We start from the raw sequence: 57,166 nt of genomic DNA on the forward strand, positions 1-57,166 counted from the left end.
TCCGAACCTGATCACGATCAGTGGAATCCGTGATCACCATCGCCTGGAACACCTGATCACCATCCCTGGAATACGCACCTGGTAGACGTCGTAGAGTTCCAGCGATTGGGTCAGGGCGAAGACATGTTCATGTCGGTTGTTGCCCACCAGTGCGGCGCGGATCGTCTCTATGGAAGAATGGCAGCGTGCATCCCGGTAGGTCGCCAACACGTCGGGATTGCGTTCGCCCGCAACAATAGCTCGGATGATCCGCATGCCAGTCGCACCCGTGATATCCGAGACCACGTGATGGAGCTGCAGGTTCATCTCCATCAGGGCCTTCTGCATATGCTGGATATGGGCAGCGGCATATTCCACCAACCGCTCCCGCTGGCGCAAATAGGCGCGCAGGGTTGCAATCTCGGCATCAGGTCGGAAGCTGCCGCGTAACAGGCCATAGGAATGAAGCTGGCGCAACCATGCGGCATCGCTGACATCGCTTTTGCGCCCGGGCACGTTCTTTGCGTAGCGAGCGTTGACCAGAATGACCTCAAACCCGCGCTGCTCCAGAATCTCGTAAACCGGGATCCAATAGATCCCGGTGGATTCCATCGCGACACTCGTCACGCCGCAGGCCTTGAACCAGTCTGCCAGATGATGCAGGTCTTCTGTGAATGTGCCGAACGTGCGCACCGGCATATCAGTGCAGGCTGGGTTCACCGCAGCCATGTGCATCTTTGATCCGATGTCGGTGGCGGCCGCGCCGACATTGACCGGCTTCAGCTCCGGGCGGTCACCAGTCGTCCTCTTGGGCATAAGTAGGTCCTCCATTTAATGATGGGCAGGAGGGTCTGGGTTATGCCAATCGTCATCTTCCTAATCGGGATCGCCGCCGGAGCAGCGTCACCACTCCCAAGTCCGCATGCACCCATGGACCACGTTTTTTAACGGGGATTCTGCCTCCAATAAGCTGACGGCCGCTACCCTCCCAGCCAAGAAGATAGCACAAGGCTGTTTCTACCCCGCGCAGGCGCGCCACAACGCTGGACAGTTTTTTAGGATGTCCCGCTCCGCCTTCAGCTTGGCGACCTCGCGCCGCAGCCGCTCGATTTCCAATTGCTCAGGCTTCATCTGCCCGTGGCCGGGGAAAGCCTGCACAGGGTCGGAGCCGAACTCCTTCACCCATTTGCGCAGCACGTTCTCATGGACGCCCAGGTCGCGGCCGGCTTGCGCCACCGACACCCCGCGTTCCCTGACCAGCTTGACCGCCTCAATCTTGAACTCGCGACTGAACTTCCGTCTCTGCATCTCTCACCTCCGGCTTCATGAAACACCTAATCTTGGTGTCCATCAAACCGGCAGCAGCTCAACCGGGCGCGCGAGAAACTGGTGCGGCTGGCGAAGCTTCACGGGCTGGCTTTGCGCCAGTCCTATGCGCGGGTAGGCAAGCTCGCCCTGATCCAGCATCAGCGCTATGCCCAAGCAGTTCAAGCGCGCCAACCGGAAGCTCAAGACGCTGCGGACCTATCTCGGCCGCGTGATCCGCGACATTGGCCGCAAGATCGAGGGCAACAGCGAGCTCGAGGCGGCGTTTGCAAAGCTGCTGCCGCTGGCGCGGCGCGCGCGCGAGCAGCAGCAGCGTCAACGCGGGCCCAAGGTCTATTCCCTGCACGCGCCGGAGGTCGAATGCATCGGCAAAGGCAAGGCCCACCGGCCCTACGAGTTTGGCGTCAAAGTCTCCGTTGCCGCCACGGTCAGCCGCGCCCAGGATGGCCAGTTCGTCACCCATGTGAAGGCGCTGCCCGGCAATCCCTATGACGGTCACACGCTGGCCACCGTGATCCCGGACATGGAGGCGCTGATCGGCAACACCATCGCACGCATCCTCGCCGACAAGGGATGCCGCGGCCACAACGCGCCGTCCGATCACACGCTCAGGGTCTTCATCTCCGGCCAGAAGCGAGGCGTGACGCCCAAGATGAAGCGCGAACCGCGCCGCAGGGCCGCCGTCGAACCCGTCATCGGCCATCTCAAGGCTGAGCACCGCATGGGCCGCAATTATCTCTGGTTCCGCCACGGCGACGCCGCCAACGCCGTCCTTGCCGCCGCCGGCTACAACTTCCGCCGCCTCATCCGCTGGCTCAGCCCGTTGCTGCGCCAAATCCTCTCTGCCCTCACTGCCGCGGTTCAGACCGTTCCGGCCTGAAACCAGAGTTCTTCACGGAAGACCAGATTGCATGCTCGCCCGAAATTGCCTTCTTGTGGCCGCCCATCTCGGCAGCCTCAACGCTGCCGGTCTCCTCGACACGCTTGCGAAGATCAAGAGAGCAAAGTTTGCCTATCCCATGCTACCCCCTGCCCAGCCAGCACGGTGAATCAGAAACAAGCCGATTTGGGAATCCCAACTCGATTTAACTTAACCCCATCCCCGCTTTAGAGCTTCTCCAGCCCTTTGGGTGTAAGTGGGGCTCGGACCGAGCGGCCAGATTCCCGGAGAACTGGTATCTCATAATCCCTGAGCTTGTTAGGACCGGCCAGATGAATGATGGAAATCGGCTCATGTGGCGCCGCCGGATCGCACAGCATCCTTCGCGCAGGATCCCACACAGGCGTGCTCAGGGTACAAATCCAGTTAAATCGAGCCGACACCAGAGCAACCTCCCGACTATCGAGCCGTAACGCGGCCTGAAAAGCATGCTGATCAAGATTCAGCTTGCTCGTTCGGTCGATAGCGTCTTGATAGCGTAGTATCCAGTTGTCCCACTGTGGTGACGCCGCGCTTAACGCAACGATCCCGATGTTGACTGAGGTCGCCAAACCAAGTCGCAGACCGGTGATGGGACCATACGCAGCGACCATATTTCCAACCCACCACTTCTTTTCAGAAAACGTCGCGCGATATCCAGCCCCGTTCTCGGCAGCGACAGCAACGCCGCGCGAGCGCGCGCCTTCAAGGTAAACTTCAAGGAAATCGCTCGTCTGCGCCCAGGCATCCCCGTCAAACCATAGATAGATCTGATACCCTGGAAAGTAGTCCCGAAGCGCGGTGCGCGCCACGAGCCCCAGCAGCTTCTCCGAACGCAGCTCGACAGGAATGCGCATGGACCATTGCGGAACCACCACCGCATAGCCCTGAGTTCTGAACCAGGCCGCTTGCTTTGGTGTAAACCCGTGATCAATGATCCCGATTGCTATCTTTGCTCCCAAGCAAGAAGCCTCAAAGCTGCGAAGCGCCGTCTGCACAAAGGGAAAGAAGTTTGAATCGCCGCCGGTAACGAGAATGGCATCGTTTGACATGGGAAGTGATCTCAAGAAGAAGCCGTGGACTGGAACGGATGTTGGACAGGTTCCGGCTCGTCCTGGTGCGCGGCCTGCAAATGAAGATGGGGCCAAAGCGCTACGACGACGAACAACACCGCCATGAAATCCGGAGAAAGAAGCTGCCCCCCGGAGCCAATCCAAGCGTAAAGCAACGCTACCTTGAATTCCGCGGAAACCCAGCTGCTCCACAGCGACCAAACGACCAGCAGGAGAATCGAAAGTGCGCCCAGTACGCCATATTCGTAGGTGCTCTTCGCCCACGTAGGATCATGGCTCCCCCCGGGTGAGGCAAATGTGAGCGCCACGGCGGTGATCGAACCGGGGCCATGGCCGATCATCCCTGCCCAGGGAGGATAGTCAAAATCCCGAACCAACAAGATATAGGGCGCAACGAAGCGCGCATAAGCGCTGGTCCCCGGCGTTTGGAATTCAGCCACGCGATTCGTAAAGATGGACAGATCAAGCACTTCGCTGAGGACAAGATACACAACCGTAAAGGCCGTGCCCAAGCCAACCGCGCGAACGAGCGAGTTCGCGCGAACCGGGAAAAACAGACCGAACAGCAGGATGATGATGCCCGTCCCCGACAACGAGACCAGCATCCCGCCCGCGAGCATCGCGAGGCGCATCGGCCGCTTGTAGTGAAAGTACTCCAGCAACAGGGCGATAGCGCACAGCATCGACATGAAGGACGGCTCACGCAGGAAGAAGCCGTTGGACTTCTTGAGCCCTCCGGCTGCTTCGATAACCGTGTTGTAAACGCCACTCGCCTTGATCGGATCCGGAATCAACTTGTACGATGCGAAGAGCCAATCGCCATGGATCGCGATCTGAGCAACGAATTGTACGCAACCGACCACGGCGACGAACGTCGCATAATCGCAGAACTTCTCAATGGCAAACGGTCGCCAATTCTCGTTTGTTTGCGGTGTGGCGACGAACGCAAGCGGAAAATAGATCACAGCCAATAGGAAGAATGATGGCGCCGACGGTCCACCATTGGCACGCAAGCTGACCACTCCGAAAAAAACGACGGAACTGTAAAGCAGAACCCTCGGAAAACTGGGCCTGAACAAGCCGAAAGAAAGGCCCAGGACGAGAACCAAGTAGATCGCGATGAGACTGAAATTGAGTGAATACGATCCGAAATTGAGCCCGAACTGCGGGAAGATGAAAATCGTCGAGACGAGGATGGAAATCGAAGAGCGAAAAAGAAACTCCGGAACGGAGCGATTGGACGTCGCGACTGCCGCGTCAAGACGATGCCTCTCGCGGTCCCGCTGAAGCTCCAGCATTTGATCTGAGACACGAGACTGCATGACTGGCCTCAGTCAAAATCCTTCGCTGAAGAACTCTGCTTCCAGTCGCGCAGCGACGATACGAGATCGAACCTGTATTCAAAATTGCGCTCGATCAATTGCCGAGGAACGACATTGGTGGAAAATCGAAGCTTCTTTAACCGTTCGCGGTTGATGCCGGTCCGAAGACCAATGATCTGCAGCATCTCGAACGGGAGCGCCGCGGCGTTCATGAGCCAAACAGGGCAATTCAATCTTGGAATGCCATACCCTGCCGCTTCGGAGAACGCCTTGCAGATATCACTGATCGAGTAGCGTTCCTTGTGACAGAAATTATAGATGAGCGTTCCGTCGTTTCGGCCGGCCATATAAAGCATGGATAGAATGAGGTCCTTGACGTACCCACATGATTTGATCGTGTCGGTTCGCCCCGGGTAGACGAAGATCCCCCGCGACAGCAGCCGCGACAGTCGCGTGAAGTTGCCCTTCTCAGACAGACCATAGATGACTGCGGGCCGCACGATAGTGAGCCGCCTGCTGGTGTCTTCGCTTTGCCAGAGCTTCTGTATTTCTTCAGCGGCGAGCTTTGACCGCCCATAGGCGCTGACGGGATCCGGTTCGAAATTCTCGTCGATGGCATTCTCGTTCGGTCCATAAATCGAGATTGAACTGGTAAAAATGATGGTCTTGCAACCAATCTCCCGTGCGAAATTGCACACGCGAACCGCGCCCATCACGTTCGTGTCGAAATATTCCCAATCCTCATGCCCTGGCGTCGTGTGAACCGCCGCGAAGTTGAAGATATCGATCTCTGCGCCCGGAGTCGCAAGCTGGACGGGCACCTGCTGCCGCACATCCAGATGCACATACTCGGCACCTCGACTCGCAAATCGCGGCTCGGCGATATCAACGCTGACGATCCTCGTGTAGTGCTTCGCATCGACAAGAGCCTGGATGAGGTGCGAGCCGATGAAGCCCGCCCCACCAAACACAATAGCTTCACGCTGAGGCATTCAGACAAACCTACCCATCACCCGTTGCATCTAAAAGTGGATTTCCTTATACCTACCACGTAATTTGACCGGCCGAACAGTGCGGTAAGGACATTCCAACGATGTTGGCAAGGCTTTCTTGGCTTTTGGCGCGTCGTTTTCTCATTGTCGCTTTTTTGACATCGTCGACACTGTCGAGCCACGCGCAGCTCTCGAGCCTGACACCGACCACGGCCCCGATCGTTGGTGGAACCAGAGGGATGCCCGCCCCCCCAGCCAATCCCTTCACTCTGCCTAGTGGAAATTACATCTCGATCCACAAGAGTGCCCAAGGTACGCCCTGCATCCGGATCTCGGCGATATCCCGCACGCAAGCCGCAAACCCTCAAATTATCGATCAGATGGTTACCGCGGTTAACTCTTGCCCCAAAACGATCAAGCTTCAGGTCTGCTACTTTAAGTCGACAGATTGTATTCTTATGGTAGTGAATGGCCTGTCGTCCCTCCAGCGGACTTTGGGAATCACTGCGGGCGTTACCGATTTTCGCTACGAGTACCGGGAACTGGGCTCATAGCAATTGGCTGCAGATATCGTGCCAAACAGGGCTTCAACGATGGCCAAAGCTCTGGTTTGGCTTGGCCTGTGTTTTGGGTTCTTTCTGAGATCCGACATAGCCCATGCAGAAGCCCTGCTTCGACTGCAGTTTTGCTTAGGTCAGCCTTTGGGCATGAGTGAGGCTGGCGCGATCATCGCGCTACGGCGAGGATATTTCACCGAGGCTGGATTAACTGTCGAGTTCACACCGGAGGTCGCCAAAGATCGATTGGCAGACCTCAACAACCGGCCCATCGGTTCGATTGGCGTTGCGAATGTATTCGACTTTCTTCGCGCGCGCGCCGACGGGCAGAGAATTGTCGCATTTGCGGCGGCCTACATTCGCAATCCAATCGTTCTATACGTCCGTCGCGACTCGATGATTCGGTCTGTGGCCGACATTAGGGGCAAGTCCATAGCGTATGATCGCGGCACGCCCACCGCGATCCTATTCGACGCGCTATTGGCGAAGAACAATCTATCCCAGTCGAGTTTGAAGCTGGTGCCGAATGGAGCCACCGTTCAAGCGCTGCAGGTAGGGCAAATCGATGTCTTGCTTGGCGAGATTGGAAGAGAATCTCATCAGCTGGATCAGTCGAAGCTCCTCTTCGATCAATTGAGTCCCTCTTCGTTTGGCCTCCACCTCCCGGGCACGGTCTTCTTCACGACAGAAGAAACCCTGCGTGCTCGCCCCGACGCACCGCGCAGGTTCTTGTTCGCGTTGGGGCGGGGGTGGGATCGAATCTACCGGAAGGCACCTGAAGACATCGCGGAACTCGCGGACGGCCTCGGCCTTGAGCCACGCGTTGTCAGCACGATATTGGACGAACAACGGGCCTTTCTCAGGCCATCCGGCATTCGTCCCTTCGAGCTGGACATGTTCTACATGAAGTCGGCCGCATCGTTGCTTGTCCAGCAACGCCTTATCAAAGCCGCCCCGAACCTAGCTGTGGCGTTCGATCTTGATGCCGTAAAGGACGCATCCAAGCAGCGTTGGTAGCTAAGCCGCAACTGCTGCGCCATCGCGACGCGATGCCGGCGCGTCAGGCCGATGCACGCTCAGGCCGAGAGCCCCGCGTCTCTATTTCCAGGGCCGCTGCTCGAACGGCGCAAGTCCCGGGATTTCGAGATAGCTGCCCTTGCTGCGCGCGTATTTGGCAAACTCGTATCGCTTCAGCTCCGGCACTTCGGCGAGAACTGCAAGCAGTTCGTCCTGCCTCGCCCATCCAGCTCCCGTCAGATTTGCATACGCCTCAACATAAAAACTTGAGCGAACAAGAGCCGCAAACTCCTGCTTTACGCGGCTTGCGATGTCCGGCGGCAGTCGATCAAGGACAGCGAGAGCAAGGCCGTTCCGTTTGACGGCGACCCATCCTTCGTACAGCCCGGTATCGTACGACATGCGAAGAAAATCGACCGCCCTTTGACCAAAGCCGTGCCGATTGACTTCCATCCAGTAGTTAAGCAACCAGAGAAATGACAGCGCGGGATTACAGGAGAGCGCCTCCGTTACACTCTGCTGAAGCGCCACAAGTCCAGTCGACACACCTTCCCTGTTAGCGGCGGTCACCGCAGCCTCATAGAGACGGAGCCGGACTATAGCTTCGGCGTTGAGCTTCGATGCTTCGCAGTACTCACGGGAAGAAAGCGAGGAGATGAGCAATCGATCAAGGTAGCCGGTATCGAATGTACGACCGTCAATGATTGCGGCAGCCGCACGCTGCACTGCATAGCGCTTGGCAAAAATCGGCAAGAAGGTAGCGCCCCAAACGACACTGCTCACCCCAATGCAAAGCAACCAGGCAGGCGCCAATATCTTGTGAAGCCCAGGCATATGCCCGCAGACTAGGAAGTGTAGCCATAACGATGGTAGTGGCGATTGTAATAGTAGTCACCCTCGCCGGCTCCGTAGCGCGCCATCGTCTTGATATCGACCTTGTTGAGTACGACTCCGATTAGCTTGTGCTGGAATACCGGCATCTCAGCCATGGCCCGCTCGACGACATCAACCTTGGTGCGAGCCCATTCGATGACGAGAACGTAGGAGTCGACCAGCTTCCCGGTGCCTCGAACGTCGACGATGGGTGCGACAGGCGAGAGATCGAGTACGATGCGATCGTAGCGCTTGCGCAAAACCTCGAACAACCGCTCCATGGCCTCGGAAAGCAAGATGTCGCTGGTATGGGCAAGCTTGCTTTCGACCACCGTCGGAAGGAAATCGAGACCTGTGGCAGCGTCCGACAGGATGACGTCGTCCAATGACGCCGACCCGAGGATGACCTCCAGAAGGCCAGTTCGCGCATCAGGTGCAAGCAGATTCGTAAGAGAAGGATTGCGCAAGTCGCCGTCGACGAGCAGCGTTTTGACGCCACTCTTGGCCAGCATTGCAGCCAGGGCAGAGCTAATCGTCGTCTTCCCCTCATGAGGCAACGTCGACGTTAGTCCAATAACCTTTTGCGAGGCACTGTCGAGCGAGCTAAGTTCGACGGCCATTCGGATCGAACGGATAGACTCAGCGGCTCGCGAAAACGGCTCATTGACGATCACGTCCATCAAGCTACCGCGAGACGTAATCTCCCATTTGGGCTGAGCCGTTTGGCCGACTGAAGCCGTAGCTCTCCGTTCGGGTCCCGAGGCTTTTTCGCGCGACAGCAACTTATTGATGGAGCCTAGAAGCGTTCCACCAAACTGTGGGCTCGAGAGCTCGGATTGGCTTGTGCCTCCTACCTTGGGAACAATGGAGATGCAAGGAACACCCAGCTTGTTTTCAACCTGGTTGGTCGTACGAAACACTCGATCGGAGAGATCCCGCAGTGCCGCGAGCCCGAAGCCAAAGAGGCTGCCTCCGAACATACAAATGGCCGCCACGATCCAAGTCTTCGGCCAGCTCTTGCCCAATGCCGGCGTCGCCTGCGTGATAACCCGGGCCTCGGTCATCGGGAACGACTGCTGTTGCACCGAGACCATATAGAGCTGCAGGAAATTGTCGGCTAGGGCTCGCGCGCTTTGCGCATTGGCTTCAAGATCCCGCAACACGATCTGAGCTTGATTGAGTTCGTTCGCCTGGCTGATTGTCCTTCCGAGGCTGTCGCGAACGGACTGCTCCCTTGCCTTGGCGATCTCCAGATCACTCCGATACGATTCAGCGATGCGTCCCAATTCATCCCGAATCGAGCGACGAATTTCGCGCATCTGATTCTGTAGGTTTACAACCGCGAGATGCTGGGCACCATACTTCTGCGACCAATTGGATTCCCGCGCAGCAAGGTCAAGATACTGGGAGCGCAGCTTGTTGATAACATCATTGCGCAATGTGTCAGCGACCGTAGCAACATCGCTGACCAGCGCATCCTCCTTACTGTTGCTGAGAATGTCGTGAATGCGATCAAACCGCGCCTGGGCCTCGGCGGTGGTGGCACGAGACACGGTCAGCGAGCTGTTCACCTCAGACAGCTGCTGCTCGTTGAGCAGCCGGCCACCCGCGTCAACGATATTGTTCTTCTGCTTGAATTCCACAACGGCGCGGTCGGCAGCGGACGCCTGTTCGCGCAGCTCGTTGAGGCGGTCCTGAAGCCATGTCGCCGCCCGCTTTGTCGCCTGGTACTTGGCCTCGAGAGAATCGACGATATAGGCTTCCGCAACAGCGTTAGCGACCTGTGCTGCGAGCGCAGGATCCTCCGATTGGTACGTGATCTCGATGACATAACTAAGCATCCGGCGCTTGATCGCGAGCATGCTTTGGAAGCGCCCCAGAGCGGCCTGCGTCAACCGGAAGTCACTCTGGGCGTCGCTATCATTACCGAACGAGAATAGATTCAAGATCGGCGCAAGAAAGCCGGGACGGCCGACGAATTCCGGCTTGTCCTTCAGTCGAAGATCCTTGATGACAGCAAGAGCGATGCTCTGCGACTTCATGATCTCGACTTGACTATCGACCATCGACGAGTCGATGGGCGTGTCGCTACCCATCGGATTTTGCTGTTGGAGCAGCTGAGTTTTACGACTGTCGATAACCAGCTCTGCCGTGCTGGTGTATCGTTTCGGCGTTGTGAGCAGATAGACTGCTCCAAACCCGCAGAATATCAGACCGACAAATATGATCAGGACATACTGTCGCCGACAGATAGCCAAAGCCCAAGAGAGCATCTCTTGAATAGGCTCGGCATTCACCCCGGTAGTTGCAAGGCGCTGAGATAGCTGTGGTCGCTGAAGCATGCAATCCGTATTGGTTGGTCGACTGGGTCGCGTCAGCAGGACCTCCGAGCGATCCTGCATAGCCCAGTGTCAGTCCTCAGGGGCTAACACTGGTCGTCGCGGTAGCGACGAACGAACTAGCACTGGCCGAGGACGTCCCCCCTGTAAAGTAGTTCGTCGACGAGGTCAGCGTGCTGTTCGAACTGAACAGAGCCAGTCCCGTACCGAATGAGCCTCCGGCCTGCAAGCTTCCACCGGTTGCGCCACCCGACGCGCCACCCGACACACCGCCGCCGCCGGCCACACTCCGGATCGGACTGCCGGTCGCCGCCGCATATGCATTTTTCGCCTCATCCGATGGCGTCGCCGAGAGTTGGGTCTGGATATCGACCGCGAAGGTCGGATCCGGACGTATGCACAGCCCTGCCGCTTGGCCGAGGCCGGTACCGATAGCTTGCTGCTGCGCCGAATTTGCGGTCGAAAGAAGCGCAATAACGAGCGGCAGTGTGGCAGGATTCGACGCGACCAGATCCCGAACCTGGGATATCAGCCCCGCTCCACCGTCGGTATTTTTCGGATCTTGGATTAATTGCCGAGAGTTGCGCATAAATTCATCGACAGTTGCCGCAGGCAACTGCTGATCAGGCCCATAGCATGCTGCATTTGCCCGATCGTGAGTTCCAATCAGAAGCGCCACGCTCAAAACACCGCAAAACAACATCCGAGAACGATTTCCTAAGAACATTTCCTGCTTCCAATGAACGCCGAGTACGGTGCCGTTTCTAGCGCAAAATCAACCCAATAGAAACCCTGATGTCGGTAACAGTTAATTGGCGCAGCCCAGGCGGCCGCGACGGCGCGCGCCAATTCCCCGGGCAAAGCCTGCTCCAGAGCCAATTTCTCTCTCTGCGGAATACCGGGCCGACCTAGGCACGAGGCCGGCTTTGCGCACGCCGGTTCAGGGGGGATCTGCTGCCCTGCGATCGACCGTTCGGCTCCTGGTCTGCACATTGCGCCAAGCCGACCCCGACCACCCCCAGGACGACAATAGTAAGCCCCGGGATCTGCAGGGAGAAGTCGATGAGCGAGTGAGTCACCGCGAGCGCGAGGACCGCAACTGCGGAAAGCGGGAAAATCCGCCCCTCGCGCCGGCGAAGAATTCCGTTTATCAGTCGGATAAAGACCAGCCCGACCATAGTGATTACGAGTACAGCGAAGGGAATGCCTTGCTCCGCGGCAAGCTCAAGGGGGGTACTGTGCGCTCGATCCCAGATCCCGAACGAAGAGATGTCAACCGGGCGGTAGGACGGAAAAATAGAGGGAAATGTACCCAGGCCGGTCCCCCACCAAGGGTGCTCGGCAATCAGCCGCAGGACCGATCGGTAGACGGACGCTCGTGCGCTATCAACCAGCCCCTCGGCAGCAACACGTCCGGCGATTCCGGTCCCCACGACCGCCATGACAGCCGCCAACAGAACCATCCCGCCGACCAAGGGATACCATGACGAACGCTCGGTTCTCCAAAGGGCCCATACCAGAATACCGACACTTATCAAGGTAAACAGGAGCGAACCAGCGCGTGAACCGGTCATTAGCGTGGCAGACAACAGCACGATGAACGCACTGAAGTTAAGCGTGGCCAGGTTCGAACCGCCGCGTTGAAGGAGCTCAACGAGCTGATATCGCCGCACGCGAAAGGTTGGACCGGAAATTCCGTACAACAAACGCAGAAGCCAAAGAACGGCACACGCGCCAAAATAGACCGCGGCCGAATTGCGATTGATGAACGTTCCGGTCAGAACCGAACGATACGCGACCTTTTCGCGCCACAACACGGCTGTTGGATCCGCGACGAAGCTGACAATCGCATAGACGGCATAGATCGCCCCCGACCAGGCCACAACGGACAACAACCATCTGGCCGAAGCACGTTTTTCGCCGAGCAGAAATCCGCAAGAGAGAGCCAGGACAGCCACGATCTGCGGCCCGGCTGAGTAGAACGGTTGATCACGGACGACCGCTATGCGCGGCGCGAGAGGCATATCGAGAAGGTCCGAAGCCCGCGACCAGATACGATCCCCAAAATGCTCCGCGAGCGGATCTGACGATGTCGTCTGCGCAAAGAGCAGCCCCGCCCAAAAGATCGCGACGATCGAACCGAGTACGACAAATGTGATCTGCGCCCGCGTCGGAGAGGCGGGAATGGAAAGCACCAATATCCCACCCAGCACAACAGCCCAGGCAGCCACGACGATCTCGTCGGTCGAGCCAAATGGCAACGGAGCCAAAGCGATGGCGCCGCCGAACAAGTAAAGTGCAATTCGCTTCCGAATTGCATCCATTACTGGCGCGAGTTGATTCTCAGGATCTGAACGTTGTTGGCGGCCACAGTCGCGTCGTTTGCAGTTGCGATGACAACCCGTACGTACTGCATGAATTTCGCGCTATCAACAGTCGCGGCATTGGCGGCAAAGACCACGTCCTTGTCACGCATCTGGAACTGATTGGCGAGGAAGTAGCCCGCTGGATCGCGAAAATCGACGTTGTAGATCACTGGAACAGTGGGCTCGACGAACTTCGAACAATCCACGCCGAGCCTTTCAGCCAGCTCCCGCGGCTCGCGCCGGTAGAGATAGATGCCCGACGGCTCCGCCTGCGCATCCAAAAGACCTCCCGCCTTCGCGACAGCCTGGGCCAGGTTGATCTTCCACATATCGAAGGTGAATTGACCTTGGCTTCCAGCCGCTCCAAACGCGAGGAAAACCTGCGGCTCTCGATAGACGTAGATCGTGTCGTCCGGGTGGACCCACACGTTGTTGGCAGGCTGATACACGAGAGCGCCGAACGGTACGGTCGCACGCTTGCCGCGACGCTCAAGCGTCACCCAGGTCTCGTAACCCTGCCCCTTCGGGCCGCCCGCACGAGTGATCGCATCGAGCACGCGCTCTCCCGCGGACAAGGCCGGGAGTCGGGCAGGCGCGTTGACCTCACCCAACACCGTTATCAACGAAGTGTTCTGCGTGGCGAGAGACACAACGACCTGCGGCTCGATCGCACGGTTGCCGATCGCCCGAATGATCTCTTGCTGAATTTCGGCCGGCGTGCGCCCAGCGGCCTGGATGGCGCCAGCGTATGGGACGGTGATCTTCCCGTCCGTATCAACATTCTGGTTAGGCAGCTGGACGAAGTTGCCGGGTCTCACGCCCGCTTCGGCGGGGATAAACAGACCACCCGCAGCGGCTTCGAAGATCGAGACCGCCACAACGTCGCCAATACCGAACTTGATCTTGGGCGGAGGACGGTTATCCGGGAACGACGCAGCAAGCGCACCTGGGCCGTACTCTTTAACGATGTTAACGACTTGCGGGGTGAGCTTCACCAGACCGTAGTCAGGCCCCGACCGTGTGATCTCACTCTTGATAACGTGGTCCTCTGGACCCGACATCGGCATAATCGAGCAGCCTGCCGAGCTAAGCAAGACAGCCGCAAGCGCCCCGACTAGGAGGATTATCCGCCCCAACACACCAACATCCCCAATGACCTGAAACCAAAAATCTGCGAATTCCCAAGATGAGTCAATCAGTAGGACCTTCTTGAGATCGCTGCAGCGACAATAACTTGAGGGATGTTGCGTTGCGGATACAGCGCGCCGGGCGCCGGCTAAGATTCTTCAATAGGCGTTCTTACGACCGGTAACTTCAAGGCAGGTCATCAGCAGAATCCTAAGATCCAGAACCAAGCTCCAATGGTTGATATACCAAAGGTCGCAGTCGATCCGGCCCTTCATTTGCTCAACTTGCACTGTCTCACCCCGAAAGCCCTTGACCTGCGCCCAGCCCGTAATACCCGGCTTGACGTGGTGCCGGAACGCATAGTCCGACAACAGCTGGCCATAATGACTATCGTGGGCCAGCGCATGCGGTCGCGGGCCGACCAGCGACATGTCGCCAAGCAAGACGTTAATCAACTGCGGGACTTCGTCGATGCTGGTCCGGCGAAGCAGCCTTCCAACACGAGTCACACGGGGATCGAAGCGCTTGGCCTGAACTACGGTTGCACCGTCTTCCATGACGCTCATGGACCGAAACTTGAATATATGGAACTGCTTCGCGTTGAAGCCATTTCGCCGCTGCCTGAAAAAGATAGGCCCCGCAGAATCCAGCTTGATCATAACAGCGCTGCAAACGATGAGCGGCGCCAGTAAAACGAGCCCAACCGAAGCCCCGATAATATCGACCAAGCGCTTCGACACCTGCTCCGTTCGCGACAAAGGCCCACGCTGAATTTCGACCGAGAGCCCCTTCCGAAGCGTGAAAGCGGGATTTCCGGCAAGCGAGCGGATACGGCGATCCGGCAGGAGGCGGGCCGGAAGGGGCGAGACCCTCAAACCGTCACGGACGAGCTCGACCTTGCGCGTATCGTTCCATGGGAACGCCAAAACGATCTCTTCAGCTCCGTGAATGCGCGCCGATTCGATGGCATGCTCCAGCGCAGCCGATTCGCCGCCGCTCATCGCAAAACCACCCTTGCCGGCCGGAAACACCACCCGCTCTACTTCAGTTACACCGTATTTCTCAAGCAGTTCTTCTAGGCTGAGAGAGGCCAACTCCTCGCTCATGCCCAACAGAACGGCTCGCCTTCCGATGACCTGCCCCTCGGCGACCACCGCGTGAACGAAACGCCGCGAGATTCGTCGCCCCACCAACAGCAGCAGCGGGGTCAGCACCCCGAAACAGACAACCGAGCCGCGCGAATAAACCGCACCGCTTTTCATCAAGAACGCAAGGGCGGTAAGCAGGAGGCAGACAAGGGCCCATTGCGCGACGATGCGCCCGGCATCCCGACGCCTTCTCGCGAAGATCACGCGAAGATCGTACCGCCCCGTTGCATGACCAATCAACACGTAAAGCAGCGCCGCGACAGGCCCAGCTCCCACGATCGGTTCGATGTGGTCGAGCGTTCCATTCGCAGCAATTTGATAAAGGCCGGTGCCAATCACGCTCGCCAGCATGATCGTGATCGCATCGAATGTCGCAATCAGATGACCCAATGCGGCGTAGGGAACCTTGACGCTGACGCGCCGCTTCGAACGGCCCGGCTGATCAACAGTCCTATCCTGCTCCAGATCAGCCCCGGTCGAATTGTGGCGGTATTCAGAGACATCGACCTCCGAGGAAGCCGGCATCGAGGTCTGAGGGACCAAAATCACCTCCTAAAATTCGGACACGCGACTTAACCCACCATTCAGCCTAGACAATCACTGCTTATGCCGCATTGCAATAAAATAATGCGCTGCATTAAATCAAATTTGAAAGAACTCGCCGGTGATGCCCGATCTTTGGTCAACAAGTCAAGTCACGTTAGAAATCTGGACCGTTAAACGAAAGTCTCTGATGACGAAACTCGGCCTCTCAAGCGCGATCGCGATATTGGCCTTTGCTTGGATAATTTCGGCCGAAGCGGAGCAAAACAGCTCCGGCCGGCCGGTTTGCTCACTCCCGAATCAGCGCGAATGCGATACGCAACTCTTGGAACAAGTTGGCAAAGGTAGCAGCATTACCCAATTGGGCGGCGGGTGGCAGCTTGTAAAAACAAGAAATCCTTCTGGGGGAGCGGATGCCGTCTCGATCATGCATGTGGCCGATACGAGAAGATCCGACCCCGGTCTTGCGGGACTTAGTTTTTCATGCCAGCGCGACGGGACTATCGGCCTCGCTTTGATATTACTGCACCCGATGTCTCGTGACTCTCGAGCACGCGTTCGCCTAGAACCGAATGTGGGTCCCGCGTCGGAAGTTGATGCCTCGGTCGATCCGGCCGGAAGATCTCTGCTGCTGCCGCTGTCTGCTCAAGACGTTGCAACGAAGAATTGGCAACAAGCTACGGAGATCCATGTTGAGATCGGGAACAAGGAATCCTCCATACGCGGAACGATTCCAGTCGAAGGATATCCTGCCGCTCTACGACTTCTGAATTCGAGCTGTCCGAGGCGTTAGATATTGAAACTGTTAAGGAACCGAATTGACGGATCCTTAGCACGAAAGGGGGATGGTAGCGCCGGAGGCAAAAAATGATCCCGGCGGCGATATTTCTGTTTCTCACTGGTGCGGTGTTGGCTTGGCGCTTTCGCGTCTGGATTCTAGTGCCGCTCTGCCTGCTGACCATTGTTTGTACCGTGCTTCTTCAGCTCTGGCTCGATCTTGATGCTCTGACCGCCTGCGGCAACGGCACTCTGCTTAGCGCCGCGCTGCAGATTGGCTACGGCTTTGGTGCAGTCGCGCGCGGCGCCCTTTCGGTACGCTTCAAAGAACGTTCACCATCCCGGAAATCGTCAGTATCTTCCCTATATGAGCAAAGTTCGATCGAGAGGCCTCGTTGAGGCTGGGCGCTCAGTCAAGGTGACCATGCTCGTGCCGACAAGTGTTGGCGAAGCCAGGCTCACGTGCAATAGTCGAGGTAAAAGTATCGTCCTTGCGACGCGCTGATTGGGCAAGCAATCGCTTCCCAAACCTCTCAATCTTCAGTTGCCCACTTGCAGATCGCTTATTATTTTCTGATCTCTCTCTTCGTTGCGACTATGGCTGGACCGCTCCTTCCGGAAAGCCTCGTCCAACATGCGGTCTTCATTATCTGCGCCCTTTTGCTCGCCGTTTCGGCAACCGCCGCGTCGGCCACAGAGCTCTCTGACGCAACATTGAGCATGAGACGATGCGTCGCAGCGACGCTTGCGCCGATCGCCTGGATGTTGATGCAACTTGTACCGATCCCTTTCGCCAGGCTCGAAAATCCTATCTGGTCCAGCACTGCTCTCGCATTGAATGAGCCGTCGCTGCTGGGTCGAGTGAGCGTCAACGCAGGAAGCACTGTAAATGCTCTCGTCTGGTATTTGGCGATTTTATCCCTTGCGCTTTCGACTGTGATCCTCACAAAGGACCGCCGTAGAGCCGAAATTCTACTCCTTGTGCTTACCACAGTTGCGACCCTTTGGACGCTGGCGGATTTGCTGGTCCGCCTCTCAATCATACCTGCTCTTCGGTTTCTCGACGCTCACCCATTCGTCGGCCCGATCTCGGCAATCGGCAACGTTGCGATCATCATCATGACCGACGAACGACAGGCAAGACGTGCCAATAAATCACCCGCGTCAGCCTTTGCGCGCGTTAGCTTGGCTTTCCTGGGCATCGCGACCGCATCGTCCTTCCTGTTCGTTCGCGGAAACATTCAAGTGCTGGCGCTTATCGGCCTCGGCTTCGCCGTTCTGGCATTCATTGCGATCGCTCGCAGAGTAGAGCTTACTCCGTGGGTGTCGGCAGCCGTCATCACGGTCCTCGCGACGATCGTTGGCTGGTCAGCCCTGTCAATCATGAATCCATCTTTTTCGCTGAACGCTCTCAGCGCCACTCAATCCACTGCGCCGGACTCAATTGCGCTTACCCAACGCGCAATGGCAGGGTCCTCCTGGCTTGGAGGAGGCGTTGGAACGTTCGATCAGCTTGCTCGCATATATCTGGGCTTTGGCGAAACGCGGGCGCCGCCCCTCCCCTCGACCGCAACATTAATAGTCATCGAATGGGGCCGGCTTGCGCTCCCCATTCTTTTGATTTGTGCTCTGCAAATTCTCTTCGTTCTGATACGCGGCGCTGTCGCTCGAGGGCGCGACTCGTTCTTCTCGTCATGTGCCGCGGCGATCGTGGCGACAGCGATTGCGGAAGCATTCATCGACCGCAGCCTTTTGGATCCATTAACCCAGATCTTACTCGCAGGAACGGTCGGCTTTGGCATTTCGCAAAGCGTCGGCAAGGACCGCCGCCTAACCGAACCTTAGACTTTGGTGCCACCGATCGTCGCCCACAACCGCGAGTTTGGCATCTGCATGCGCACCCAGCGATACGGAGCCCGCGACCAGGGCTTGATCTGTGAGGTCAGATTGTCGAGCACCAAATCTCCGTCGCGGGTCCGCACAACGAGGACGAGATGATGTTCGCCCGAATTGACAATGACCTCGCTCAGCAGCAACACCCGTGAGGGCCAGCCGCGCGCCAGCAGCTCATGCCTTTTGCTTACCGCATAGTCATTGCAATCACCCCGAGCCGGATTGATCAACCACTTTTCGCCGGCGAGCCCGAGATCATTTGGCTCGGGGGCGATGGAGAGGTTTACGATCCGGTTAACCTCTTTGAGGTCAGCCAGCTTTTCGCTGGTTAGGCGAACCAGACCGCCGCGAAAAATCGGCTTCGATCGGCACTCATCGGCATATCGCTGACAAAACTGCGTGTAAGCCATCGGCGGAAGAGCCGGCGCCTCCGTCTTGATCCGTTGGATCGACGATTGCAAGTTCATGGGCAGCCCCACAAAGCCCGCCCAAGCCGGTTGGCATGCACCGACCACAGCTGCAATTCCTGCAGCGACCAACGTCCATTTATTGCACATTAGTTGCTCCTCGTAGCGTTATTGGCTAGGAGGCTACGGGTCAGCGCTTTAAATACTGCGCCGCTCCACGCATTCTATTTATTAAAGTGCCGGATATAGTCTTCTGGTTACATTTACCGAACCATCGTCGACCATTCGAGGCTCAACGATCTGACACAAACATCGGTCCATGATGAGATTGTCGCGCTTGAGGGCTAAACCGGCTAAACCGAAATTACCGGAGGGCATCCGGATCTACGCGCTGAGCGACATTCATGGATGCGCGGACAAGCTCGAACAGATGTTCGCTGTCATTGATCGGGATCTAGCGAACGTCGGCTCGCGCCGCGCGATCCACGTGTTCCTCGGAGATTACATCGATAGAGGCCCGGACTCGAAGCGTACAATTGACCTCTTGATCAATCGGGGCCTGAGGCATGAATCTGTTTTCTTGAAAGGCAATCACGAGGCATTTCTACTCAGCTTGCTCGATAATCCCAGCCAGTTTCAGGCTTGGCGGCAATTTGGAGCCCTGCCAACATTGACTTCCTACGGGCTAAGACCGTCGCTCAATCCCGATCCCCTTGAGCAAGCGGAATTGATCGAACAATTGAAGCTTGCATTGCCAGCGTACCAGCTAAGGTTCCTGAAGGGTCTTAGGGCGCGTTTCGTTTGTGGGGATTTCTTCTTTGTGCACGCAGGTGTACGACCGGGTGTGCCGCTAGCCAAGCAAGACGAACAAGACATGCTCTGGATCCGGGAAGAGTTTCTCGCGAGCAATGAATATTTTGGGAAGTATATCGTTCACGGCCACACCCCGGTTCAGAAGCCGGATATACGTCCCAATCGGATAAATATTGACACCGGCGCCTATGCGACCGGGAATTTGACTTTGCTGACCATCCAGAACGCCAGTATGCTTGCCTTATGATACGGGTTACCCGCGAATGACGTCACCAGTCCGCGTTCGTGTCATTTTGCTGGCGCTTGCCCTGGTCAGCGGTGGCTATGGTCTTGCTTCGGCAATTGCAACGCAGGGCTGGGAACCGCGATCGCAATTCCAAGGCGATTTCGGTGAGCTCCCCGCGAAGGGGGGGCAGAGGTCCGGATGGGACATAGCGTCCCCCTGGCTTAGGTCCGACTTGGCAAGCAGCAGTACATTCAACGACGCGCTGCAGGCCCTCGGGCGCAGTGGAGGTGGGGCCGATCTTGAGGGCGAGCACGCCCGGTCGCGCCTCAGACAGCTACTTTCGACGGCACCTTACAACGCCGAGCTATGGCTCGCACTTGCTTTGCTCGAGGATCGCCGTGACCGGGGCGGCCCAGCCTCGCTCAATGCCCTGAAGATGTCTTACCTCACTGCGCCAACCGCGGTAGAGCTCATGTCCGTGAGACTGGATACCGCCACTCTGTCCGACGCGACTATTGACACTGAGCTTGCCGAGCTGGTTCGTGGCGACGTGCGCATGATATTGACGCGCCGGGCCTATAATAAGCCTGCGATCCTGCAGGCCTATCGGCGCGCATCAAGGCAGGGCAAGAGTTTTCTCGAGCAAACCGTTCGAGAAATCGATCCGACCTTCGCGCCCAGCCTGGGCGGATAGGCCCGGAATATGCGGCTGGCGCCGCGCTTGCCATTTGCGACGCAACGCTTAAGATCGGGACCGAATGGGGAATCTATCGCATGCGGTTTCTTTTGGCGTTTTTGGTGGTTGGCGCAGGCTTGGCCGCGCCTGTCTCACAGTCTATAGCCGCGGACTATGCCGTCCCACCAGTCGCCGCCCGGCATGCAACCAGCATCCCATACATTGATCGCGGCCCTAACCCTTATTGCGGACCACGCTGCGGTTGTCCGATCGTGGTCAAAGTTCGACACCGCTCGCTTGAGCAAGGTTACTCTTCCGCGTTCGACCCCCGGACACGCGGAGAACCCAACTATTATTACGGTCGGGTTCGTACTTACGCGCGTTACGCGCACCCGGCTTTTCCCGAGCACGCTCTCCAATACTGAAGGCCGAAGGATCCAACCGTCTTGAGTTTGTAAACCGGCTTGGACAATCTCGGCAGCCACAGCAAAGCTCGGCAGCCACAGCAAAGCGGTTCGACAACTCATCCGTTCGGTCGGCACCAAACCTTTCTTCCTGTCAAATAGGTCCCCTGACCCGAATCCCATCGAACAGGTCTTTGCTCAGGCACCCGCTCCGCAAAGCGGCCGCGCGAACCGTTGACACCGTCTGCGCCGCGGTCGGCCATCAACTCGATGCCCTCACTCCCGAGGAATGCGCCACCTACCTCAAAAATTCAGACTACCGATCGAGACCCGGCTCAGTTCGATCTGCTGCAAAACGCTGCAGCCGGGCCTGTCGGCATCGTCTTGGCTCAAATTGTGCTCGCCTTCTTGCCAAGACCGCATCCCTAGGCCAAATCATCAGAGGGACTGCAAGGTCCCGATGGGCAGATTTCTACTGCGACACAGACTTGCGGCTGCCGGCTGCTTTCAAGGATTTGGACTCATGACAAGCAAAACTTGTATTCTCCTGGCCGTAGCTTTGTTGATCGGCCAATCCATGCCGGTTGCAGCTCAAGGTACATCCTCGAACGGGATCCGCAGTGGCAACTCACGCACTGCCGCGTCCGGCTCGAGTACAACACCCGCGGGATCGGGCACCTTTTCGACGCCGGCTTCGCGGAATTTAGGGACCGGTCAGGGTCGGACTGAGGGCGCTATGGGTCTCTCACCCCAATTGCAGCGCGAGATGGGAATAAGCCACCAGCGATAATGAATGTCCGGTATTTTTTGCGCTCGCGCGCTACACCAGAACTATACGCGCAGCCGCCACTCGGCAGGCGAGACCGTTGATAGACAAGAGATTGTCTGTCGCGAGCCGTCACACGGACTTGCGGACGATCGTGAGCTTTCTGTCTTGATTGTAAGCCGCAGGCTCCTCAGTTCGTCGGGCTTGCCAGCGGCCGGTATTCGGGGAAGCGGCTCAGCACCGCCGCCTTCAAGAACTTGAAATGGGCGATCGAGGCGTCAAGCTCCTTGAGCCTGCGCTGGCCGTTCAGGATCTCCTTGTCGAACAAATCCTGGTGATGATTATCGAGCGCCTCACGCTCGAGATATTCGTCGTCGCCGTTGCCGAAGGTCACGGCCGCGCGTGCCAGCACGTCCTCGACCCGGCGATTGAGCCCCGACTGCTCACGCTCCGCAGCCTGCAGGGCCTCGTCGACCGCGATCATGATCGCTTCGATACGCGTGCGATCGGTTTCGGCGTCACGCTCCAGCGAGCGAGCGCGAAACGTCTGTTCTCCTCCGAAGCGATCCTTCAGGAAGTTGTGGGTACGAGCCCGCAGGAAGAGCTGAAACATGCGTGCATTTTCCGGTTCGAAGCGCCAAACCGGAAAATGGCTCCAGGATGGTTAAAAAAGCTTGAATTCCTCAGGTCGCTCCGCGCGACTTTGCGCAATCCAGGCCTTCCAGGCGCCCTGATGTTTCTCATAGAGCTCCAGCCGCCGCAGCCCGCCAGCTTCCGGCCACACATTACAGCCACCGGCTGCGACCTGGTCCCGACCCGGCGCCTGCTCGCTATCGAGCCGCTCGAACTCGAAAGTCTCCTCGGGCGTAAGTCCGATCAGAACGCGACGCCCAGCCCCATCGACGAAATACCGCCGCGGCGCGTTGTTGGTCAGGCAACTCATGGCGTCTCCGCGGAAACGCATGATGATTCGTCCCTTGCCACGCGGGTCGCGAGTTGTAATTCCTCAAAATGCACGCTGCACCCTCGCCAATGATTCTGCCGAAAGGCGGTGGGACCGCAGGGACGGTGAAACGAAAGACGTTCCGCGCGCTCGCGAGATCGCCGCGCGCGCATTGCATAGCCAGCACCGAAGCCGGCTAAGCGCGAAACCAGGATCGCAACCACCATCATTTAGGGAATCGCTCCAGTTACCGAGAGTCTTGCTTCGTCACCTAACATTCTCATCTTCGAGTTGTGTCGAGATCATGATGAGCCCCGCTTATTTTCGCATCATGCCAGGGATTTTTTGGGCGGCAAAGTGCGCGCCAAATAGTCGGTTCTAGCGTTAACTGAAGAACCAGAGAAACAATTTCACCAACAACAGCGTGATGAAGTAAACCCAGCCCCCCATGGCAACCAGCGTAACGCCGAAGAAAGCGCCTTCGAATGCTCGTTCTCTGATCTTCGTGAGAGGAAGTGCCGCTCGCGCTTTCTGAAGCATCTCGGTCTTCTCAGTTCGTTGATTTCGACTTGTTGCTTTGCCGTTTTGTGTACGACCATAGCCGGACAAATTCGTCGATCTCGTGACAAGGGAGCTCCTTTAAGTCTTGTCGAGATCACTATTGATCTTTGATGTGAACGCGATTGATCAAGCCAGATTAATGGCCGCTACGCACCGGCACTCGTCACTTGGGCCACCGAGCAATTCTCGCACAAAGCATCGCGCGCAAGTTCTGTGCGTTCCTTAAGACATTTATCCGATGCCCCTCTGCATCACGTACGGGATCAATCTTGAGTTCGTCGCCAGGAATCGAGAAACGATCTCCATTCTTAAGAACGACGACTTGTCCCAAAGCCGACAAGCTCGTACCGTAGTCGCTTGAAACACGTCTCAAGGGTAGAGCTTGTGCGAATCGCCCCACGATCGAGCATTTGACCTGGCTTTTTCGACAGCTATTATCTAGCAGGCCGCCCAAAACATTTTTTGGTCATGTCAAGCAAAGACCTCATGACCGACCGACTGTCCTCGTCACCGGGGGCGCAGGCTATTTCGGCGCACGCCTGCCGCGTCCTGATGGCCGCCGGCTATCAGCCCGTCGTGTCCGACAATTTCTCGACAGGCCATCGCAGCTTCGTCGCCGGACCGCTGGTGGCGGGCGATCTGCTCGACGCCACGGCCCTGGCGCGCGCCTTCGCCGACTATGAGGTCACGGCGGTCATGCATTTCGCGGCGGCCAGCCTTGTCGGCGAATCCATGACCGACCTGCAGAAATACTACATCAACAACGTCCAGGGCACGCTGTCGCTGCTGCAGGCGATGCGCAACGCGGGCTGTCATCGCATCGTGCTCGCCTCGACCGGCGCCGCCTACGGCAACGCCGATTCGCGAGAGCTGACGGAAGACTTCCCCTGCGCGCCGATCCCGCCGGCGGCATCGGCGAGTTGCGTGACATCGAGACCCACCTCATACCACGCGCCATGATGGCGCAGGGCCATTTCGACTTCGCCGTATTCGGCGACGATTACGATACGCCCGACGGCACCGCGATCCGCGACTACATCCATGTCACGGATCTTGCCGCTGCGCATGTCGCCGCACTGAAGCTCCTGGAGACTGGCCACGCAGGCGGCAGCTTCAATCTCGGCACCGGCTCTGGCTTCTCGGTGCGCGAGATCCTGAACGCGATCAGGCTGGAGACCGGCCGCGAGGTGCCGCATACCGTCAAGCCGCGCCGTGCGGGATCCCACCTAGCTGGTCGCCGATGCCTCCGCCGCCCGGAAGGTGCTGAACTTCGTGCCGCGCCATTCCGAACTCGCCACGGTGATCCGTACTGCGTGAGCCTGGCACCAGAAGGCGCATCCGCTCAAGAAACTCTGACACTTGAAATCGCAGACTGTCAGCGTGACTTTTAATCCGGGTTTCGAAAACGAAGGTAGTTGCCGCGATCGTGTCTAACACGCATGGATCGTTCGCCACCGCCTCCGTGATACTACGGAGCGCCACGCACCGATTTCATCGCGGTAAGGTTGAGCAGTTAGCTTAATCTTCGTTGCTTGTTGCGAAGGTCGGCGGATCGCATATCCATCTTCTCACCGGGCTCCCCAGGCCCGGCCCCACCCAAGCAAAGCCGCCGAGCGAACATGGGTCCGCTTGGCGGCTTTGTCGTTGTGTCGATGCGAGAGGATCATTCGGTTATGGCGCGGAAGCCCTGGTCGTTCAAGGAAGACCGCCGGCTCATGGAGCTGGCCAAGTCTTCGACGTCACTGGAAGAGGCGGCGAAACAGCTCGGGCGCTCGCCCGACGCGATCAGGCGCATGGCCTTGCGTCTTGGCCTGGTGCTCAAGTCGAAGGCGGGCAAGAAGGGGTGACCGCCGAGCGCCAGACCTGTCCGCCGATCGATTTTCATATGACGGTGGTCGCGAAGGCGTCGAGACCGAGGAGCAGGTCCGCACGCTGATCTCGTGCGGCATCGAAGAAGCCAGGGCTATCTTGTCGCAGCGCGCTCCCCTTCAACACGATCATTGAATTCCCTGGGGCGCAGCTTGGCGGCGCCGGCCGGCACGAAGCAGGATGTCGAGCTCGTCGCCTGAAAAAAGCTGAGTCACGGCGTCGCCGACGTAGATTCAAGCGAGTTGCCTGATGAACGGGCGCTGCGGTATCTCTCACAGCTGTTGTGTGAACGATCAAGAGTTCCAGAGGCTGCGGGCAAATTCATGTGATCGCACCTCATAGGAAGTCGCAAATCTGCCTCATCAATGTTGAGCAGCCGCGGTATCAGGCGGGTTAACGTCCCGATGGTGGTACTTCCGCATGCTCGCAATCCTACTCTTGGCTGCCATCGTAGCGATTTCGTTCGGTGCAGGCTACTGGACGGACGGTTGTCTCGCATCGACGTCGCACCAGATACCTCAAATGGGAGCCCTATGTCCGCTCCTCCCGGCCATCTCAGCCTCCCCAGTTCCTGGTCCGCTCCGGCGGCGGAAATGTCGCGCAGATGCCGAGGGTCGCCTCAAGCGGCCGCCGCGGCCGTTGATTCTGGACGACGTTCCCGCCGCGGCCAACCGCGGAAAGTTCGGCGCGTCCATTCTCATCAAGCGTCCTCGGCTGAACCAAGACGTGATTGCTCTTTAACGATAGCAGGAGGTTTCTCGGTAGCCCTTGGCGGTCTCGGGTTATGGTGGGCCATGGTTCGAAACCCGCTCATAGCCGCCACAACCCTCTGCCTCGCGCTGATTAGCTATGCCACGGTGGCGAAGCTAACGGGGAGACCAGTGCTTGTGGGTCACGCCGAGGCCTACTGGATCGTGGTCGTCGAACGATTCAGCGCTTACGGATTGCTGGGCTTTCTCTTGTCCTTTCTCTTGCCTGGACGACTCGTTCTGGCATGCGGACTTGTGATCTCCGTCGCAATAGGGTTGGAAGTCCTGCAAGCCTTAACACCTGATCGCGATCCAGCCCTGTTGGACGTGCTGCAAAAAGCGGCGGGCGGAACTGTAGGCGTTCTCCTGGCTCAGACGATCCTCGCCTTCTTGCCCAGACCCCCCTCTTAGACTGCTTCGGCACTGGCCTTCGCTGCAGGTGCGGCAATACACAGGTTGGCAAAAGACTGCGTCTGATCCACAATCGTAGCACACGCTGAGAGATTTGGAATCATGACCGGCAAACGCTATGTGCTCCTCGTTGCAGCTTTGCTCATTGGCACATCCCTGTCAGCCGCAGCCCAAACCACCTCCACGAACGGCGTACGCAGCGGCTACACCGGGACGACTTCCAGTTCTCCGACTTCGACCATGCCGTCCACGGGATCGGCCACTCCTCAGACACAATCCTCTCGGAATTTGGGGACCGGTCAAGGACGAACCGAGGGCGCGATGGGCCTTACGCCGCAGTTGCAACGTGAGATGGGCATTAGCCGCCAACAATAGGGACATTGGCGGCCTCGCGAAGTCAATGTAGGCTCTGCGCCCGCCCTTCTGAGGGATGATTTGGATTTGCATCGACGTACGGCAAATTCGCCGGGTCCATCAGGCGCGCCCGTTGGCGTAGATGATCTCTCGCGATGCGGTTGTTGCGGCAGGCGGGTCAGTCAGCGCACAGGCACCTCTGCGTCTCGAACAACTGCACGGGCTGTTCTGAGAGCGGCCGCCTGACCGCTGTGGGAGAGCGTCATAGCTTCGAACGACTTCCTGACGCCGCCAAGGTCATGCTCGATCGATGCGTCTCGGAGCATGGCCCGGGCGTCGGTGTGAAAAAGGAGCGTTGTGGCAAAGGCCAGGGGCAGGAAATGCTTCATGCTGGGCTCCGAGGTCCATCCGACGTAATTTCTTCTCGGAGAGTGTGACGAAAGAGCGGCAAACCTAACTGGAAATTATAATCTTAAGTTGTGGTTTTAGCAGAGACATCCACAGCAGAATCCGAAGCGCCGATCACAGAACCTTATGCGATCGGGCTGTGCCTGGTCGTTCCGGCCACCCCGCGCCTTCCATGGACCTCATTTGGCGTCAGCAGTTCCGCCATCTGCCGGTGCGTGGCCTGGAGCGCCTCGATGGCGCTGTCGAGATCAAAATCCGCCTCGCGGACCGACGCGAAAAATTTAGCTGTCAGTGCCAGGTCCAGCTTGACCCGGGTTGCGCCGTCGCGGCTTTTCTTTCGGTCAAGCGACAGATGAATGGCGCGCAACCTCGCCTCGCTGCTGCTGCAGTCACAGAGCGTACCGAGTTCGTCATATGTCATCCAGATCTGAGGCATGTTCTTCCCACCACAATTGTCCGCCCGCAGAATAGGTTTTCATGTCTAAAAGCTTTGTTGTGCGACGCCTCCGCGGCCTGCCCTCGCTACAACAACGTCAATGTAAAACTAAGACGAAGGAAGCCTGGGCGACCCGAGCGGACGCCGCGTGCGGGAACGGGCGTCGAGCCCCTTGGGCAGCTTGTCGGCCTTGAGCTTCACGACCCCGCTGCGGACGTCGGCAGCCGGCGGATCTTCCTGACTGTAGATCAGCGTCACCTCGAACTTCACGTCAGGCGCTTCCCGGGCCGTCCCCGAACAAGTCGCCATCGCACCGGTATACACGCCGGAGAGTTCGACCTCGACTTCGTCGAGCCCGAATACGGTCGGCGGGCCGTCGGCATGTCGCCGTGTGGTCAGAACGGCCGTGAATCGCTGGTCGTCAAGGAACTGATAGGAGCCGCCATAGGTGAAGAAGCTGTCACTGCCGGAAATCCGACCCTGGGCCACATGCACGATACCGGTGCCTTGCGCTTGCGCGGTTCTGAACCACGCCGCGTATTTGCCTTCTTTCAGCATGGAAACATCCGTCGTGAATTCCACGCGTATTTGCAACGAACCGTAAGGCGCGACAATGACCGACGGGGTGAGCATTCCGCCACGGTTAACGCCGTGCAAAGTCAATCCGTCAAATTTCCGCCGGCGCAGGAGGTGGCGCCCGCAGCAGGATCAGAACAATTCTATGCCGTCGTCCGCGGTCTCGACCGCCTCGACCCGGCACACCGTAGCGATCGACGCCAGCCCGAGGGCTTGCAGGAACTCCCGGTGCACGTCGCGCTCGCGTTCCATCGTGTAGCGCGCAAAGAGCTGGTCGAGCACCGCTTCGTCCTGCGCTTGCGGCCGCGGCTGCTGCGCGGCTGCGCTCGCGGCCTCGAGCCGCGCCGCGACCGCGGGTAATGCCGCGGAGCCTTCGCCGAGCGTGGTCATCAGGCCTTGCGCCGAGTTCATCAGGCCCTCGAACTCCGCACCTTCATCGACGAGCCGGCTCATCAGCTTGCCGAGCCGTTCATTGCCGGCCTCGACCTCGCGCAGCGCCTGGAGGATCTGCGGTTCGAGCTTGGCGAGCTGCGTGGGATCGCCCTGCACGCGGAGCTCCTTCAGCTCCCCGGCCGACCGCTCGATGCCGTCGAGCACGGGCCTCAAACGCCCCGCTCCCACCGAGACATGGTCGGCGGTCGCCTTGAGCTCGTTGGCAATGACGACGAAAGCGCTGCCGCGGCTGCCGAGATGGCTGGCTTTGAGGCCCGCATTCATTCCGATCAGCGTGATGTCGATTGTCGCCTCGGCCAGCCCGGCGATCGCCTGGCGAAATTTCGTCAGCGTATCCTCGACGATCGCGAGCGCCTCGTCGACCGAGCGGCCCGCCCCCTCGCAGGTGGCGATCAGCGTCGATGCGTGCGCCAGCGTCTGCTTGATGCGTGTCAGGAATGACGACGAGCCGCCATCCTCGCCGCCAAACAACGTGCGGCCGTGCCCGACGACGCTGCCCGCATCGTGCAGGATGGCGGTCAGCGCGCGAACGATCTGGCCGATGTCGCCGCCGAACTCGCGCTGGGCGTCCCTGAGCTGGGCCGCCTGCAACTGGCAGATCGCACGCGCGCCGTCATCGCTCGCGATCGGCTCGGGAACGAGGCTCGGGGCGGCTCCAGACACAAGGCCGAGACCGTGGGAGACGTGCTCAAGACGCTGACGCGTGCTGTCGCCCGCCTGCAGGGAAACGATCGCACTGCCGACCGCCTCGGCGATCTTCCTGGTGCTGGAACCTGCGCGGTCGGCCAGATGGCTGCTGTTGCGGCGCTGATCATGCAATCCGGAATAGGCGGAGCCGAGTTCGGCGCTCTCCGCCGCCAATTGATTCCGGTAGCGGCTCTCGAACTCCTTCTGCCGGCCGAATGCGGTCGCGACCGCCTCCGAGAGGCGCTGCTGATCCCGCGCACAGCCCTCGATCGCGCCCTGCACGGCCTTGCCGAGATCATAAGCCTCCTGCGTGAAGGCGAGAAAGCCCTCGCGATCGCCGTCGAGCGCGGCTGCCTCGATCCGCGCGCTGCGGGCGATGATCGTGATCATCTGGATGTGCTTGAACAACGGCTTGAGCAAAGCAGACGCCTCCGCCGTGCTCTTGCCGATCGACTCGAGCAAGGCGCTTTCGGCCGGCAGCGCCTGCGCCAGGTCGCTGAGCCGCGCTGCGATCTCCTGTAGCGCGGTCGCGGCGCCCTCGATCTCTGCGCCGGAGAGTTCCGAGGAAAGCGTTGCGAGGCCCTGGTTCAGCTCCTTGAAGATGAGATGTCCGCGTCCGAGCTCGTGACCGACGCGCGCGAACACGTCCTCGATACGCGAGGAGACGTCCTCGATCGCGGCGATCGCCTCGGCAAGGGTGTCGGCGGGAATGACGGACATTGCGCTCAACCTGCCACCGCAACGTGCCCGGTCTGATACCAGAGCATGATTTCTCGCGGGATATGGTTCAGCGATACGACCTTCTCGACGCCGCCATGGGCGATGGCTTCCTTGGGCATGCCGAACACCACGCAACTCTCTTCATCCTGAGCCCGCGTCGAGGCGCCGAGCTTGCGCATCTCCAGCATTCCGCGCGCGCCGTCATCGCCCATGCCGGTCATGATCACGCCGAGCGCGTTGGCGCCGGCATGTTGGGCCGCCGAACGGAACAACACGTCGACGGACGGACGATGCCGGGACACCGGCGGCCCATCCTTGATCGCGATCTGGTAGCGCAGGCCGATGCGCTGGAGCAGCATGTGGCGGGCTCCCGGCGCGATATAGGCGCAACCCGGCAGCACCGGTTCGCCGTCCTCGGCCTCCTTGACCCGGATCTGGCAGACGCCGTCGAGACGCCTGGCAAAGGCTGCGGTGAAGCCTGCCGGCATGTGCTGGACGATGACGATGGGCGGACAGTGCAGTGGCAACACCTCGAGGACGTCATTGAGCGCTTCGGTGCCGCCCGTCGAGGCACCGATGCACACGATGCGTTCCGTGGTCGGCCGGACCTTGCCCTGCACCGGCGGCGGGATGATGGCATCGGCAGTCAGTTTCTTCTCGATTGCGCGACGCTCCGCGCGCGGGCGCACCCGGGCGCGGGCGGCCGACTTCACGGCCTCACGCAGCCGCGTGGAGCATTCGAGCAGCGCCTGCCGTGTGTCGATCTTCGGCTTCGGCACGATGTCGACTGCACCCGCCTCGAACGCCTCGAACATCACGTTCGAGCCCTCCTCGGTCAGCGAGGAGCAGATGATCACCGGTATCGGACGTTGCGCCATGATCTTGCGCAGGAAGGTCATGCCGTCCATGCGCGGCATTTCGAGGTCGAGGATGATGACGTCAGGCAGCTCCTTCTCGAGCCGCTTGGCCGCCACGAACGGATCGGACGCGGTCGCCATCACCTCGATCTCGGGGTCCTCACTCAGGATCGTCAGCAGGATTTGGCGCACCGACGCCGAATCGTCCACGATCAGCACGCGAACTTTCTCCCTCGGCATTCTGGTTACGCTCCGGCTAGACCTGGAAGATGGTTGGCTGAACCTGCTTCAGCCCGGGCACTGCACTGTGAATCATCGATTCCGAATGCCCGACCAGCAGATAGCCGCCCGGGCGCAGATGGCTGCACAATTGCTCCACCACCTTGCGCTGGGTCTCGCGCTCGAAATAGATCAGGACGTTGCGGCAAAAGATGATATCGACGTCACGATCGACGGGATAGGACTTGTCCATGAGGTTCATCCTCATGAAGTGCGTCATGCGGCGCAGCTCGGGTACGATCCGCACTTCGCCGCGCGACTTGTCCCGCGACGACGAAAAATATCGCTTCACGAATTGCTCCGGCACGGGGGCGAGCACGTCGCGGTTGTAGATCGCCGTCCTGGCGAGGCGCAGCACCGCGGTCGAGATGTCGGTCCCGAGGATGCGGTACTGGAAGCGCGAGCCGCTCCGCGTCATGTCGTCCAGCACCATCGCGGTCGTGTAGGCTTCCATGCCGGTCGAGCTCGCCGAGCTCCATATCTTCAGATTCGCGTTTCTCCGTCCACGCGCCTTGAGCAGGGCGGGAATCGCGACTTCGCGCAAGAAAGTGAAGTGCTGTGGCTCGCGGAAGAAATCGGTCTTGTTGGTCGTCACCACATCGATGAGATGAGTGAGCTCGGTGTCGAAATGGTCCGCCTCGAACAGGTTCTCGACATATTCATTGAGGTCGGAGAAGTTCAGCGCGCGCACGCGCTTGTGCAGCCGTCCCTCCAGCATCAGCCGCTTGCCCTGCGGCAGCTTGATGCCGACCTGGCCCTCGATCAATTCGGCGATGGTGCGGAAATGGCGGTCCGAAAGATGCACGGCCGTGTCCTGCATGGCAGGCATCATGGCCGCCTGCCCCGCCCCGGGACGGCCACCTGCATCGCATAACGGGCCATACGGAGCATCTTGAATCCTACACTTTGACTAAAATTGCCGAAGACGGATCGGCCCGCCAATGGGGGGCCGATCCGTCAGAATCCTAGCGCTGGAAATCCGCGTCCCGATCGTCCTCGCCGTCGTTCATGTCGAACGCGAAACCGCCGCCACCGGCAGCCTTCACGGCACGCGCCGGCTTGGCCTGCGGCTTCTTGGCCGGCCGCTCGGCCGCCGCCATGGAGGCCGCCTTGGCGCGTAGCTGATTCACAGCCCGGTCGATCGGCGCGGCGGCGTGGCCTTTTCCACCCTGCTCGATGCGGAAGTAGGCGATGGTGGACTGGAGCTGCTCGGCCTGCGAGGCGAGCTCTTCCGAGGTCGAGGACACCTGCTCGGATGCGCTGGCGTTCTGCTGGCCGACCTTGTCGAGCTGCTGGATCGCCTGGTTGATCTGCGCCGAACCAACGTCCTGCTCGCGGCAGGCCGCGGTGATCTCTTCGACGAGCTCAGCAGTCTTCTTGATGTCGGGAACGAGCTTGGACAGCATGGCGCCGGCCTCCTGCGCCACCTTGACGGTGTCGGTCGAAAGCGTGCCGATCTCGGCCGCTGCCGCCTGGCTTCGTTCGGCGAGCTTGCGCACCTCGGAGGCGACCACCGCAAAGCCCTTGCCGTGCTCGCCTGCGCGCGCCGCTTCCACTGCGGCATTGAGCGCGAGCAGATCGGTCTGGCGCGCGATCTCCTGCACGATCGTGATCTTCTCGGCGATGGTCTGCATCGCGCTGACGGCGCGGCCGACGGCTGCGCCGGAGGCCTCCGCATCCTTGGCCGACTGCGCGGCGATCTTCTCGGTCTGATTGGCGTTGTCGGCATTCTGCTTCACGTTCGAGGCCATCTCCTCCATCGAGGAGGAGGCTTCCTCGGCGGAGGAGGCCTGCTCGGTCGCGCCCTGCGAAAGCTGCTCGGCGCTCGCGGAGAGTTCCTGGCTGCCGGCGGAGACGTTTTGCGCGGCCGTCAAAGCCTCTGACACGATCTGGCGAAGCTTCTCGATCATGCGTTCGAGCGCGAGGCCCAGCGTATCCTTGTCCGACAGCGGCTTGGCTTCGACCGTGAGGTTGCCCTGCGCAATCTCGTTGGCGACGGCCGCGGTCTGGTTGAGGTTGACCGTCATCGCATTCAGCGACTTGATGAGGTCGCCGATCTCGTCATTGCTGAACGAATCGATCTTTTGGCTGAGATCGCCGATCGCCACCGCATCGGCAAGGCCGACCGCGCTGGAAAGGGAACGGCTGATATTCAGAGCCATCCAGACCGCCGCAGCGATGGCGATGACGAGCGACGCGAGGATCAGGGAAATGAGAATCAGGGTGGCGCGGCCGCCATCGACTTTGGCCTGCTCGCTCTCCCCGGCCATCTGCTTCTTCACATAATTGATATAATCGCTCGCCGCCGTGAGTGCCGGCGTGGAGGCCTTCAGGCCTTCGGTCATCGACCGCTCGGTCGCCCTGGCCTTGTCCTGTTTGGCAAGCGCAAGCGTCTGGTCCTGTACCGCGTTGGAGTTTGCGTAGGCAACGGCAAAAGTATCGATCAATTTCCTGCCGGTCTCGCTCGCGCTGGAATAGACCTCGTCCTTTACCTTCATCGCACGTTCGCGCAGTTGGGCGATCTGGCTGATGAACTTTTCCTGGTCGGCTTCCGCCGCAAGGATAGTGTTCTTCTCGGCCCGCACCTGAAGCAGGACGGCCTCCTGAAGCTCGCCAACCTTGGCCAGCCGGCCGGCACGGGCAGACAGATGCTCGGCCGTCGCGACCATGTCGTTCAACTTCAGATACGCGACGCCGCCGGCGATCATGGACAGCAGGATGACGACGCCGAAGGCGGTGGCAAGCTTGGCTTTGACGGTGAATCTCATGTCAGTCTCGTTGGTTCGAATTGGGGTGTTTACGCGTGATCACGCTTCACTCTTGCTCAGGCGGCGCGCGGTGCATCCGCGCCGTCATCGCGCCCTTCCGGGATCTTGTCGTTCGCCATCAGCCTGGCGAGATCGAAGATCACGACGAACTTCTCGCCCTTGCGACCGATGCCGGCGGCATAATCGGACTGCCACTTGCCGCCCACCTCGGGCACCGGCTCGATCGCCTGCTCGTCGATGTCGGTGACCTCGAACACGCAGTCGGCGACGAAGCCGACGCCGACCAAGCGGCCTTTCATCGGCACGTCGAGGATGATGATGCGGGTGGCTTCGGTGGCCGGGACGCTCGGCAGGCCGAGCTTGATCCTGAGGTCGACGATCGGATAGCCGCTGCCGCGCACGTCGATCATACCGAGCAGGAAGCTCGGGGCGTGCGGAAGCCGCGAGATCGGCCGCATGTCGAGGATCTCACGGACATTGCGGATGCTGATGCCGAACGTCTCGCCGGCGAGCCCGAGCGTCAAATATTGCGAGGTTGCGGCCATGTTGCAGTCCAAGTATCCGAAGGTTGGCAAATGAAGGCGGTCCGGCGTAAGAGCCGGGCCGGGCGATCAACGCTGGAACTCGGCGTCGCGGTCGTCTTCGCCGTCATGCATGTCAAAGGCGAAGCCACCACCGCCACCGGCGACTTTCATCGCACGTGCCGGTTTGCGGACGGGGGCCGGCTTCTTGGTGTCGCGATCCACAGCCGCCATGTGCGCAGCCTTGGCCCGGAGCTGACCGACGGCGCGGTCGATCGGCGCGGCCGCAGCATTATCCTTGCGTGCCGCGTGCTCAATCCGGAAGAACGAGATGGTGGACTGGAGTTGCTCGGCCTGCGAAGCGAGTTCCTCCGAGGTCGAGGACACCTGCTCGGAGGCGCTGGCGTTCTGCTGGCCGACCTTGTCGAGTTGCTGGATCGCCTGGTTGATCTGCGCCGAACCGACGTCCTGTTCGCGGCAGGCCGCGGTGATCTCCTGCACCAGCTCCGCGGTCTTCTTGATGTCGGGCACGAGCTTGGACAGCATTTGGCCCGCCTCCTGCGCGACCTTGACGCTCTCGGTCGAGAGCGTGCCGATGTCCGCCGCGGCCGCCTGGCTGCGCTCGGCGAGCTTGCGTACCTCGGAGGCGACCACCGCAAAACCCTTGCCGTGCTCGCCTGCGCGCGCCGCTTCCACCGCCGCGTTGAGCGCGAGCAGGTCGGTCTGGCGCGCGATCTCCTGCACGATCGTGATCTTCTCGGCGATGGTCTGCATCGCCTCGACGGCACGACCGACGGCGATACCGCTGGCCTCGGCGTCCTTGGCCGATTGCGCCGCAATCTTCTCGGTCTGGTTGGCGTTGTCGGCGTTCTGCTTCACGTTGGAGGCCATCTCCTCCATGGAGGAGGAGGCTTCCTCGGCCGAGGAGGCCTGTTCGGTCGCGCCCTGCGAGAGCTGCTCGGCGCTGGCGGACAGCTCCTGGCTGCCGGCCGAGACGTTCTGCGCCGCCGTGATCGCCTCGGTGACGATCTGCCGGAGCTTCTCGACCATCGCGTTCAGCGACCTGACGAGATCTCCGATCTCATCGTTGCTCGCCGAAGGAATGGTCCGGCTGAGATCGCCCTCCGCGACCGCGCCCGCAAGGCCAACAGCCCTTCCGAGCGAACGGCTGATCGAGATGGAGATCCAGAGCGCGGCCCCGATCGCAACCGCCAGCGAGATGCCGATCAGCGTCATCAGCAGGAATTGGGCCTGGTGCCCCTCTGCCTTGGACTGGACCGCCTGCTCGGCCATCTGCTTCTTCGTGTTGACGACGTAGGCGCCCATCGCTTCCATCGCGTCCGCGACGACCTTGCGGCCGTCACCCATCGAGCGCTCCATGGCCTTGGGCTTGTCAGTCTTCGCAAGCCGAAGCGTCTCTTCCTGGTACGTATTCATCTTGGCGTATGCGGCTGCAAAGCTGTCGAGCAGCTTCCTGCCCGCCTCGCTAGCGAGCGCGTAGACCTCATCCCTGGTCTTCGTCGCTTCGTCGCGAAGCCTCGCTGCCTCAGCGGCAAACTGCTCGGCTTGAGATTCCGCTCCGAGAACTGCGTTCTTTTCGGCGCGCAGCTGAAGCAGAATATCCTTTTCGATCTGCGTCGCCTTCTCCATCCGGTTTGCACGCAGGACCATGCTGTCGGCGGTGGCCATCATGTCGCCGAGCTTCATGTAGGCGACGCCGCCCGCGAGCCCGGACAGGACGATGACCAAGCCGAACGCGGTGGCAAGCTTTGCCTTGACGGTAAATCTCATTTTCCAGCCCCTACAGGTCTCGCCCCCGAGACCTCATTTCAATTCAGAATGCGTTCCATGTTGGGAACGATGACGAACTCTTCACGCCACTTCGCGATGAAGCGAATGAACTCCGGCTTCCAGTGCATGCCGACGCGCGGCGTCTGCTGCACGTCGGTCTGCGCGATCTCCGTGACCTCGTAGACCTTGTCGGCCGTGAGGCCGACCAGAACCGGCTCGCCGTCGAGATCGAGCTCGATGACAACGATGCGCGTATCGGCCGAATCATCGAGCTGCGGCATGCCGAAGCGGATGCGCAGGTCGGCGAGCGGAATGACGTTGCCGCGCACGTTGATCACGCTGGGAACGAAGGCGCGCGCCCCCGCCACTTTGGTCACTGGGACGGGATCTATGATCTCGCGCACGAGCCCCGCATCGAGTGCAAATTTCTCCTCGCCGAGGCCGATCATCACGACCTGCATTGCGCCGGACTGATCCTCGCCCGCCAAATCCTGGTTCATCACGCCGCCTCGCTGATATGCTGCTTCTCGACCTTCGACTGCGCCAGCTGAACCAGCTGCGCGACGTCGAGGATCAGAGCCGCCGTGCCGTCACCGAGGATCGTCGCGCCGGAGAAGATCGTGACGTCGGAGTGCAGCTTGGAGAGCGACTTGATCACGGTCTGGTGGTTGCCGATGATCTGGTCGGCGACGAGGCCGACGCGGGTCTCGCCCGTGGAGATGATGATCGTCTTCTGGTGCTTGTCGGGCGAACCCGTCGAAGACATGATCTCGCGCAGGCGAAGGAAGGGCACGAGGTTGCCGCGCACATTGAGGAAGTTGCGGCCGCGCGAACGCTCGTCCTCGGCCGTCAGCTCGACGCACTCCTCGACCGCCGGCAGCGGAATGATGTAGCGACCTTCGCCGACGCGGATCAGGAGGCCTTCGATGATCGCGAGCGTCAAAGGCAGGCGCAGCGTCACGGTGGTGCCCTCTCCCGGCCTGGTCGACAGATCGATCGAGCCGCGCATGTTCTCGATGGTACGTTTGACCACGTCCATGCCGACGCCGCGGCCCGACAGCGCCGAGATGGTCTGGGCGGTCGAGAAGCCGGGGTGGAACAGGAATTGATGGATCTCGTGATCGGTCAGCACGGCGCCAGCCGCGATCAGGCCCTGCTCTTCCGCCTTCGCGCGGATGCGCGCGGTGTTGAGGCCGCCGCCATTGTCCTTCACGGTGACCAGCACCTGCGCGCCGGAGTGGACGGCGGCGAGCTCGATGCGGCCCTGCTCGGTCTTGCCATTGGCAGCGCGCGTGGCGTTATCTTCGATGCCGTGGTCGATGGCATTGCGGATGAGGTGCACCAGCGGATCGGCCAGGCACTCGATCATGGTCTTGTCGAGCTCGGTATCTTCGCCCGAGGTGACGAATTCGACCGGCTTGGACAGATCGCGCGACAGATCGTGCACCAGGCGGCGAAAGCGGCCGAACAAGGAGCCGATCGGCACCATGCGGGCGCCCATCGTGGTGTCGCGCAAGGAGGAAGCGAGGCGCTCGATCTCCTCGGCGATCATCTTGATCGAGAGGTCGGAGCCGGAAGATGCGAGCTGGGTCAGCCGCGCCTGGGCGATGACGAGCTCGCCGACGCGATCCATCAGCTCGTCGAGACGTTCGGCCTGGACGCGGACGGTGGCGATGCCGCGCTCTTCGCGCTTGGCTTCGGGTTTCGGCTCCGGCCTCGGTTCAGATTTGGGCTCGCTCTTGGCGACGGGCTGCTCGGCGACCGGCGCGGCGGGAAGCTCGACCGGGGGCGCAGGCGTCTCGGCCACGGGCGCCGGCTCCTCGTCGAGGAGCTGAAAGAGCGGTGCAGGCGCGGGCGCTTCGACATGCTCCAGAGGCGAGAGCGTCAACTTCATCTCGTCCTGGACGAACATGAAGACGTCGTCGATCGCGTCCTTGTTGCAGGCCGCGTGCAGCTTGACGTCCCATTTCAGGTAGCAGTCTTCCGGCTCCATCTCGTCGAGGAACGGGATGCCGTCGGTGACGGGCACGACGAAGCACGGACCGAGCTTGCAGAGATCCTCCAACAGGTCGAGCGGATTCGAGCCGTTGCGCAGGATGTGGGATTCGAACTCCAGGTAGAGGTGCCAGCCAGCCTGCTTGCTCCCGCCAGGTGCCAACGGCGGCGCCTCGGCGATCTCCATGACCGCAGCGGCGGGCTGGTCGAACGAGACGAAGCGCTTGAGGTCGTCGAGGATGGCATCGCCGATGACGTCGTCGGTCGACTGCGGATCCTCGATCAGCGCGCGGATGTAGTCCTTGGCGGCGAGCGCAACCGAGATCAACTCCTGCGTCGGCTTGATCTCGCCCCTGCGGACACGGTCGAAGGCAGTCTCGAACTCGTGGGTGAAGGAGGCGACCTTGTCGAAGCCGAACATGGCGCCCGACCCCTTGATCGTATGCAGGGCGCGAAAGGCCGAATCGACCAGTTCGCGGTCGTCGGGACGCTGGCCGAGGTCGAGCAAGGCCCCTTCGAGAACTTCAAAGAGCTCACCGGCTTCCTGACGAAAGACCTCGGTCGGGTCCATTGCGCTCATGTGCGCACCAACTTGCCGACCACGGCGAGCAACTGCTCGGGCTTGAAGGGCTTGGTGATCCAGCCGGTGGCGCCGGCGCTCTTGGCCTCCTGCTTCACCGTCTCGCTGGATTCGGTGGTCAGGAACACGATGGGCATGCCGACTGCGCTCGGCAGCTTGCGCAGTGCACGGATCAGCTCCAGCCCGTTCATGACGGGCATGTTGAGGTCGGTGATGACGAGATCGAGCTTGCCGGCTTGCGCCTTGGCGAGCCCCTGGGCGCCGTCACCCGCCTCGATCACGTTGTGACCGGCCGGCTCGAGCACGACCTTGATCATCTGCCGGATGCTGGGGGAATCGTCGACGGTAAGAATCGTGGCCATCAGGTGCCATCTTTCTTTTGCGGGAAGTGCTGATCGATCATCGCCTCGCTGGCGAAGCCGGCGCGGCGAAGGGTGTTGCGCAGAGACTGGGAGAATGATGTGAGCACCACCGGGCGGCCTTGGGCCTCGCCCGTCTTGGCGGTCGACAGCAGAAGCTGGATCGAAGTCACGTCGGCCTTGTCGACGCTCGAACAGTCGATCTCGAGCCGCTCCTGGCGGCCGAACGCCTCGCGAATGAGCTCATAGACGTTGCGAATGGCCGCGATGCTGCAATCGGCGGGTAACCGCAACGACCACTTCGGCTCCATGGGATTGAGCGCCATCGCTGCACCCGCCTTTGCTAGAATTCCGATACTCGTTTGACGCGAATCGAGTGAGCAAACCCCTAACACGGGCATCCGTACAACTACGGGTGACACTCGTTCGGAATTCGCGCAACCGTGTGCAAGCGTGCACAACCTGCCGAGAGACATCGAGACGTGCACATCCGTGCGGCCGTTTGCTTCGCGTTAAATTCGCTTGGGCTATGGCTGGGGTTCGTGTCTTTGCCAGCGAAGAGAGCCCCGGCCACCGATGCTGACCCAAGCGCTCCTGGTTGATGACAGCCGCTCCGTCCTCAACTTCCTGAAACGTCACATCGAGGCTGAAGGTCTGGTCGAGGCCACCACCTTCCTCGATCCCGTGGAGGCGCTGGCCTGCGCGCAGGAACGCGTCTTCGATCTGGTGCTGGTCGATTACGAGATGCCGCATATGGACGGCATCGGCTTCATCCGCGCCTTTCGCAGGCTTCCCGGCTGCACCGACATCCCGATCGCGATGATCACCTCGCGTCAGACCGATGACGTCAAGATGGAAGCGCTGCAGGCCGGTGCAACCGATTTTCTACCCAAGCAGCCACAAAGCCTCGAGATGACGGTGCGCCTGCGGAATTTGGTTCAGCTTGGTGCAGCCGTGCGCAAGCTCAACGACCGCGCCGCGCATCTGGCCAGCGACGTCGCAGCAGCAACACGAAAGCTCGGCGAGCGCGAGGAGGAGATCATCCTGCGGCTCGCGCTCGCGGTCGAATACCGCGACAACGACACCGGCGAGCACACGCTGCGGGTCGCCAAATACAGCCGCATCATCGCCGACCAGCTCGGCCTGCCGGCCCGGCTCTGCCGCGACATCTACCTGGCCGCTCCCCTGCACGACGTCGGCAAGGTCGCCATTCCCGACAACATTCTGCTCAAGCCGGGCAAGCTCACCGACGACGAGATGGCGGTGATCCGGACACATGCGACGATCGGCGAGCGGATCCTGGCCGATTCCAACTGCGAGCTGATCCAGCTCGGCGCGCAAATTGCCGCAGGCCATCACGAGCGTTGGGACGGCGCGGGCTATCCGAACGGCCTCAAGGCGGATGAAATCCCGGTCGCCGCGCGCGTGGTTGCGGTTGCCGATGTCTTCGATGCCCTGACGACGCGGCGGCCGTATAAGGAGCCGATGCCGCTCGAGGCGGCGCGCAATTACCTGGCTGAGAACGCGGGGCGGCAGTTCGATCCAGCCTGCGTTGAGGCCTTCCTGTCGCGCTGGGACGAGGTGGTCGAGATCGCCGCCGGCCAGCGGACGACTCCTTTTCAGTGGACCGAGGCCCCTCTCGCTCCGTCGCGGTGAGTGCGGCGGAGAGCGGTTCGACCGAGGGCCGTTCGGCCGGGGCCGCCCCGACCGCGTGACCTGATCAACCGGCCAACAGCTTGTTGCGGCTCCATTTTTTCTCTAGTCGCCGGTTTGAACCTGTTCCTGCTAGAGTGGTACCAACAACTAAGAGTGATTTTGGTCACACTTGCTTCGGGCACCCTGCTGTAAGCATCGAACCGGGACGGGCCGATAGAGCATCGTCGAATTGGATGAGACTTCCCATGAAAAGCCTGATCGGCGCCTTCGTCGGCGCGTTCTGCCTTGCGGCCCCCGCTTTGGCACAGACTCCTGCCGCGATCGTCGAGGACGTTCAAGGCAAGGTCGACGGCATCGCGTTCATGGACTATGTGGCGCCGGGCAAGATCATCAAGCTCGGACCGAAGGCCAGCATCACGCTCAGCTACCTCAGATCGTGTGAGCGCGAGACGATCAGCGAGGGCGTCGTTCTGGTCGGCACAGAGCAGAGCATCGTACAGCTGGGCGAGGTCAAGCGGGAGAAGGTGCCCTGCGATACCAATGCGGCAAAACTGTCGGAGCGCCAGGCGAACCAGAGTGCCGCAACGTCCTTCCGCAGCGTGGGGCCGGACGCCAAGAGCACCCCGTCCAAGCTGCCGACGCTCTACGGTGTCGCACCACTGGTGCAGGCGAGGAGCGGGAGCACTCTGGTGATCGAACGCACCGACGGCAAGGAGCCCACGATCACCGTGCCGCTCAGGAACGAAACCATGGTCGGCGGCAAGTTCTATGACTTCGCCAAGGCCGGGAAATCGTTGACCCCGGGCGGCAGCTATCTCGCCATTCTCGGCACCAAGCGCTACGCCTTCCAGATCGACGCCAGCGCCACGTCATCGCCGACGCCGATCGTCGGCCGCCTGCTGCGGCTCGAATAGGCGGCTCCGCGAAGGCGCGATGCGGCGGATCGGCAGGCGGGACATCGTTGCGACGATCCTGATTGCGCTCCTTGCGGGCGCGGTCTTCACGTCACCGCCGCTTCAGGCGCTGCAAGGTCTCTCCCTCGACATCCTCACGGCGCTGCGCGGCAAGATCATTGGCGATCGCCGTGATCCCGCCACCTCGCCCGTCGTCGTGGTGGCGATCGACGGAGAGACCTATGACACCCAGCCTTTCAAGGGATCGCCGACGCAGACCTGGACGCGCGAGATCGGCCGGGTGCTCGGGAGCATCGCCGAGGGCGGGGCCAAGGTAATCGGATTCGACGTCATCTTTCCGAGCTCGATCGAACAATCCGAGATTTCCTTTGGCGACGCGCCGCTCGGCACGCGCATGAAGGGCTTTGACCGGGACTACCTGATAGCCCTGCGGCAGATCTCCGACACCGGCAAGCTGGTGCTCGGCGAAATCCTGAGCAACGACCACCCCGAGAGGCCCTACCGCGCGCAGCAGCTGGCAGTGAAGAACAACATCCGCGCTCTCAACGTCCATACCGACCCCGACGACGTGATCCGGCGGATGCCGCTGAGTTTCTCCATCGATGGCAAGCCGGTGCCCACGATGGCCGTCGAACTCGCCGCGCGGGCACTCGGCGCGAAGCCCGCGATCGGGCCATCCGGCGCGATGGAGCTGTCCGGCTACACGATTCCCAGCGCGGTGCCCAACACGCTGACGCTCAACTTTCGCGGCCTGGGCCGCGACGTCCCGACCTATTCTTTCGCCGACCTGCGCGCTTGCGCCGAGAAGGGCGACCGCGATTTCTTCCGCCGCGCCTTCGACGGGAAGGTGGTATTGCTCGGCACCATCCTCAACTTCGAGGACCGCAAGCTGACCTCGATGCGATTGTCGGGCGGCTATGACGGCTCGCCCGCGCCACGATGCGCCCTGCCCGCCCGCGCCGGCACCGCGCAGCAGGCCCGTAGCGACATCGCGGGTGTGTTCGTGCATGCCGCTGCGGTCCGAAATCTGATCGAGCAAGACGCGGTGACCGAGCCCGGCTTTGCCGCGCGGACCGCTCTCACGATTGCGCTCGCGGCGATCATCGCCTGCGTGGCCTGCATGCTTGCACCGGTCGGCGCGGTGACCGCCTGGCTCGCCGTCATCGCCATTTACGCGGCCTTCGCCGTCGGTGCGTTCGCGCATGCGCTGGCGCTGCCTCTTGTCGAACCGGCCCTGGCAAGCCTCGCCGCGCTGGCGATGATGATCGGCTACCGGTTCGTGCTGGCCGATCGCGACGAGCGCTTCCTCCGCGAGAGCTTTGCCTATTATCTCGCGCCCGAGGTCATCGATAACATGGTGGCGTCCGGCAAGATGCCGGCGCTCGGCGGCGAGATGCGCAACGTCACGATGTTCTTCTCCGATCTCAGCGGCTTCTCCTCGATCGCGGAGACCATCACGCCGGTCGAACTGGTCACGCTGATGAACGAATATCTCTCCGCCATGACCGACATCATCGAAAGCCATGGCGGCTACGTCGACAAATATATCGGCGATTCCATCGTCGCCATGTTCGGCGCGCCGGCCGACGATCCCGCGCACGCGCGCAACGCGGTTCGTGCCGCGCTGAAGTGTCACGAGAAGCTGGCGGAGCTCAATGCCTACAATCCCGCCTTCGCCGGTCACGGCCTGTCGCATCGCATCGGACTCAACAGCGGCGAAGCCGTGGTCGGCAATATCGGCTCGCGGCGCCGCTTCAATTACACTGTGATGAGCGACACCGTGAACGTCGCCTCGCGGCTCGAGGGCGCCAACAAATATTACGGCACCGCGATCATGGCATCGGAAACCACGATGGCGCAGACCGGCGATACCTTCGCCTGGCGCGAGCTCGATGCGATCAGGGTCCAGGGGCGCGGCGAGGCGATCAGGGTGTTCGAGCCGCTGGCGGAGAAGGATGCCGCGAGCGACGAGCAGGCGAAGGTCGCCGCGGCGTATGCGGAAGGGCTGGCATGCTGGCGGGCAAGGGAGTTTGCGAAAGCGGCTGATGTGTTCGACGGCGTCGCGAAGATCGATCCTGCGTCAGCCCGGTTCGCCAAGCGTGCGCGGGCATTCATCGTAAATCCGCCACCTTCGGATTGGACGTCAGTCAACACGCTGGAAGGAAAGTAATACAGCCAGCCAAGGCGCCGACTTCCCCTCTCCCGCAAGGGGAGAGGGGAATCTATCCTCACGAAAAGCATTGCGATCGGGGAGAACCCCTCATCCGGCGCTTCGCGCCACCTTCTCCCACCGGGGGGAGAAGGAAGAAGAGCGACGTCGATATCACCCTAAAACGGCAGCCCCACGTAGTTCTCCGCGAGCAGGCGCTGCGCCGTCTCGGACGAGAGCAGATAGTCCAGCTCCGTCTGCTGAAGCCGGTCCTCGTATTCGAGCCGGTCGGGGAAGCGGTGCAGCAGCATCGTCATCCACCAGGAGAAGCGTTGTGCTTTCCAGATCCGCGCGAGCGCCTTGGCGGAATAGCCTTTGAGAGCGGAATCGTCGCCGCTCTGATAATGCGCGAGCAAGGCGTGGTAGAGATAGTAGATGTCGGAAGCGGCACTGTTCAACCCGCGTGCGCCGGTCGGCGGCACGATGTGGGCCGCATCGCCTGCGAGGAACAGCCGGCCATAGCTCATCGGCTCGGCGACGAAGCTGCGCAACGGCGCGATGCTCTTCTCGATCGACGGCCCCGTGATCAGGCGGCCGGCGACCTGCTCCGGCAGGCGGCGCTTCAGCTCGGCCCAGAACGCATCGTCGCTCCAGTCCTCCACCTTGTCGGCGAGCGGCACCTGGATGTAGTAGCGGCTGAGCACCTGCGAGCGCAGCGAGCAGAGCGCAAAGCCGCGCTCGTGCTTCACATAGATCAGCTCGGGCGACACCGGCTTGGTGCGCGACAGCACCCCCAACCAGCCGAACGGATAGACTTTCTCATATTCACGCAGAACGTCCTTCGGGATCGACCTGCGGCTGACGCCGTGGAAACCATCGGCGCCGACGATGTAGTCGCAATCGACGTGGACGATGTCGTCGTTCGAGCGATACGTCACATAGGGACGGTCCGACGTCAGATCGTGCGGTGTCACATCCTCGGCATTGTGCACGACCTTGCCGCCGAGCCGGTCACGCGCCTCGTAGAGGTCGCGCGTCAACTCGGTCTGGCCGTAGACCAGCACCGAATTGCCGCCGGAATGCTTGTGCAGGTCGATCTTGGAGAGCACCCCGTCATGGGCGATCTCGAACCCGCGGTGGATCTCCCCCTCGCGGTCCATCCGCTCGCCGCACTGGGCTTCGCGCATCAGGTTCGCAAAGCCGTGCTCGAGCACGCCGGCACGGATGCGTGCGAGCACGTGATCGCGGCTGTATTTCTCCAGCACGATTGTGTCGATGCCCTTCAGGTGCAGAAGCTGGGACAGCAACAGCCCGGACGGCCCACCGCCGATGATACAGACCTGAACTTTCATTTTTGCATCCTCCCGTCGGCACTTTTTTGCAGATTGAGCGGTGCAAACCGATGGAGGGTTTTGCCTTTGTCTTGTACTATTCGAACATGAGAAGCACAGCCCCTGGCCCGGCGATCCGGGTCTACAATCTGTTCGGCGAGTCCGGCGATCTGCCCGACGTCGTGCATTGCGAGACGATCGCGTCGCGCTCGGTGCTGCACGACTGGACGCTGGCCGTGCATCGCCATGCCCGGCTGCACCAGGTGCTGCTGATCGAGCGCGGCGGCGGCGAGGCGACGCTCGACGGACGCGTGATACCCTTGAGGCCGATGCAGATCGTCAACGTGCCTGTCGGCCACGTCCACGGCTTCCGCTTCGTGCCTGATACCCAGGGCTGGGTGCTGACCATCGCGGCGGAGATTCTGGACGAGGCGCTGCTCGCCGCCGAGGGTCTGCGCGGCCCGCTGTCGCGATCGGCCGTGGTGCGCGGCACGCCGCAGATCCGCGCCACCATGAAGCAGATCTTCGCCGAACACGCCGCCCGCGATTTCGGCCGTGCGCACGTGCTGCGGGCCTTGTCGTCGGCCATGATCGGGCTCGTGGCCCGCGCGCTCACGGGCGAGAGCGGCGGCAACGGCACGGCGGAAAGCGGACTATTCCGTCGCTTCGAGGCGCTGCTCGAACAGCACCATCTGGAGCGCTGGAGCGTCGCGGACTACGCTGGTGCGCTGTCGATCACGCCGACCCATCTCAACCGGATCACGCGGGCGGCGACCGGCGACACCGCCTCGCATCTGATCCTCAACCGGCTGATCCGCGAGGCGCGGCGCAACCTCGTCTACACCAACCTGCCGGTCTCGACGATTGCCTACGCCCTCGGCTTCGACGATCCCGCCTATTTCAGCCGGATCTACGCGGCGGCCACGGGCGTATCGCCGCGCGCGTTTCGTGCGCAGCTGCATGACCGCGAAGGCTGAACCATCGGACGAAAGACCACGCGTGCTGATGGTCGGAGGCCACGCCGCAGTCGCGTTGGTTGCCGGCGCACCCCACTTACCTTCGTATAAGGGGAGCCATCCTTTGGATAGGGGCCCTTTACCTCCGTACAATTGAGCGGCGAATGCGCGCGCCTTAGCGTGACTGTATTCAGCGCCCTGGCGCTGGTGGCATGGAACCTCCCTAACCTCGGCGCAAGGCGGCCCCCCTGTCCGGTCGTCTGCGCCGCCTTTTCGGCAAGCCATCGGCGCCTTCAGTATTTTTCGGCCGACACATCGCGCCATTTCGGCCGGATCGCGTCGTGTCGAACTCGGGATCTGTGCATAATGTCTTCGTTTGGGAAGATCGCGCTCTTTATCGATGGCTCCAATCTCTATGCCACCTCCAAGGCGCTCGGCTTCGACATCGATTACAGGCGGTTGATCAGCGAGTTTCAAGCCCGGGGTACGCTGCTGCGCGCCTTTTACTACACGACCATCGTCGAGGATCAGGAGTTTTCGTCGATCCGCCCGCTGATCGATTGGCTCGACTACAACGGATACACCGTCGTCACCAAGCTCACCAAGGAGTTCGTCGACGCCACCACCGGCCGCCGCAAGGTGAGGGGCAGCATGAATGTCGATCTTGCCGTGAGTGCGATGGAGCTCGCCGAACACGTCGATCAGATCGTACTGTTCTCGGGGGATGGCGACTTTCGGTCGCTGGTCGAGGCCCTGCAACGCCGCGGTGTCCGCGTGACGGTCGTCTCCACACTCTCCACTCAGCCGCCCATGGTCGCCGACGACCTGCGCCGGCAGGCGGACGCGTTCATCGACCTGGCAGACCTGAAACCGAAAGTGGCGCGCGATCCGGTCGACCGGCCGGGATCGCGCGAGGTGCGGCAGCCACCGCAATTCCTCGCGCGCGGATTCATCAATCGGAGCGACCGGGTGGAATGAACCGGGGACGGCCGCTGGCACCTCAGACGTCGAAGAACACCGTCTCCTCCGGCCCCTGCAAATTGATCGTGAAGGAGTACACGACCTTGCCGGCACGCTCGCTGCGCGTTGCGATCAGCGTCTTGCGACGGGTCGGCTGCTCGATCAGGTTGAGCACCGGATCGGCGGCGTTGGCTGCCTCTTCGTCCGAGAAATAGAGCCGCGTGTTGAGGCCGATGTTGATGCCGCGCGCGACGACCCAGACATTGATGTGCGGTGCACATTTGCGGCCCGCCTTGTCGGTGATCGCGCCCGGCTTGATGGTCTCGAAGGTGACGAGGCCGCTCTCGAAGTCGGAACCGGCGCGGCCCCAGCCGCGAAACTCCGGCTCCAGCGCGCCCGCCGAGCGATCGGCCGGATGGTTGTAGCGTCCAGCCGCATTGGCCTGCCAGATCTCCAGCAGCACGTCGCGCAGCGGCGTGCCGGTGCCGTCGAGCACCTTGCCTTCCAGGGTGATGCGTTCACCTGCGGTGTTCGGCGTCACCAGCACGTTGGAGAAGTTCTTCTCGAAGATGTCGAAACCGGCCATCGCCGGGATCAAGCCGATATGGACGTAGGGCCCGGCCGTCTGCGAGGCGGTTTCCTTGAGATAGTTGAGCGGCTGCGGCATGGCTCAGTTCCCCTCGGTACGATTTTCGAAATAGGTGGAGCGCTGGCCGCGCAGGACGATGTCGAAGCGGTAGGCGAGCGAGTCGAAGGGCGACGAGGCGTTGAGGTCGAGCGGCGCGACGAGGCGGTCGAGCGCATCCTTGTCCGGAATCGTCGTCAGGATCGGGCAGACCGGGATCAAGGGATCGCCCTCGAAGTACATCTGCGTGATCAGCCGCTGCGCGAAGCCCGAGCCGAACACCGAGAAGTGGATGTGGGCCGGGCGCCAGCTGTTGACGTAGTTGCGCCAGGGATAAGGACCCGGCTTCACGGTGCGGAAATAGTAGTAACCGGTCTCGTCGGTCAGCGCGCGGCCGCAGCCACCGAAATTCGGGTCGATCGGCGCCAGATAGGTGTCCTTCTTGTGCCGGTAGCGGCCGCCGGCATTGGCCTGCCAGAACTCGACCAGCGTGTTCGCCACGCCGCGGCCGGTCTCGTCCAGCACGCGGCCATGGACGATGATGCGTTCGCCGACGGGATCGCCGTCCTTGGCGTAGTTGCGGATCAGGTCATTGTCGAGCGGGCCGAGATCATTGTGCCCGAACACCGGCCCCGTGATCTCCGAGACCGAGTTCTCCAGCGACAACAGCGCCTGGCGCGGCGAGCGCAGCACCGAGGATTTGTACCCCGGTGCATGCGCCGGCGGATGGATGGAACGGTCACGCTGGAAGAAGCCGCCGTCGCCGAGCGGCGGCGTAAAGGGCTCGGGACGATTGAGGCGGGGATCCCGCAAGGCTGGCGCCTGGGCATTCATCGGCGTTGTCTCTCCCTGTGGCGCCCGGGTCCGGGCGCCCGGCTTGTCGGGGGATCATGGAACGGTCTATTCTCAAGATAAATAGATCGATTATAATGAATTCCATGAAGGAAATCGATCATTTGGCCCTCGACGGCCACGCTCTCGAGCTGTTCCTCGCCGTGCTGGAGGAAGGTTCGGTGACGGCGGCGGCGACACGGCTCGGCCTGACGCAATCGGCGGTCAGCCACGGGCTGAACAAGCTGCGGCGGATTGCCGGCGATCCCCTGTTCGCCAAATCCGGCCGCGGCATCGTCGCCACGGCGCACGCCCAGGCCCTCGCCGCGAAGGCGCGCGCGTTGATCGACGAGATGCGCAGCTTTGCCGGCGGCGTCAGCTTCGCGCCGGCGCAGGCCCAGCTGTCGCTGACGATCGCCGCCAACGACTTCCAGCGCGACCTGCTGCTGCCGCGGTTCTTCGGTCACGTCGCCGAGCAGGTGAAGAGCCTGAACCTGCGCGTGATCCCCTCGCAATCGCCTTCGCCCGCGATGCTGCGCGAAAATCGCTGCGATCTCCTGGTCACGCCCCTGCCGCCGTCCGGCGTCGACATCGTGCAGAAGCGGCTGCTGAGGGATCACTATGTCTGCTATTACGATGCAAAGGCGCGTGCTGCGCCTGCCAGCCGCAACGCCTATCTCGCGGCGCGTCACATCACCGTGGTCTACACCGACAACGAGCGGCTGGACTTCGACCGCCGGCTGGCAGCGAACGGGCTTCACCGCGACATCGCGATCTCCGTGCCGAGCTTTTCCGGCGTGCCATCCTTCCTGCGCGGCTCGCAGATGCTTGCGAGTATGCCGAGCCTGCTCGCGCCCGGCGTGATGCGCGGTTTCGCGCACACGCAAATTCCATTGGCCTCCCGCACGCGAACGCTGGCCGAGCTGCCGATGTTCATGGTCTGGCACCAGCGCTATCAGAAAGACCCGGCCCATCGCTGGATCAGGAGCCAGCTCGAGACTGTCGCGGCGACGGCCGCCGCCTGAACGACGGGCCCTCCGTCGCAAAACCTGATTCCTGCCAAACCCACTGGTTGCGCAAGGGGAGCCACGCTAAAATCCCCCCATGACAGTGACCGACATTGCGAGCCGGACCTACAATCACAGCTGGCGGCTGGATCCCATCATCCGCAGCCTGCTGGATACCGACTTCTACAAGCTATTGATGTTGCAGATGATTCGGGAAGATTATCCGAATCAGCAGGTGACCTTCTCGGTCATCAACCGCTCGCGCCATGTGCGGCTCGCCGAGATCATCGACGAGGGCGAGCTGCGCGCCCAGCTCGATCACGCCCGCACCATCCGCTTCAGCAAGAAAGAGCTGATCTGGCTTGCCGGTAATACCTTCTACGGCAAGACCCACATGTTCTCGGCGGACTTCATCCGCTGGCTGGCGGAATTCCGCCTGCCCGAATACGAGCTGCGCAAGGTCGACGGCCAGTACGAGCTGCATTTCCACGGCCCCTGGACCCACACCACGATGTGGGAGATTCCGGCGCTCGCAATCCTCAACGAGCTGCGCTCCCGTGCGGCGATCAAGGGCCGCGGCCGCTTCGAGCTCGACGTGCTCTATGCCCGCGCCAAGGCCAAGCTCTGGACCAAGGTGGAGCGTCTTCGCAAGCTGGAAAATCTGCGCCTGTCCGACTTCGGCACCCGCCGCCGTCACGGCTTCCTCTGGCAGCGCTGGTGCGTCGAGGCGGTGAAGGAAGGCCTGGGCTCGTCCTTCATCGGGACGTCCAACGTGCTGCTCGCGATGGACAACGATCTCGAGGCGATCGGTACCAACGCGCATGAGCTGCCGATGGTCGCGGCCGCGCTCGCCAGGGATGACGAGGAATTGCGCTGGGCGCCCTACCGCATTCTCGACCAGTGGCGCCAGACCTATGGCGGCAATCTCCTGATCGCACTTCCCGACGCCTTCGGCACCAAGGCCTTCCTGCGCGATGCGCCGGAATGGGTCGCCGACTGGACCGGCTTCCGCCCCGACAGCGCGCCGCCGATCCAGGCCGGCGAGGAGATCATCGCCTGGTGGGACAAGAAGGGCCGCAACCCCAGGGACAAGCTGCTCGTCTTTTCCGACGCGATGGACGTCGGCTCGATCGAGGAGACCTATCACCACTTCACCGGGCGCGTGCGGCTCTCCTTCGGCTGGGGCACCAACCTCACCAACGACTTCGTCGGCTGCACGCCGGACGGCTCGTTCAACCTCGATCCGATCTCGCTGGTCTGCAAGGTCTCGTCGGTCGACGGTCATCCGGCCGTCAAGCTCTCCGACAATCCGGAGAAGGCGACCGGCCTTCCCTCTGAGATCGAGCGTTACCTGCGCGTGTTCGGCGACGCGGGCCGCGTGCGCAAGCCGGTGCTGGTCTAGCCGATCTCCCCTTGATCGGGTGAATCGCGCACGACGAATGCGCTGCATTGGCTCGCCGGTGCCGCGCCGGTCCCGGTTCGCCGGCATTTGAAGCGATTTGCGGGCACCTGCTTCACGACGGCTTCACCCTGCGACGGAGTCCTCCGCACCATTCAGGTCGAGTTAAGCAACCATCCCGTCTACTTGGCGTTGCAGGCGCAACGCTCCGTTGGGATCGTTGATCGACTTGGGGAATAAGGTGTTTCGCAGAACAGCGACGTCGGTGCAGGGACACTGCTTCCTTCACGTCATCAAACTCGTCTCGCCTTTCGTGATGGTCGTCGTGCTCCAGGCGGCGATCGCGGGATTCAGCCTCGAGGTGATGTCGTCGGTCCGCGCCTATGTCGCGGGCGAAGCGCTATGGTCGCGCTCGCAGAAGAATGCCGTCTACTTCCTCAATCGCTACCTGCATTCGGGCGAGGCCAGCCAGTTCGCGCAGTACCAGGCCGCGCTCGCCGTTCCCATCGGGGACGAGTTCGCGCGCTGGGCGCTCGAACGCGATCCGGTCGACGTCGAGGCCGCCCGTATCGGCTTTCTCCAGGGCGGCAACCATCCCGATGACGTACCGGGACTGATCTGGCTGTTTCGCTACTTCAACCGCGTCAGCTTCCTCCAGGACGCGATCCGCGAATGGGCGGCCACAGATCCCATGCTGCTGGAGCTGAGCGTGTTCGGCGAGTTGATCCGCTCCGAGCTGGAGAACGGACCCATTCAAGACGGCCGCCTGCAATTCCTGTCGTCGCGGCTCTCGGAGCTCAATACCCAGTTCACGGTGCATGCCACGCGGTTCTCCGCCGTCCTCAGCGAAGGCTCCCGCACCATCAAGGTGACGCTGACTTGCATCAACATCGTCACCGCCGCGGCGCTGATCCTGCTTCTGATCTGGCATACGCGGCGGCTGGTGCTGCAACGACAGGCGTTCGAAAACGCCCTGCATGCCGAGACACAGCGCCTGGCCTGGCAGGCTTCGCACGACTGGCTGACCGGCCTGTCGAACCGTCGCGCCTTCGAGGCGCGCCTGCAAAGCGAGCTGGACAATGCCGCGGCGGGTACGCTCGGCCTGATCCTGCTCGACCTCGACCAGTTCAAGAGCGTCAACGATAGCTGTGGCCACCTTGCCGGCGACCGTCTGCTCCGCGATGTCTCGCGCCTCCTGCAACAGGGCCGGCACGCTGATGATCTGGTGGCCCGGCTCGGCGGTGACGAATTCGCCCTGATCCTGCCGCAATGCTCGCCCTTCGATGCCGTCGACATCGCCGAGCGTCTGCGCAGATCGCTCGAGCTGCTCAGTTTCGCCTGGGACGATCGTTGCTTTGTGGTGACCGCCAGCATCGGAGTGACCTGCATCGTCGACCGCAACATCACGCTCGAGGATGCGATGCGACGCGCGGATGCTGCCTGCTATCGCGCCAAGGAAAAGGGACGCAACCGCGTTCAGGTCGAGAGCGGAAGCCCGGGCGCCGTCGCCGTCGCAGCCCGCCCGCGCGAAGCTGCGCGCGCCTGACGCGGCTCGCCGCTGTCAGCGCTGGGGCAGGATTCCGAGCCCTCTGAGATGCACGTCGAGGAATTGTTCGATCTGCTGGCGCAGCATCTGCGGCGGCACGGCCACCATGCGCTCCTCGAGGCCGAGCGAGATGATGCCATGCACCGCGGAAAACAGCGTGCGCGACAGCAGCGCGATCTTCACGTCATCCGCATCCGGCAATAGCCGCACCAGGGGTGGATGCATCAGCGCAAAGGCATCCATCACCATCTGAAGGATGTCGTCCGGATAAGGTCGATCGTCCTCCATCCGATGCTCGAACAAGGAGCGCAGCAGATTGGCGTGTCCTGCAAAGAAATCGAGATAGGTCTCGGCAAGCCCATAGAGCTGGCGAACCGGATCCTCGGCGGGAACGCCCCGCAGCCGCGCCGTGAGCGCCTGAACCGTCTCCCGATTGACGGTCAGGATGACCCCGTCGAAGTCGCCGAACTCGTTATAGACGCTGCCGACCGAACAGCCGACAGCCTCGGCAACGTCCCGAACCTTCAACGATCTCAGCCCTTTAGCTGCGATAATGCCGCGGGCGATCTCCAGGATCTGGCGCCGCCGCCGGCTTTTTTTCTGGTCGCGCAGCGATTCTTCTTGAACATTGTTCATTTTCAAGCTACTCATATGAACATTGTTCAATTTAACTCGGAGACCTGCGAAATGCAAACCCTCGCTGTTGATATCGCCGCCACCTTCGTCGATGACGCCACGGCTCTCGTGACCGGCCTCGGCCGCGCCGCCCTCAAGGTCGTGATGGCGCCGATCGATCGCATCGCCAATGCCTGCGACATTGCCGGCGTGCTCGCCGAGCGCCGCGCGACCTTCCGGATGTGGCGGACGAACCGCGCCCGAGCCCGCCACGAGCGGCGCCGGTTCAGCCTGCTCGGTCGCTTCTCGCCGTTTCGGCACCTCGCCCATCTCACCTGAGACGCAGCCGGCACGCCCCGATCGGTTCGAATGCAAGAGCCGGTTACAATGTTGGACTCACCATGCCCCGACATGCGCGCCGGATGGCGCGGCCCTCGGCGATGCGGTTCAGCTTTTCCTCATCGCCCGGCGCGATATCCGTGGAGCTGCGGCCTTCCTGCCGGAGCCTGATACGCCGCGACCGAAGTCATTTGCGAACCTAACGACGCCAATCGGAGACCAACAGGATCGGAAGGAGCGACGGCGCAAAGCAAGCCGGGACGATCGTCCTCACCTCGCAATTTGCCCATTGCTTATCTCTGGTCCCGACGCCCCACCGACAGCGTAACACCCCCAAGATGCGTTTCCAAAACAGGACTGGTCATGATCAGGGAATTGATGTCGTCACGCCGCTTCGCGCCGCTGTTCTGGGCGCAGTTCTTCTCGGCGCTCAATGACAATGTGCTCAAGAACGCACTCGTCATCATCCTGCTTTACAGTGCAGCGACCGGCCACGGCGATGCCCTGGTGACGGTCGCAGGCGCCGTCTTCATCTTCCCCTATTTCATCCTGTCGGGGCTCGGCGGCCAGCTCGCCGACAAATACGTCAAATCCGTCGTCGCAAGGCGGCTCAAATTCGCCGAGATCTTCGCCGCCGGCTTTGCCGCTGCCGGCTTCTTTCTGCATTCGGTGCCGCTGCTGTTCGCAGCGCTGGCGCTGTTCGGCGTCATCGCCGCCCTGTTTGGCCCGGTGAAATACGCCATGCTGCCGGACCAGCTCGAGCTCGGCGAGCTCGCGACCGGCAACGCCCTGGTCGAAGGCGCCACCTTCATGGCCATCCTGCTCGGCACCGTCGCCGGCGGCCAGTTCGTGGCCGGCTCCGCGCATATGGGCTGGGTCGCCTCGGCCGTTGTCGTACTGGCCCTGCTGTCCTGGGCCTTCGCCGCCCGCATTCCCGCGACCACGCCCTCAGCGCCCGATCTGCCCGTCGACGCCAATCCCTGGACCTCTACGGTCAGCCTGCTCAGGACGCTGCACGCCGATCACCGCCTGTGGGACGGTACCGTGATCGTCTCCTGGTTCTGGCTGGTCGGCGCCATCGTGCTGTCGCTGCTGCCGGCGCTGATCAAGGAGGTCGTCGGCGGCACCGAGGGCGTGGTGACGCTGTGCCTTGCGATCTTCGCGATCGGCATCGCCATCGGCTCGCTGTTCGCCGCAAGCCTCAGCCACGTTCGCCCCAACCTTGCGCTAGTGCCGATCGGCGCCATCATCATGGGATGTGCCGGCCTCGATCTCGCCTGGGCCATCGGCGTGACCGCCAAGGCTCAGGACGTCACCGCGGCCGGTTTCGCGACCTCGTTCGCGGGCCTGCGCATGCTGGTCGACTTCGTCGCCTTCGCCTTCGGCGGCGGCCTGTTCGTCGTGCCGTCCTTCGCCGCGGTCCAGGCCTGGTCGGCGCCGTCCGAGCGCGCCCGGATCATCGCCGCCGGCAACGTGCTGCAGGCAGCCTTCATGGTCGTGGGCTCGCTGTTCGTCGCGCTGTTGCAGGCCGCCGGTCTCCATATCGGCTGGATCTTCTTCGGCCTCGGCGTCGCCAGCTTCGGCGCGATGTGGTTCGTCCTGACCAAGTGGGGCAAAGAAGGCGTGCGCGATGCCGGCGGGCTTCTATTCCGCGCCCTGTTCCGCACCGAGATCCGCGGGCTCGAAAACCTGCCGCCTCCGGGCACGCGCATGCTGATCGCGCCCAACCATGTCAGCCTGATCGACGGCCCGCTGCTGCACGCCGTGCTGCCGATCGACGCGAGCTTCGCGGTGGATACCGGCATCGCCAGGGCCTGGTGGGCCAAGCCGTTCCTGCGCGTCGTCAAGCACTACACCATGGATCCGACCAAGCCGCTGGCCGCACGCGACCTGATCAAGCTCGTCGCCGCCGGCGAGCCGGTTGTGATCTTCCCGGAAGGACGCATCACCGTCTCCGGCTCACTGATGAAGGTCTATGACGGCACCGCGATGATCGCGGACAAGGCCGACGCCGTGGTCGTGCCGGTTCGCATCGAAGGCGCGCAGCGCTCCTATCTCAGCTATCTCAACAGCAGCCAGATCAAGCGGTCGTGGTTTCCGCGCGTGACAGTCACCATCCTTCCGCCGGTCAAGCTGCCGGTCGACGAAACGCTCAAGGGCAAGGCGCGCCGCAATGCCGCCGGCGCCGCGCTCCAGGACGTGATGATCGACGCGCTCGTAAAGAACGCCATGCTCGATCACACCCTGTTCGAAGCACTCGGACACGCCTATCGCGACCGCGACACCGGCAAGGTCATCATCGAGGACGCGCTCGGCACCAAGCTGACCTATCGCAAGCTGATCCTCGGCGCGCAGGTCCTGAGCCGCAAGCTGGAGAACGGCACCGCAATCGGCGAGAATGTCGGCGTGCTGCTGCCGAATTCGGCCGGCGTCGCCGTCGTCTTCATGGCGCTGCAGAACAGCGGCCGGGTGCCGGCGATGCTCAACTTCTCGGCCGGCCCGGTCAACGTGCTCGCCGCCATGAAAGCCGCGCAGGTCAAGACCGTGCTGACGTCGAAGGCGTTCATCGAGAAGGGCAAGCTCGACAAGCTGATGGCCGCGATTTCGGCCGAGGCGCGCGTGGTCTATCTCGAGGACGTCCGCGCCTCGATCGGTGCCGTCGACAAGATCAAGGGCCTGCTCGCCGGCACCGCGCCGCGGGTGTCCCGCCAGGCCAACGATCCGGCCGTCGTGTTGTTCACCTCGGGCTCGGAAGGCACGCCGAAGGGCGTTGTGCTGTCCCACCGCAACATCCTCGCCAATGCGGCGCAGGCGCTGGCGCGCGTCGACGCCAACGCCAATGACAAGGTGTTCAACGTGCTGCCGGTGTTCCACTCCTTCGGGTTGACCGGCGGAATGATGATGCCGATGCTGGCGGGCATCCCGATCTACATGTATCCGTCGCCGCTGCATTACCGCATCGTGCCGGAGCTGATTTACCAGACCGGCGCGACGATCCTGTTCGGCACCGATACGTTCCTCACCGGCTATGCGCGGTCGGCGCACCCCTACGACTTCCGGACCCTACGCCTCGTCATCGCCGGCGCCGAAGCGGTCAAGGACCGCACGCGCCAGGTGTTCATGGAGCGCTACGGCATCCGCATCCTCGAAGGCTATGGCGTCACCGAGACGGCACCGGTGCTGGCGATGAACACGCCGATGGCCAACCGTCCCGGCACCGTCGGCCGCCTGTCGCCGCTGATGGAAAGCCGCCTCGATCCGGTCCCCGGCATCGAGGAAGGCGGCCGCCTCTCCGTGCGCGGGCCGAATGTGATGCTCGGCTACTTGCGGGCCGAAAATCCCGGCGTGCTCGAAAAGCTTCCCGAGGGCTGGCACGATACCGGCGACATCGTGGCGATCGACGCCGCTGGCTTCATCACCATCAAGGGCCGCGCCAAGCGCTTCGCCAAGATCGCAGGCGAGATGGTCTCGCTGTCGGCGGTCGAAGCCATCGCAACGGCGCTGTGGCCGCAGGCGGCCTCCGTCGCAGTGTCGATCCCGGACCAGCGTAAGGGCGAGCGCATCGTCTTGCTGACGACGCAGAGGAACGCCGAGCGTAGCGCGATGCAGGCCCAGGCCAAGGCGATCGGCGCGTCAGAGCTGACGGTGCCTGCCACGATCATGGTGGTCGACAAGGTGCCGCTGCTCGGCACCGGCAAGACCGACTATGTCACGGCAACGACGATGGCCCGCGAGCAAGCGTCCTCGCCCGAGCGCGACGTAGCGTAACCCGGCTCGTTCACCTCTCCCGCTTGCGGGAGAGGTCGCGCCGAAGGCGCGGGTGAGGGCTTTCTCCTCTTGGGGGTTGTCCCACTGCGGAGTGACCCTCTCCCCGACCCTCTCCCGCAAGCGGGAGAGGGAGCGATCACGCTGCGGTCCGCCGTTCCTGCGCATAGCGCACCAAGGCGGCAAAGCGATAAATGCCGTGCACGAACTTG

Annotated in this window: 48 protein-coding genes and 4 pseudogenes (1 of these 52 cut by a window edge); 19 read left to right on the top strand and 33 right to left on the bottom strand. The window is 61.5% G+C overall.

All coding sequences use genetic code 11. The features are described from left to right. Positions 1–39: 39 nt before the first annotated feature. Both AC1RQP_RS23930 and AC1RQP_RS23935 read right to left on the bottom strand, forming a co-directional pair. A pseudogene (locus AC1RQP_RS23930) lies at positions 40–795 on the bottom strand (IS110 family RNA-guided transposase); the annotation flags it as partial. 216 nt (positions 796–1,011) lie between these two features. After that, positions 1,012–1,287 (bottom strand): annotated as a pseudogene (locus tag AC1RQP_RS23935) (transposase); the annotation flags it as partial. Positions 1,288–1,326: 39 nt separating this feature from the next. On the opposite strand from AC1RQP_RS23935, the pseudogene AC1RQP_RS23940 reads away from it, so the two are divergent. Beyond that, positions 1,327–2,185 (top strand): annotated as a pseudogene (locus tag AC1RQP_RS23940) (IS5 family transposase); the annotation flags it as partial. Between the two features lie 227 nt (positions 2,186–2,412). Here AC1RQP_RS23940 and AC1RQP_RS23945 read toward each other — a convergent pair. From AC1RQP_RS23945 to AC1RQP_RS23955, 3 genes are read right to left on the bottom strand one after another with little or no spacing between them, the layout of a single operon-like run. Further along, positions 2,413–3,276, bottom strand: a complete 864-nt coding sequence (locus AC1RQP_RS23945; RefSeq protein ID WP_492938748.1) for a hypothetical protein — start codon at positions 3,274–3,276, stop codon at positions 2,413–2,415. An 11-nt stretch (positions 3,277–3,287) separates the two neighbouring features. Next, entirely contained in the window at positions 3,288–4,619 is a 1,332-nt protein-coding gene (locus AC1RQP_RS23950) for a hypothetical protein (RefSeq protein WP_492938749.1), read from the bottom strand. Between the two features lie 8 nt (positions 4,620–4,627). After that, entirely contained in the window at positions 4,628–5,611 is a 984-nt protein-coding gene (locus tag AC1RQP_RS23955) for an NAD-dependent epimerase/dehydratase family protein (protein ID WP_492938750.1), read from the bottom strand. 593 nt (positions 5,612–6,204) lie between these two features. Between AC1RQP_RS23955 and AC1RQP_RS23960 the strand changes: the two genes are divergently transcribed. Beyond that, the gene (locus tag AC1RQP_RS23960; protein ID WP_492938751.1) at positions 6,205–7,185 is read left to right on the top strand and encodes an ABC transporter substrate-binding protein; all 981 of its coding nucleotides are present in this window, start codon (positions 6,205–6,207) and stop codon (positions 7,183–7,185) included. Between the two features lie 81 nt (positions 7,186–7,266). On the opposite strand, the gene AC1RQP_RS23965 is transcribed toward AC1RQP_RS23960, so the two are convergent. The 6 genes from AC1RQP_RS23965 to AC1RQP_RS23990 form a co-directional block, all read right to left on the bottom strand. Continuing rightward, positions 7,267–7,938, bottom strand: a complete 672-nt coding sequence (locus AC1RQP_RS23965; protein WP_492938752.1) for a hypothetical protein — start codon at positions 7,936–7,938, stop codon at positions 7,267–7,269. Positions 7,939–8,030: 92 nt separating this feature from the next. Next, positions 8,031–10,400: a polysaccharide biosynthesis tyrosine autokinase gene (locus AC1RQP_RS23970; RefSeq protein ID WP_492938753.1), complete on the bottom strand. Its 2,370-nt coding sequence runs from the start codon at positions 10,398–10,400 to the stop codon at positions 8,031–8,033. Between the two features lie 76 nt (positions 10,401–10,476). Further along, complete coding sequence (locus AC1RQP_RS23975; protein ID WP_492938754.1) at positions 10,477–11,124, bottom strand: hypothetical protein; 648 nt, start codon at positions 11,122–11,124, stop codon at positions 10,477–10,479. A 181-nt stretch (positions 11,125–11,305) separates the two neighbouring features. Then, positions 11,306–12,721: an O-antigen ligase family protein gene (locus AC1RQP_RS23980; RefSeq protein ID WP_492938755.1), complete on the bottom strand. Its 1,416-nt coding sequence runs from the start codon at positions 12,719–12,721 to the stop codon at positions 11,306–11,308. Continuing rightward, complete coding sequence (locus AC1RQP_RS23985; protein WP_492938756.1) at positions 12,721–13,758, bottom strand: polysaccharide biosynthesis/export family protein; 1,038 nt, start codon at positions 13,756–13,758, stop codon at positions 12,721–12,723. The genes AC1RQP_RS23980 and AC1RQP_RS23985 overlap by 1 nt, the downstream gene beginning before the upstream one ends. Positions 13,759–14,049: 291 nt before the next feature. Further along, positions 14,050–15,582, bottom strand: coding sequence for an undecaprenyl-phosphate glucose phosphotransferase (locus AC1RQP_RS23990; RefSeq protein ID WP_492938757.1), 1,533 nt, complete (start codon positions 15,580–15,582; stop codon positions 14,050–14,052). Positions 15,583–15,772: 190 nt separating this feature from the next. Between AC1RQP_RS23990 and AC1RQP_RS23995 the strand changes: the two genes are divergently transcribed. From AC1RQP_RS23995 to AC1RQP_RS24005, 3 genes are all read left to right on the top strand, one after another. Then, positions 15,773–16,375, top strand: a complete 603-nt coding sequence (locus AC1RQP_RS23995; RefSeq protein ID WP_492938758.1) for a hypothetical protein — start codon at positions 15,773–15,775, stop codon at positions 16,373–16,375. A gap of 74 nt (positions 16,376–16,449) precedes the next feature. Further along, positions 16,450–16,758: a hypothetical protein gene (locus AC1RQP_RS24000; RefSeq protein ID WP_492938759.1), complete on the top strand. Its 309-nt coding sequence runs from the start codon at positions 16,450–16,452 to the stop codon at positions 16,756–16,758. A gap of 153 nt (positions 16,759–16,911) precedes the next feature. Continuing rightward, positions 16,912–18,204, top strand: coding sequence for a hypothetical protein (locus AC1RQP_RS24005; protein WP_492938760.1), 1,293 nt, complete (start codon positions 16,912–16,914; stop codon positions 18,202–18,204). Here AC1RQP_RS24005 and AC1RQP_RS24010 read toward each other — a convergent pair. Beyond that, the gene (locus tag AC1RQP_RS24010; RefSeq protein WP_492938761.1) at positions 18,201–18,719 is read right to left on the bottom strand and encodes a transglutaminase-like cysteine peptidase; all 519 of its coding nucleotides are present in this window, start codon (positions 18,717–18,719) and stop codon (positions 18,201–18,203) included. The genes AC1RQP_RS24005 and AC1RQP_RS24010 overlap by 4 nt on opposite strands. 262 nt (positions 18,720–18,981) lie before the next feature. Between AC1RQP_RS24010 and AC1RQP_RS24015 the strand changes: the two genes are divergently transcribed. Continuing rightward, positions 18,982–19,719 (top strand): metallophosphoesterase family protein, encoded by a 738-nt coding sequence (locus AC1RQP_RS24015; protein WP_492939260.1) that lies wholly within the window; start codon positions 18,982–18,984, stop codon positions 19,717–19,719. Between the two features lie 211 nt (positions 19,720–19,930). Next, entirely contained in the window at positions 19,931–20,392 is a 462-nt protein-coding gene (locus tag AC1RQP_RS24020) for a hypothetical protein (protein ID WP_492938762.1), read from the top strand. A 1,342-nt stretch (positions 20,393–21,734) separates the two neighbouring features. Here AC1RQP_RS24020 and AC1RQP_RS24025 read toward each other — a convergent pair. The 3 genes from AC1RQP_RS24025 to AC1RQP_RS24035 all read right to left on the bottom strand — a co-directional run bounded on the left by AC1RQP_RS24025 (position 21,735) and on the right by AC1RQP_RS24035 (position 23,027). Next, complete coding sequence (locus tag AC1RQP_RS24025; protein WP_492938763.1) at positions 21,735–22,157, bottom strand: hypothetical protein; 423 nt, start codon at positions 22,155–22,157, stop codon at positions 21,735–21,737. A gap of 51 nt (positions 22,158–22,208) precedes the next feature. Next, positions 22,209–22,487, bottom strand: coding sequence for a hypothetical protein (locus tag AC1RQP_RS24030; protein WP_492938764.1), 279 nt, complete (start codon positions 22,485–22,487; stop codon positions 22,209–22,211). Positions 22,488–22,871: 384 nt separating this feature from the next. Next, complete coding sequence (locus AC1RQP_RS24035; RefSeq protein WP_492938765.1) at positions 22,872–23,027, bottom strand: hypothetical protein; 156 nt, start codon at positions 23,025–23,027, stop codon at positions 22,872–22,874. Between the two features lie 431 nt (positions 23,028–23,458). Here AC1RQP_RS24035 and AC1RQP_RS24040 point away from each other — a divergent pair. The 3 genes and pseudogenes from AC1RQP_RS24040 (at position 23,459) to AC1RQP_RS24050 (ending at position 26,077) form a co-directional block, all read left to right on the top strand. Next, positions 23,459–24,365, top strand: a pseudogene (locus AC1RQP_RS24040) (NAD-dependent epimerase/dehydratase family protein). A 356-nt stretch (positions 24,366–24,721) separates the two neighbouring features. Continuing rightward, positions 24,722–24,895, top strand: coding sequence for a hypothetical protein (locus tag AC1RQP_RS24045; protein WP_492938766.1), 174 nt, complete (start codon positions 24,722–24,724; stop codon positions 24,893–24,895). Between the two features lie 816 nt (positions 24,896–25,711). Next, positions 25,712–26,077: a VanZ family protein gene (locus AC1RQP_RS24050; RefSeq protein WP_492938767.1), complete on the top strand. Its 366-nt coding sequence runs from the start codon at positions 25,712–25,714 to the stop codon at positions 26,075–26,077. Between the two features lie 536 nt (positions 26,078–26,613). On the opposite strand, the gene AC1RQP_RS24055 is transcribed toward AC1RQP_RS24050, so the two are convergent. The 13 genes from AC1RQP_RS24055 to AC1RQP_RS24115 form a co-directional block, all read right to left on the bottom strand. Next, complete coding sequence (locus AC1RQP_RS24055) at positions 26,614–26,820, bottom strand: hypothetical protein (RefSeq protein ID WP_492938768.1); 207 nt, start codon at positions 26,818–26,820, stop codon at positions 26,614–26,616. A 143-nt stretch (positions 26,821–26,963) separates the two neighbouring features. Further along, entirely contained in the window at positions 26,964–27,275 is a 312-nt protein-coding gene (locus tag AC1RQP_RS24060; protein ID WP_492938769.1) for a hypothetical protein, read from the bottom strand. A gap of 108 nt (positions 27,276–27,383) precedes the next feature. Next, positions 27,384–27,833 (bottom strand): hypothetical protein, encoded by a 450-nt coding sequence (locus AC1RQP_RS24065; protein ID WP_492939262.1) that lies wholly within the window; start codon positions 27,831–27,833, stop codon positions 27,384–27,386. A gap of 150 nt (positions 27,834–27,983) precedes the next feature. Continuing rightward, a complete protein-coding gene (locus tag AC1RQP_RS24070; RefSeq protein ID WP_492938770.1) occupies positions 27,984–29,711 on the bottom strand; it encodes a chemotaxis protein in 1,728 nt (575 codons plus the stop codon). 5 nt (positions 29,712–29,716) lie between these two features. Continuing rightward, positions 29,717–30,808: a protein-glutamate methylesterase/protein-glutamine glutaminase gene (locus AC1RQP_RS24075; RefSeq protein WP_239621684.1), complete on the bottom strand. Its 1,092-nt coding sequence runs from the start codon at positions 30,806–30,808 to the stop codon at positions 29,717–29,719. A 16-nt stretch (positions 30,809–30,824) separates the two neighbouring features. Then, positions 30,825–31,679, bottom strand: a complete 855-nt coding sequence (locus tag AC1RQP_RS24080; RefSeq protein ID WP_492938771.1) for a CheR family methyltransferase — start codon at positions 31,677–31,679, stop codon at positions 30,825–30,827. A gap of 133 nt (positions 31,680–31,812) precedes the next feature. Then, positions 31,813–33,615: a methyl-accepting chemotaxis protein gene (locus AC1RQP_RS24085; RefSeq protein ID WP_492938772.1), complete on the bottom strand. Its 1,803-nt coding sequence runs from the start codon at positions 33,613–33,615 to the stop codon at positions 31,813–31,815. A 56-nt stretch (positions 33,616–33,671) separates the two neighbouring features. After that, positions 33,672–34,160: a chemotaxis protein CheW gene (locus AC1RQP_RS24090; RefSeq protein ID WP_492938773.1), complete on the bottom strand. Its 489-nt coding sequence runs from the start codon at positions 34,158–34,160 to the stop codon at positions 33,672–33,674. Between the two features lie 66 nt (positions 34,161–34,226). After that, complete coding sequence (locus tag AC1RQP_RS24095) at positions 34,227–35,927, bottom strand: methyl-accepting chemotaxis protein (RefSeq protein WP_492938774.1); 1,701 nt, start codon at positions 35,925–35,927, stop codon at positions 34,227–34,229. A 38-nt stretch (positions 35,928–35,965) separates the two neighbouring features. After that, positions 35,966–36,427: a chemotaxis protein CheW gene (locus AC1RQP_RS24100; RefSeq protein WP_239621679.1), complete on the bottom strand. Its 462-nt coding sequence runs from the start codon at positions 36,425–36,427 to the stop codon at positions 35,966–35,968. Continuing rightward, positions 36,427–38,502 (bottom strand): chemotaxis protein CheA, encoded by a 2,076-nt coding sequence (locus AC1RQP_RS24105; protein WP_492938775.1) that lies wholly within the window; start codon positions 38,500–38,502, stop codon positions 36,427–36,429. The genes AC1RQP_RS24100 and AC1RQP_RS24105 overlap by 1 nt, the downstream gene beginning before the upstream one ends. Continuing rightward, complete coding sequence (locus tag AC1RQP_RS24110) at positions 38,499–38,864, bottom strand: response regulator (protein ID WP_492938776.1); 366 nt, start codon at positions 38,862–38,864, stop codon at positions 38,499–38,501. Before AC1RQP_RS24110 ends, AC1RQP_RS24105 begins: the two co-directional genes overlap by 4 nt. Further along, on the bottom strand, positions 38,864–39,187 hold the full coding sequence (locus AC1RQP_RS24115) for an STAS domain-containing protein (protein ID WP_239621676.1): 324 nt from the start codon (positions 39,185–39,187) through the stop codon (positions 38,864–38,866). Before AC1RQP_RS24115 ends, AC1RQP_RS24110 begins: the two co-directional genes overlap by 1 nt. A 250-nt stretch (positions 39,188–39,437) precedes the next feature. Between AC1RQP_RS24115 and AC1RQP_RS24120 the strand changes: the two genes are divergently transcribed. The 3 genes from AC1RQP_RS24120 (at position 39,438) to AC1RQP_RS24130 (ending at position 43,601) form a co-directional block, all read left to right on the top strand. Next, the gene (locus tag AC1RQP_RS24120) at positions 39,438–40,517 is read left to right on the top strand and encodes an HD domain-containing phosphohydrolase (RefSeq protein WP_492938777.1); all 1,080 of its coding nucleotides are present in this window, start codon (positions 39,438–39,440) and stop codon (positions 40,515–40,517) included. A gap of 245 nt (positions 40,518–40,762) precedes the next feature. Further along, positions 40,763–41,431: a hypothetical protein gene (locus AC1RQP_RS24125; protein WP_492938778.1), complete on the top strand. Its 669-nt coding sequence runs from the start codon at positions 40,763–40,765 to the stop codon at positions 41,429–41,431. 19 nt (positions 41,432–41,450) lie between these two features. Continuing rightward, positions 41,451–43,601, top strand: a complete 2,151-nt coding sequence (locus AC1RQP_RS24130; protein WP_492938779.1) for a CHASE2 domain-containing protein — start codon at positions 41,451–41,453, stop codon at positions 43,599–43,601. Positions 43,602–43,759: 158 nt separating this feature from the next. On the opposite strand, the gene pobA is transcribed toward AC1RQP_RS24130, so the two are convergent. Continuing rightward, positions 43,760–44,932, bottom strand: coding sequence for a 4-hydroxybenzoate 3-monooxygenase (gene pobA, locus AC1RQP_RS24135; RefSeq protein ID WP_492938780.1), 1,173 nt, complete (start codon positions 44,930–44,932; stop codon positions 43,760–43,762). Between the two features lie 50 nt (positions 44,933–44,982). Between pobA and AC1RQP_RS24140 the strand changes: the two genes are divergently transcribed. After that, positions 44,983–45,888, top strand: coding sequence for a helix-turn-helix domain-containing protein (locus tag AC1RQP_RS24140; RefSeq protein ID WP_492938781.1), 906 nt, complete (start codon positions 44,983–44,985; stop codon positions 45,886–45,888). Positions 45,889–46,233: 345 nt separating this feature from the next. Beyond that, positions 46,234–46,845 (top strand): LabA-like NYN domain-containing protein, encoded by a 612-nt coding sequence (locus AC1RQP_RS24145; RefSeq protein WP_239629588.1) that lies wholly within the window; start codon positions 46,234–46,236, stop codon positions 46,843–46,845. A gap of 22 nt (positions 46,846–46,867) precedes the next feature. On the opposite strand, the gene pcaG is transcribed toward AC1RQP_RS24145, so the two are convergent. Further along, positions 46,868–47,494: a protocatechuate 3,4-dioxygenase subunit alpha gene (gene pcaG, locus AC1RQP_RS24150; RefSeq protein WP_239621670.1), complete on the bottom strand. Its 627-nt coding sequence runs from the start codon at positions 47,492–47,494 to the stop codon at positions 46,868–46,870. Between the two features lie 3 nt (positions 47,495–47,497). Next, on the bottom strand, positions 47,498–48,286 hold the full coding sequence (gene pcaH, locus AC1RQP_RS24155; protein WP_239621669.1) for a protocatechuate 3,4-dioxygenase subunit beta: 789 nt from the start codon (positions 48,284–48,286) through the stop codon (positions 47,498–47,500). Between the two features lie 95 nt (positions 48,287–48,381). Here pcaH and AC1RQP_RS24160 point away from each other — a divergent pair, with 95 nt between their 5' ends. From AC1RQP_RS24160 to AC1RQP_RS24170, 3 genes are all read left to right on the top strand, one after another. Continuing rightward, positions 48,382–49,308: a LysR family transcriptional regulator gene (locus AC1RQP_RS24160; RefSeq protein ID WP_239621668.1), complete on the top strand. Its 927-nt coding sequence runs from the start codon at positions 48,382–48,384 to the stop codon at positions 49,306–49,308. A gap of 79 nt (positions 49,309–49,387) precedes the next feature. Beyond that, positions 49,388–50,692, top strand: coding sequence for a nicotinate phosphoribosyltransferase (pncB, locus tag AC1RQP_RS24165; protein WP_239621667.1), 1,305 nt, complete (start codon positions 49,388–49,390; stop codon positions 50,690–50,692). Positions 50,693–50,930: 238 nt separating this feature from the next. Further along, positions 50,931–52,235 carry a GGDEF domain-containing protein gene (locus AC1RQP_RS24170; RefSeq protein WP_492938782.1) on the top strand — a complete coding sequence of 435 codons (1,305 nt, stop codon included), beginning with the start codon at positions 50,931–50,933 and terminating at the stop codon, positions 52,233–52,235. A gap of 15 nt (positions 52,236–52,250) precedes the next feature. Here AC1RQP_RS24170 and AC1RQP_RS24175 read toward each other — a convergent pair whose 3' ends face one another. Beyond that, positions 52,251–52,871 carry a TetR/AcrR family transcriptional regulator gene (locus AC1RQP_RS24175; protein WP_370123661.1) on the bottom strand — a complete coding sequence of 207 codons (621 nt, stop codon included), beginning with the start codon at positions 52,869–52,871 and terminating at the stop codon, positions 52,251–52,253. A gap of 681 nt (positions 52,872–53,552) precedes the next feature. On the opposite strand from AC1RQP_RS24175, the gene AC1RQP_RS24180 reads away from it, so the two are divergent. Continuing rightward, on the top strand, positions 53,553–56,957 hold the full coding sequence (locus AC1RQP_RS24180; protein ID WP_492938783.1) for an acyl-[ACP]--phospholipid O-acyltransferase: 3,405 nt from the start codon (positions 53,553–53,555) through the stop codon (positions 56,955–56,957). A 136-nt stretch (positions 56,958–57,093) separates the two neighbouring features. On the opposite strand, the gene tcuB is transcribed toward AC1RQP_RS24180, so the two are convergent. Beyond that, positions 57,094–57,166 carry the 3' end of a tricarballylate utilization 4Fe-4S protein TcuB gene (gene tcuB, locus AC1RQP_RS24185; protein ID WP_492938784.1) on the bottom strand. The gene runs 1,028 nt beyond the window's last position, so only the last 73 of its 1,101 coding nucleotides appear in the window; the start codon falls outside the window, past its right edge; it ends in the stop codon at positions 57,094–57,096.

The organism is Bradyrhizobium sp. GW821-FHT13H06 (assembly GCF_058803975.1).

Coding starts and splice junctions, on each gene's coding strand:
- AC1RQP_RS23945 (WP_492938748.1), bottom strand. CDS start 3,276: ATGTCAAACGATGCCATTCTCGTTACCGGCGGCGATTCAAACTTCTTT.
- AC1RQP_RS23950 (WP_492938749.1), bottom strand. CDS start 4,619: ATGCAGTCTCGTGTCTCAGATCAAATGCTGGAGCTTCAGCGGGACCGC.
- AC1RQP_RS23955 (WP_492938750.1), bottom strand. CDS start 5,611: ATGCCTCAGCGTGAAGCTATTGTGTTTGGTGGGGCGGGCTTCATCGGC.
- AC1RQP_RS23960 (WP_492938751.1), top strand. CDS start 6,205: ATGGCCAAAGCTCTGGTTTGGCTTGGCCTGTGTTTTGGGTTCTTTCTG.
- AC1RQP_RS23970 (WP_492938753.1), bottom strand. CDS start 10,400: ATGCTTCAGCGACCACAGCTATCTCAGCGCCTTGCAACTACCGGGGTG.
- AC1RQP_RS23975 (WP_492938754.1), bottom strand. CDS start 11,124: ATGTTCTTAGGAAATCGTTCTCGGATGTTGTTTTGCGGTGTTTTGAGC.
- AC1RQP_RS23980 (WP_492938755.1), bottom strand. CDS start 12,721: ATGGATGCAATTCGGAAGCGAATTGCACTTTACTTGTTCGGCGGCGCC.
- AC1RQP_RS23995 (WP_492938758.1), top strand. CDS start 15,773: ATGACGAAACTCGGCCTCTCAAGCGCGATCGCGATATTGGCCTTTGCT.
- AC1RQP_RS24000 (WP_492938759.1), top strand. CDS start 16,450: ATGATCCCGGCGGCGATATTTCTGTTTCTCACTGGTGCGGTGTTGGCT.
- AC1RQP_RS24010 (WP_492938761.1), bottom strand. CDS start 18,719: ATGAACTTGCAATCGTCGATCCAACGGATCAAGACGGAGGCGCCGGCT.
- AC1RQP_RS24015 (WP_492939260.1), top strand. CDS start 18,982: ATGAGATTGTCGCGCTTGAGGGCTAAACCGGCTAAACCGAAATTACCG.
- AC1RQP_RS24025 (WP_492938763.1), bottom strand. CDS start 22,157: ATGTTTCAGCTCTTCCTGCGGGCTCGTACCCACAACTTCCTGAAGGAT.
- AC1RQP_RS24030 (WP_492938764.1), bottom strand. CDS start 22,487: ATGAGTTGCCTGACCAACAACGCGCCGCGGCGGTATTTCGTCGATGGG.
- AC1RQP_RS24035 (WP_492938765.1), bottom strand. CDS start 23,027: ATGCTTCAGAAAGCGCGAGCGGCACTTCCTCTCACGAAGATCAGAGAA.
- AC1RQP_RS24045 (WP_492938766.1), top strand. CDS start 24,722: ATGGCGCGGAAGCCCTGGTCGTTCAAGGAAGACCGCCGGCTCATGGAG.
- AC1RQP_RS24050 (WP_492938767.1), top strand. CDS start 25,712: ATGGTTCGAAACCCGCTCATAGCCGCCACAACCCTCTGCCTCGCGCTG.
- AC1RQP_RS24055 (WP_492938768.1), bottom strand. CDS start 26,820: ATGAAGCATTTCCTGCCCCTGGCCTTTGCCACAACGCTCCTTTTTCAC.
- AC1RQP_RS24060 (WP_492938769.1), bottom strand. CDS start 27,275: ATGCCTCAGATCTGGATGACATATGACGAACTCGGTACGCTCTGTGAC.
- AC1RQP_RS24065 (WP_492939262.1), bottom strand. CDS start 27,833: ATGCTGAAAGAAGGCAAATACGCGGCGTGGTTCAGAACCGCGCAAGCG.
- AC1RQP_RS24070 (WP_492938770.1), bottom strand. CDS start 29,711: ATGTCCGTCATTCCCGCCGACACCCTTGCCGAGGCGATCGCCGCGATC.
- AC1RQP_RS24075 (WP_239621684.1), bottom strand. CDS start 30,808: ATGCCGAGGGAGAAAGTTCGCGTGCTGATCGTGGACGATTCGGCGTCG.
- AC1RQP_RS24080 (WP_492938771.1), bottom strand. CDS start 31,679: ATGATGCCTGCCATGCAGGACACGGCCGTGCATCTTTCGGACCGCCAT.
- AC1RQP_RS24085 (WP_492938772.1), bottom strand. CDS start 33,615: ATGAGATTCACCGTCAAAGCCAAGCTTGCCACCGCCTTCGGCGTCGTC.
- AC1RQP_RS24090 (WP_492938773.1), bottom strand. CDS start 34,160: ATGGCCGCAACCTCGCAATATTTGACGCTCGGGCTCGCCGGCGAGACG.
- AC1RQP_RS24095 (WP_492938774.1), bottom strand. CDS start 35,927: ATGAGATTTACCGTCAAGGCAAAGCTTGCCACCGCGTTCGGCTTGGTC.
- AC1RQP_RS24100 (WP_239621679.1), bottom strand. CDS start 36,427: ATGAACCAGGATTTGGCGGGCGAGGATCAGTCCGGCGCAATGCAGGTC.
- AC1RQP_RS24105 (WP_492938775.1), bottom strand. CDS start 38,502: ATGAGCGCAATGGACCCGACCGAGGTCTTTCGTCAGGAAGCCGGTGAG.
- AC1RQP_RS24110 (WP_492938776.1), bottom strand. CDS start 38,864: ATGGCCACGATTCTTACCGTCGACGATTCCCCCAGCATCCGGCAGATG.
- AC1RQP_RS24115 (WP_239621676.1), bottom strand. CDS start 39,187: ATGGCGCTCAATCCCATGGAGCCGAAGTGGTCGTTGCGGTTACCCGCC.
- AC1RQP_RS24120 (WP_492938777.1), top strand. CDS start 39,438: ATGCTGACCCAAGCGCTCCTGGTTGATGACAGCCGCTCCGTCCTCAAC.
- AC1RQP_RS24125 (WP_492938778.1), top strand. CDS start 40,763: ATGAAAAGCCTGATCGGCGCCTTCGTCGGCGCGTTCTGCCTTGCGGCC.
- AC1RQP_RS24130 (WP_492938779.1), top strand. CDS start 41,451: ATGCGGCGGATCGGCAGGCGGGACATCGTTGCGACGATCCTGATTGCG.
- pobA (WP_492938780.1), bottom strand. CDS start 44,932: ATGAAAGTTCAGGTCTGTATCATCGGCGGTGGGCCGTCCGGGCTGTTG.
- AC1RQP_RS24140 (WP_492938781.1), top strand. CDS start 44,983: ATGGAGGGTTTTGCCTTTGTCTTGTACTATTCGAACATGAGAAGCACA.
- AC1RQP_RS24145 (WP_239629588.1), top strand. CDS start 46,234: ATGTCTTCGTTTGGGAAGATCGCGCTCTTTATCGATGGCTCCAATCTC.
- pcaG (WP_239621670.1), bottom strand. CDS start 47,494: ATGCCGCAGCCGCTCAACTATCTCAAGGAAACCGCCTCGCAGACGGCC.
- pcaH (WP_239621669.1), bottom strand. CDS start 48,286: ATGAATGCCCAGGCGCCAGCCTTGCGGGATCCCCGCCTCAATCGTCCC.
- AC1RQP_RS24160 (WP_239621668.1), top strand. CDS start 48,382: ATGAATTCCATGAAGGAAATCGATCATTTGGCCCTCGACGGCCACGCT.
- pncB (WP_239621667.1), top strand. CDS start 49,388: ATGACAGTGACCGACATTGCGAGCCGGACCTACAATCACAGCTGGCGG.
- AC1RQP_RS24175 (WP_370123661.1), bottom strand. CDS start 52,871: ATGAACAATGTTCAAGAAGAATCGCTGCGCGACCAGAAAAAAAGCCGG.
- AC1RQP_RS24180 (WP_492938783.1), top strand. CDS start 53,553: ATGATCAGGGAATTGATGTCGTCACGCCGCTTCGCGCCGCTGTTCTGG.